Source organism: Xanthomonas sp. NCPPB 1062, from assembly GCF_041481705.2.
Taxonomy (GTDB): Bacteria; Pseudomonadota; Gammaproteobacteria; order Xanthomonadales; family Xanthomonadaceae; genus Xanthomonas; species Xanthomonas euvesicatoria.
In genome coordinates, this window is the sequence record NZ_CM192987.1 from 4,057,353 (window position 1) to 4,113,173 (window position 55,821).

The window sequence follows — 55,821 nt, forward strand, 5'->3', positions numbered from 1 at the left end:
TCGCCCCCGAAGAGGCGCCAGGTCGCGGTTATAGGACAGCTCACCTCAATGCAATGCGAACGCCGTGGCGACGGTAGCAGATGACGACTGCGCCATCGGCGCCGTCAGCCCGCCATGCCGTTATGCCGTAGCAGCGCATCGATGGTCGGGGCCCGACCGCGGAACGCGCGGAAGTTCTCCGCCGCCGGACGACTGCCGCCACGCGCAAGCACCTCGGCGCGGAACCGTGCGCCGGTCTGCTCCAGTTGGTCGGGCGCCTCTTCGAATGCGGCATAGGCATCGGCGCTGAGCACTTCGGCCCACTTGTAGCTGTAATAGCCGGCCGCATAGCCACCTGCAAAAATATGGCTGAACTGATGCGGGAAGCGATTCCATGCCGGCGGCCGATTGACCGCCACTTCGTCGCGCACGCGCTCGATCAATTGCAGCACGCTGTCCTGCGACGGGTCGTAGGTGCTGTGCAGTTGCATGTCGAACAAGGCGAATTCCAGCTGACGCACGGTGAACATGCCGCTCTGGAAATTGCGCGCCGCCAGCAGGCGATCGAACAGGTTCCGCGGCAGCGGTTCGCCGGTCTGCACGTGCGCGGTCATCGCCTGCATGCGCTCCCACTCCCAGCAGAAGTTTTCCATGAACTGGCTGGGCAGCTCTACCGCGTCCCACTCCACGCCATTGATGCCGGCCACGCCCAGCTCGCCAATCCGCGTGAGCAACTGATGCAGGCCGTGGCCCATTTCATGGAACAGCGTGGTGACTTCGCCGTGGCGGAAGGTGGCCGGTGCATCGCCGCTGCCGCGCCCGAAGTTGCACACCAGATACACCAGCGGCGTCTGCACGCCGTTGGCGGTGTTGCGGCGATTGCGGCAATCGTCCATCCACGCGCCGCCGCGTTTGCCTTCGCGCGCGTACAAGTCCAGATAGAACTGGCCAACCAGGGTGCCTTGCGCATCTTCCAACCGGTAGAACCGCACGTCCGGGTGCCACACCGGCGCGCTGTCGGGTTTGACGGTGAGCCCGTACAGGCTGTGGATCACATCGAACAGGCCGGCCAGTACCTTCGGTTCGGTGAAGTACTGCTTCACCTCCTGCTCGGAAAAGCTGTAACGCGCCTGCTTGAGTTTTTCCGAGGCGTAGGCCAGGTCCCAGGCCTGCAGTTCATCCAGACCCAACTCGTCGCGCGCAAAGGCTTCCAGCTCGGCGCGGTCGCGCTGTGCATGCGGCTTGGCGCGCGCGGCCAGATCGCGCAGGAAGCCCATCACCTCGTCGGGGCTCTGCGCCATCTTGGTGGCAACCGAATAGTCGGCGTAACTGGCAAAGCCGAGCAGCTGCGCCAACTCGGCGCGCAGGGCCAGGATGCGATCGATGTTGGCGCTGTTGTCCAGCGTGGCATCGCCGAATTCGGACGCGCGCTCGGCATTGGCGCGATACAGCCGCGCGCGCAGGTCGCGGCTGTCGGCATCGCTCTGCACCGGCAGATAGCACGGCATCTGCAAGGTGAATTTCCAGCCCGGCACGCCGTCCTTTTCGGCGGCGGCGCGTGCGGCGGCGATCACTTCTGCCGGCAGGCCCGACAGCTGGGTCTGGTCTTCGGTCACGTACGACCACGCATCGGTGGCGTCGAGTACGTTCTGCGAGAACTTGGCTGCCAACGCCGAGAGTTCTTCCTGGATCTGTGCGAACCGCGCCTTGGAGGCATCATCGAGTTCTGCACCGCCCAAGCGGAACTCGCGTAGCGCATTTTCCAGCACCTTGCGACGCGCCTCATCGAAGTGTGCGGCTTCCGGCGATTGCGCCAGCGCCTTGTATTGCGCATACAGCGCCAGATTCTGCGCCAGCGCGCTGCCGAAGCGGCTCACCTTGGGCAGGTTGCTGTTATAGGCCTCGCGCAGCTCGGGCGTGTTGACCACCGCCTGCAGGTGCCCCACCTGCCCCCACGCACGCCATAGCCGCTCGGTGGCATCGTCCAGCGGCGTGACGAAGCTGTCCCAGCGCACCGGGCTGACCTGCTCGGCTGCCTTCACCGCCGCCTCGGCCTCGGCGAGCAATTGGTCGATCGCCGGGCCCACGTGTTCGGGGCCGATCGCATCGAAGGACGGCAGTCCGGACAGATCGAGCAGCGGGTTGGTCATGGAGCGCTCCGGCAATGGACTGGATGAGTGGATTCAAGGATCGGCAAACGTGGCACGCAACCGTCAGCAGGTGAGCACGGCACCGAGGGCACGGTGCGCGCCTGGACCCGCCGACTGCGGACACCGATCGCACGGGCGTGGCGGTGAGCGCAGCGCCTTGATGCCTACGTCCCGGATATGGCGGTCATTCCAGCGCCGCACAAGGCAAGGCAGGCAAATCGCCGCCGTTCACGGCCAGCGCAATGGCTGTATCGCTGTCGCTGACATCGATCGCGCGCGCCTGGTACCAGGCCGGGTCGTAATAACTGTGCGCGTATCGTTCGCCGGCATCGCACAGGATGGTGACGATGGAGCCCTGCCGGCCTTCGTCGCGCATGCGCCGGGCAGCCTGCAGCACGCCGACGAAGTTGGTGCCGGTGGAGCCGCCCACGCGGCGGCCCAGCGTGGCGCTGACGTGGCGCATGGCCGCCAGGCTCAGCGCATCGGGCACCTTGATCATCACATCCACGCAGCTGGCAATGAAGCTCGATTCCACCCGCGGGCGGCCGATGCCTTCGATGCGCGAACCGCCGGTGATGGCCAGCTCCTTGGGGCATTGGCCGTCCACTGCGCGGCAATAGCCGTCGAAGAACACCGACACTTCCGGGTCGGCGCACAGGATGCGGGTGGCATGGCGCCGATAGCGCACGTAGCGGCCCAGGGTGGCGCTGGTACCGCCGGTGCCGGGGCTGCAGACGATCCAGTCCGGGATCGGGTGCGGCTCTTCGGCCAGTTGCTTGAAGATCGATTCGGCGATGTTGTTGTTGGCGCGCCAGTCGGTGGCACGCTCGGCATAGGTGAACTGGTCCATGAAGTGCCCGCCGGTCTCGCGTGCGAGCTGGTGCGAGGCGCTGTCCAGGTCGCAGGCGCGTTCGACCAGGTGGCAGCGGCCGCCCTGGAATTGAATCGCGGCGATCTTCTCCGGCGAGGTCGAGGCGGGCATCACCGCGATGAAGGGCACGCCGAGCAAACGCGCGAAATACGCTTCGGAAATGGCCGTGGAGCCACTGGACGCCTCGATCACCGGGCGCCCGGCGCGCAGCCAGCCATTGGTAAGCGCGTACAGGAACAGCGAGCGCGCCAGGCGGTGCTTGAGGCTGCCGGTCGGATGGCTGGACTCGTCCTTGAAGTACAGGTCGATGCCCGGATAGCCCGGCAGTTCCATCGGAATCAGGTGGGTGTCGGCCGAACGATTGAAATCGGCCTCGATCTTCCGGATGGCGGCGGCCACCCACTGGCGCTGCGACATGGCAGGACTTGGCTGCGAAAGTAGCCTCAATTCTACCGCCCCCACCTGCCCGCTTACGCACCCAGCGCATCGGGCGGACAGCTGGGGGCCGATGCTATGCTCGCTGCACCTGTCACTGCCGCGACTACCTGTGCTGCATCGCCTGCTCCGCCTGCTGCTGTGCCTGAGCCTGGTTGCCAATACGGCAACCGGCGCGTGGGCGTCGGTGGGCATGGCCATGCCGGCAATGGCGTCGGGCGCGATGCCCGCCGTGACCATGGCGGGAGGCACCGCCGCGACCCAGAGCGAGTCACCGGCAGCCGTGCCGTGCCATGACGCGATGCCTACGCCGACAGCCATGCAGTGGCACGACAAGGCCACGCGTGCGCACGCGCCCGACTGCTGCAAGCTGGGCAGCTGCGATTGCCTGCAGCACGCCAGCCTCGCCTTGTTGACCTTGCCTGCCGTAGCCGCCGGCCTGCTCGGCCACCCGGCGGTGCCGGACACCCTGACCGAGGGGCGCAGCAGCCCGCTGCCCGACCAACCGGTACGACCTCCCATCGCCTGAGCGCCGACGGCCCTGCCTTGGCCGTCCTCGGCCCCGCGCGTGCTTGCGCGGGTTTCCTCAGTTTTGCGCTGCGCTCCATCTTGCCGATGGAGCGCGCAGGAGATGTCATGTCTTTCGATCCCCCGTTTTCCCACGGCTCAACCGCCAGCGGTCTGAGCCGGCGCCGCTTCGTCCAGGGCCTGGCCCTGGGCGGCGTCGCCGCAGCCGGCGGCCTGTGGCGCTACGACGCGCGCGCCGCCGCCCAGGCCACCACGCCGGTGCTACGCGGAAGCAGCCAGTCGCTGCAGATCGGCCGCCTGCCGGTGAACTTCACCGGACACACCCGCTCCGCAATCACGGTCAACCAGAGCCTGCCGGCGCCTACCCTGCGCTGGCGCGAGGGCGACACGGTGGGCGTGCGCGTGCGTAACGCGCTGACCGACCAACCCACCTCGGTGCATTGGCATGGCCTGTTGCTGCCGGCCAACATGGACGGCGTGCCGGGGATGAGTTTCGACGGCATCGCGCCGGGCCAGGAGTACCACTACCGCTTCACGCTGCGCCAGTCCGGCACCTACTGGTATCACAGCCATTCGATGTTTCAGGAACAGGCCGGCCTGTATGGCGCCATCGTCATCGATCCGCTGACACCGCCGCCGTACCGGCACGATCGCGAGCATGTGGTGCTGCTCTCGGACTGGACCGACCTGGACCCGGCCGCCCTGTTCCGCCGGCTCAAGCAGATGCCCAGCCACGACAATTACGCGCAGCGCACGGTCGTCGATTTCCTGCGCGATGCGCGCGACGACGGCCTGCGCGCCACGCTGGCCGACCGCGGCATGTGGGGGCGCATGCGCATGACCCCGACCGACCTGTCCGACGTCAACGCCAACACCTACACCTACCTGCTCAACGGCGTGGCGCCGGCCGGCAACTGGACCGGGTTGTTCAAGCCAGGCGAAAAGGTGTTGCTGCGTTTCATCAACGGCTCGTCGATGACCTACTTCGACATCCGTATTCCCGGCCTGCGCATGACCGTGGTGGCCGCCGACGGGCAGTACGTGCATCCGGTCAGCGTGGACGAACTGCGCATCGCCGCGGCCGAGACCTTCGACGTGATCGTCGAACCGCTCGGCCAGGATGCGTTTACGTTATTCGCGCAGGACATGGGCCGCACCGGCTTTGCCTGTGGCACGCTGGCAGTGCAACACGGCTTGCAGGCGCCGATTCCCGCACTGGATCGGCGCGCCATCCTGACCATGCAGGACATGGGACATGGCGATGGGATGCACCACGCGCTACCCGCAATGCACGGCGCGCCCGGGATGTTGGCGGCGCATGGGACGCACACCATGCACTCGCACGACGATGCCCAGGCACACGACAAGGCGCCGCATCATCCCGCCAGCGAAACCGGCAACCCGCTGATCGACATGCGCAGCAATGCCACCGCACCGCGCCTGGACGACCCCGGCGTGGGCCTGCGCGACAACGGCCGCCGCGTGCTGTGCTACGCCGATCTGCATAGCGTGTTCGAGGATCCGGATGGGCGCGAACCCGGGCGCGACATCGAGCTGCATCTGACCGGGCATATGGAAAAATTCGCCTGGTCCTTCGATGGCATCGCGTTCGCTTCCGCGCAACCCTTGCGTCTGCAATACGGCGAGCGGCTGCGTATCGTGCTGGTCAACGACACCATGATGCAGCACCCGATTCACCTGCATGGCATGTGGAGCGACCTGGAAGATGCACACGGCAACTTCCAGGTACGCAAGCACACCATCGACATGCCGCCGGGCACCCGCCGCACCTACCGCGTGCGTGCCGATGCGCTCGGCCGCTGGGCCTATCACTGTCATCTGCTGTACCACATGGAAGCAGGGATGATGCGCGAAGTGCGGGTGGAGGCATGAGTCGCTTTCGCACACAGGCCTGGTTGGCTGCTGCGTTCCTGGCGAGCGCATCTGCGGTTGCGCAGGAGCATCAGCACGATGCGCTGGAGGACGCACCGCAGGACATGCAGGACCATGCGATGCAAGTGACCGATGGCATGCAGACGACCCCTGCCTCATCTCAGGCCGCACACATGGACGACGCCCACATGGCGCACGCTGCCACGGGCACCGGCGCCATGGACAATGAATCGATGAAGGATGGATCCATGGGCGATGCATCCATGCACCATGCGATGGATCACGCGTCGATGGATCACTCCAAGATGCACCACACGCAGCCCACACACGCTGCACAAACTCCTGCATCACCCGCAGAGACACGCAGTCACCCACTCCCTCGCGACCCCATTCCCCCACCCACGGCGGACGACATCGCCGCCGCATTCGCACCATTGCACACGCATACGATGCACTCGGCAGGTATCAACCACTATGTCCTGCTCGATCGGCTTGAAGCGTCCAACACGCATCGCGGTAGCGGCCAGGCCTGGGAATCGCGCGCATGGATCGGCGGCGACATCGACCGGCTCTGGCTGCGCAGCGAGGGCGAACGGCACGACGGGCGCACCGAACCTGCCTCGCTGGAGGCGTTCTATGGCCATGCCATTTCGCCATGGTGGGATGTACTCATCGGCGCGCGCCAGGACATCGGCGCAGGCGAACATCGCAGCTGGGCCGCTTTCGGCGTGCAAGGCCTGGCGCCCTACAAGTTCGAAACCGAAGCCACGCTGTATGTGGGCACTGGCAGCCGCGCGGCGCTGCGGCTGGAAGGCGAATACGAGGTACTGCTGACCAACCGTCTGATCCTGCAGCCGCGTGCGGAAGCCGACATCGCGCTTACCGACGACAACCGCCGCGGCATTGGCAGCGGTCTGGAAGCGGTGGAACTTGGCTTGCGCCTGCGCTACGAGATTACCCGCCGCTTCGCGCCGTACATCGGCTGGGTGCACAGCCGCAGCTTCGGCGATAGCGCACAACGCGCCGCGATGGACGATGCCCCCGCACGCGACAGCCGCTTTGTTGCCGGTGTGCGCGTGTGGTTTTGAGGCGATGGCATCGTGCACGGGCAGATGCAGTTGGCCCTCTCCTCCAACGCCAGCGCATTCGAACCGCTGCCCTTTCGCCATGACACGCCGACAACCCTGCCCTGGCTACCATCCCCCTTCGCGCAACACCCCCCACCCGCAATCCACACCAGGAGACCGCCATGCCTTTGAACGATCTGCAACACGTGCCAGGCGCCAATGCCGCGCCCGCCGACACGCACGGCTTCGTGTTCAACCACACCATGCTGCGCGTCAAGGACGCAACACAGTCGCTGGATTTCTATACCCGTGTCCTGGGCTTCCGCCTGCTCGACGCACGCGATTTTGCCGACGCAAAATTCAGCCTGTATTTTCTCGCGCTGCTGCCCGAAGGCACGGCCATTCCCGATGACGACGCGCAGCGTCGCCTGTGGATGGCCGGCATCCCCGGCGTGCTCGAACTCACCCACAACCATGGCACCGAAACCCAGGATGGCCCGGTCTATCACGACGGCAACAGCGACCCACGCGGCTTCGGCCATATCTGTATCTCGGTGCCGGACATCCATGCTGCCTGCGCACGCTTCGACAGCCTCAACGTGCCGTATCAGAAACGCCTGGAAGACGGCCGCATGAAGCACCTGGCCTTCATCAAGGACCCGGACGGTTACTGGGTGGAGATCATTTCCAATACGCCCTTGGCGTAAGTCCGCCGCTCAGCGGCAAGCTGGCGCGTCAGCGGATGCACAGGCCGAACGCAGCGCATCCGCGACGTGGAAGCCCCGCGCCGCAACGACGTGCGGGAGCCGCCAGGCCCGGTGCAACGACTGGACACAACGGCGGGCTGGAGTAGACTTTCGCCGCCCTCCGCAATGGATGCACCCCAATGCTCGTCAGGAAGATTTCACTTGTCCTTGCGCTAGCAACGATCGCCGCCTGCACACAGGCGACACCGGACGCCACCGCTCCGAAGACCGCCGCAGCCGCGGCCGGCACTCCTCCAAAACCGTCAGAAAAGGATGCACCTCCCATGCAGGACGCAACCCAGGGATCGACCCAGCAATTGCAGCCGCCGCGGACCGACAGCGTGTTGTATTTCATCAGCAACGTGGACGGCGATGGCGCAACCTCCTACGAGGTCGCCAATGGCAGCTGGATCAATTATTGGTACGGCTTTCAATTCGAACTCGGCGGTACGCGGTATTACACCGGCTTCGCCTGGGAAACGCCCGAGCTCTATGGCGCCGAGCGCGAGAATCACGATGCTGCCCCTGGTACCAAGGTGACGCTTGCTCACGCCACGTTTGTGGCCAGCGAACCGGGGAGCAAGTCTCCATGGAAGCTGCTTGGCGCAGAGCCTTACATCGGCGAATTCGGCGGCATGGAGCAGGGCAACACCGTCGACACGACGCGTCAACCACAGACCTTTGTCACCGATGACGGCAGGCTGGTGCTGGCCGTGCCGACGTGGAGCCTGCAGTCGGGCGTGCGCATCCTTTCCTACGACGCACTCGTGTTCAACCCGAAAGAAACCGATAACGTCAACGACAAGCATTGGACCTATATCGGCAACATTCCGGCGGGTGAGGACAACAGCGCCAACTGTGGCGAAGATGCGCCCGGCAAGATTGCCTGCGTCAAGAACACCAGCACGCTTGCGTTCGTGAAGCAGCCAGGACTGCCCGCATTGCGGGTAACGGTCTCTGCCGTTCCCCCGACGAGCGGGGGTGACGCGACGGTTGAATACCGCTACGATGCCGCCAGCAAATCGTATTTGCCGACTCCTTGATACAGGACCAAAGGAATTGGTTCGGGCGGCGTACCGCTGCAGCCGCGTGGCTGCAGCACTCAATCAAGGACCTTGAGCGATGCCGACGAACTACTCACGAGCCCAAGTGCTCGACATCATCGAACGCGAAGCGGCCGAGCGGAATATTCCGCGTGACGACTTCCTGCGTTTTGCCCACGTAGAGACTGGCGGCGCCTTCGACGAGTTGGCCAGTCGCGGCCCCGGCGGTGCGAAAGGACTATTCCAGTTCACGCCGCCAACTGCCCAGCAGTACGGCATTGCCGGACGCGAGCTGGACGCGGTGGCCAATACCGACGCAGCAGCGCGGCTGTATCTGGACAACCGGACGAGCCTGGTCAATCGGCACGAACGCGATGGGCGGCCGTACCTTTCGGGCAAGCCCGAGCCCGATGGCCTGGATATGTATCTGGCCCATCAGCAAGGCGCCGGTGGCTATCGCTCTTTGCAGACCGCGATCGCCACGGGATCTTTTGGCCTGGAAAGCACACGCGCCAACATTCTCAACAATGTCGGCGAGAAAGAGCTGAAGTCCCTGACCGGCGTCGATTCGGCGACGTTCCGGCGCATGTCCGACAAGGACATGGCACAGACCTTCGTGCAGTACTGGGATACGAAGATGGACCGTATCCGGATTCCTGAAAAAGGCATCGAGCCGATTTCGACCACGCAGCAGGCACCCTCGCACGCTGCGCCAGCGCACTCTGCGCCTGCCCAGCCGGAAAAACCCGCAGCGCAAGGCATTGCGCTTCACGCAGCCTATGACCTCACCAACAAATACGATCACGTCAAATACGGCCTGGGCGCGAAAGATCCCGACAAAGGCAGGGTCGATTGTTCTGGCTGGGTGGTCGAGATGCAGAACGCGACCATGGACGAGATCAACAAGGGCGCCGGCAAGGCCATCTTCACCAAGGACGAAAAGTTCAGTCCGGGTTTCGACAGTGCATCCGAACTGCTGCGCAAGGCCGAGCTGCGCTCCGGCGTGCTGATCCAAGGCAAGGATGTGACTGCCCAGACCCTCAAGGAAGGCATGATCATCGGCGAGGACAATGGCCCGCAGAGTTGGGACAAGGGGCGCTACAAGGGCATCGACCACATCACGATGGTGGTGCGTGACCCCAAGGATGGCCAGCTCAAGATCAGCCAATCCCGTGGCGGCGAGGGTGTCGAGCTCAGTTCGCTGGATTCCTACCTCGAGCGCAAGCACGCCAAGGGCGTCAAGCTGTATGCGAGCGACCCGCTGTCTGAGGCGCGCGACCTGCTGCAGGAGCGCAGCCAGAACAAGCAGCAATCTCACGCAGCGACCGAGCACAAACCCAGCCAGGCACACGCCGCCGCTGATGCGCCGGGTGTCCTGCGCGAAAATGCGCGTGGCGCAGAAGTGCGCACATTGCAGCAGACGCTGCAGCAACTGGGTTACAAGGACGCAGGCGGTAACGAACTCAAGGCTGACGGCGCCTATGGCCAACGGACCAGCGAGGCGGTCAAGGCATTCCAGCGTGCGCATGGGCTGCAGGACGATGGCGTGGTTGGCCGCGATACGCAGGCTGCGTTGAAGCAGGCGGAAAAGACGCCCTTGCTCTCGGAGAAAACCAATCCCGACCACCCGCTGTTCAATCAGGCCGTCAACAAGCTGGAGCAGCTCGGTCCGAATGCCTTCGCCAATCGGCAGCAGTTGGCAAATGCGGCCGGCCACATGACCTTCGAAGCCAAGGTCAGCGGCATGCAACGCATCGACATGGTGGCGCAAAGCAAGGACGGCAACGGACTGTTTGCCGTGCAGGGTCAGCCAACCGACCCGGCGCATCAGCGGATCTACACCGACAAGGCAACCGCTGCGGAACGGCCGCTGGAGCAGAGCAGCAATGCTGTGCGGCAGGAAGCGCAGACGCAGACGCAGGCTCAAGACCAGCAAGAGCAACAACGCAGCCAGGCGCGCAGCGTCGGTTGATCGTCGCGCAACACAAACACAGAAGGGGCACCGATCGATGGATCGGTGCCCCTTCTTGTTTACACCCGCATTACGCGTTGTTTCCCATCACATCGGGCGCCGGATATCCGGCGCCACCAGCACTGGTCCGTCAGTTGGACGTCGCAACAGCTTCTCTGTCAGGGAACCACTGCGGCAACTGCTCGGCGAATTTCGCTGCGCATTCGTCGCTGTAGGCTTGTGCGGCTGCTTTGACCAACGCGTAATCGTTGGCTTCCCATTCTTCCAGCGAGGCAGTACGCGGTGTCGGCGCGCAGTCCAGACTGACCGGGCTCGCCTTGCGCTTCAAGAAGCCGCTGCGCTCCCCACCGATCGTCACTGCGTAGCGCAGCTCGTAAGGCGACTTGGTATCGGCCAGGCTTTGATACACCAGCAGCCAGTCCGACATCAGCACCTGCAACGGGAACGGTTCTGCCGGTACGGCCCGCGGATGCCCGGTGAAGTAGGTCTTCAAATGCGCGTTGACCGCATCGCGCTGCAATTGATAGCCGGGATTCCCCAGGGCCTCCATCTTTTCGCCTTTCAGCTGATCTTTTCCGAAGGCAGAGACCGCAACACCGCGCGCGAACAGGCTGGTGGCAATCTGCAAACCGACGACCATCCCGGTATGTCCGCGGCGGACGACACGCAGCATTTCGTCGCCGTTGGGCAGGCCGTTCGAGCCCACCCGCATGCTCGAATGCAATGGGAGCTGCAAGGCCCAATCTGCCGAGGGCGTCATGGCAACGCCTGCATCGGACTGCAGACTTGGTTGCGCCTGTGTTGCGGCAACCGCCACAGTGCCTGCAACTGCAGCAGCCGCATAGGCAGTTGCCGTGGAGAAATCCCCGCCTGCAAACGCAGGCACCACCGCAGTGGCTTCGGTCACGCGCGCAGCGGTACAGAAGGTACCAGCCGCCCGCATCTGTGCCTCATGGAAGCCAATGCCGTTGATCTGGTGCACGCCGGCATCCTTGCCGTACTGCTCCACCAGCTTGCCGATCAATGCATCGGACGGCGATTGCTGTGCGCAGACCTTGGCGGCTGCGATGCGCGACCAGGCGAATTGCAGCGCAGGATCCCAGCCCATCGCATCTTCGCCCACGAATCCGTGGTCGTAGTGATACGCATAAATGGCAGGGTCGATCTCCTGCAGCGTCATTCCGCCCTGTCCGGCATAGCCCAGCGGCACGTCTTGCGCAACAGCAAGCCCCGGCAGTGCCAATAGCACCGCCGCGATACACGTCTTCATGAATCCCTGTCCCTATGGATAAGTGCGACGCGCTGCATGTCCCCCATGCAGCGCGACCGATGCGCCACCGCTCGCACACGACGGCTTCCCACATGCAGGGCGCTGATCGACGGGTAATGGCACAAACGCACCCGGCCGATCGTCCTGCAGGGATAGTGTGCCCGCACACGGCAGCCATCGCAGTCGGGGCGGTCCCCACGCATGTGTGGGGACCGCCCCTCAGATGCTCACTGCTTAGGCATGCAAGATTCCGCCTGGGCCTGGTTGCCAATCGCGTGGCGTGCGCAATGCGGCCAATATACGCACCAGCTCGCGATAGCTCTGGGCCAGTTGCGCGAACAGACCTGCATCGCTGCAGCGGGTGTCGGCCACTTCGGAATACGCGCCCCTGCCCAGATCGATGAAGTAATCCACACTGAGGCGCCGGCGTTGCGCCACGCCCGGAAACAGGCCTGCAATCAGCAGGCAACCGTCTCCCACGTCACGCAATGCGTCGGCCCGCACGCTACCGATCTGGTCCTGCGCATGCAGCCATGCCAGCGCCTGCGTGCGCGAAAGCAGATGCGCATCGCGCTGGAAGCGCAGCAACACGAACACCAGATAATGCTCGCGCGATTCGTCCAGCGGACGCGCAATCCGCTGCCCCGCCTCGCGCACCAACGCCTGCCACAACTCGGCCGGCGCCCCCTGTTTGAAAGACTCGTGCATACGTCCTCCTGCGTGGTGTGGACCCTCGCCAGGAGCTTATGCATAACTTGGGCCACTGCGTTGGCAGAGGCTGTGGTGGAGCGCTAAGGACCGGCCGCTGGCAGTGCGACCGGGCCTTCGCCAGACGGATACGGCCACTCCTGGAAGCGGCATCGCCACGTGCATAGGCAGGACGTCGGCGACTGCTTTGCGAGGAGCTGAACCTCGCGCGTTGCGCGTCAGCGCAACCAGCACGACGTCGCACGCAATCGCCATCCTGGAACATGACAGCGACAGAGCCGAACATGCACTGCGTGCATGCACCGACTGCATGCAGCTGGCAGTGCGCGCAGACGGCACCGCGGCAGCGCTTACTCCACCGTCACCGACTTGGCCAGATTGCGCGGCTTGTCCACATCGGTGCCGCGTGCCAGGGCGGTGTGGTAAGCCAGCAGCTGCACCGGGATGGTGTGGATCACCGGCGACAGCACGCCGGCATGGCGTGGGGTGCGGATGACATGCACGCCTTCGGAGTCGCTGAAGTGGCTGTCCTGGTCGGCGAACACGAACAGCTCGCCGCCGCGTGCGCGCACTTCCTGCATGTTGGATTTGACCTTTTCCAGCAGGCGGTCGTTCGGTGCGATCACCACCACCGGCATCGCCGCATCCACCAGTGCCAGCGGCCCATGCTTCAACTCGCCGGCCGGATACGCTTCGGCGTGGATATATGAGATTTCCTTGAGCTTGAGCGCGCCTTCCAATGCAATCGGATAATGCAGGCCGCGACCGAGGAACAGCGCATTCTCCTTCGGCGAAAATCGTTCGGCCCAGGCCATGATCTGCGGTTCAAGATTCAATGCATGCTGCACGCTGCCGGGCAAAAAGCGCAGCTGCTCCAGATACTCGGCTTCTTCGGCGTCACTGATGCGGCCCTGCAACTTCCCCAACACCATGGTGAGCTGGAACAACACCGCCAGCTGGGTGGTGAAGGCCTTGGTCGAGGCCACGCCGATCTCGGCGCCGGCACGCGTGTAGCAGACCAGCTCGCTGGCGCGCGGGATCGCACTTTCCGGCACATTGCAGATCGACAGCGTGTGCAAATGCCCCAGCGATTTGGCGTATTTCAGCGCTTCCATCGTGTCCAGCGTTTCGCCGGACTGGGAGATGGTCACGATCAGATGCTTCGGGTTGGCATACGCGGCGCGGTAGCGGTATTCGCTGGCGATCTCCACGCTGCACGGCAGCCCCGCAATGGCTTCGATCCAGTAACGGGCGGTCATGCCGGCGTAGTAGCTGGTACCGCAGGCCAGGATCTGCACGCCTTCAATGTCGCGCAACACCGCTTCTGCGTTGGCGCCGAACAGCGATGCCGGGAAACCCTTGGCATCGATCGCCGCCTCGATGGTGTCGGCCAAGGCGCGCGGCTGCTCGTGGATTTCCTTCTGCATGAAATGCCGGAACGGGCCCAGTTCCAGCGAGGCCAGCGACACGTCCGACAGGTGCAGCGGGCGCTCCACCGGTGCATCGTTGCCGTCGAAGATGCGCACGCCTTCGCGGTGCAATTCGGCGGTGTCGCCTTCTTCGAGGAAGATCACCTGGCGCGTGGCCTGCACGATCGCCGACACGTCGGAAGCGACGAAGTTTTCCCCCTCACCCACCCCGATCAGCAACGGGCAGCCCATGCGCGCGCAGACGAAGCGTTCCGGTTCGGCCTGGCTCATCACCGCCAGCGCATAGGCACCGGTGAGTTCCTTGACGGTGCGCTGCAGCGCGGTGAGCAGGTCGCCGGCGCTGCCCAGATGATGATGGATCAGATGCGCGATGACCTCGGTGTCGGTCTGCGACTCGAAGGTGTAGCCAAGCGCGCGCAATTTTTCGCGCTGCTCCTCGTGGTTTTCGATAATGCCGTTGTGCACCAGCGCCACGCCGGCGCTGATGTGCGGGTGCGCGTTGGCTTCGGTGACGCCGCCATGGGTGGCCCAGCGGGTGTGGCCGATCCCCAGCGTGGCGCCGAACTGTTCGGCCTGCGCGGCCTGCGCCATCTCGGCCACCCGCCCGGTGCGACGCACCCGGCGCACCTGCACGCCATCGAGCACTGCAATGCCGGAGGAATCGTAGCCGCGGTATTCCAGGCGCTTGAGTCCTTCGATCAGGACCGGGACCACATCGCGCCCGGCGATCGCTCCGACAATGCCGCACATAGGACAGCTCTCGCAAAAGAAGTCGGACATTTTAGCGTGTCCGCTCTTGTCCGCTGCATGACCATGCCCGGACAGCGTGTCCGCCCCCAGTGTCCGCGGACACTGCGGACACCGGTCGCCACGTCAACAAAACCATCCATTTCAATGACTTGAACGTTGGCACGGGTCCTGCTTTATCGCAGTGACGCCACCGAGCCAGCCGACCATGATTCGCGATACCTCTGCCCAGGACCAGGTTCTCCGCACACCCGCCCAGCGCGCGCCGTGGCGCCGTTGGCTGTGGCCTGGCGTCGCCGCGGTGACGGTGCTGGCCGGGATCGGCTGGGCCGTGGCTGCGTGGAGCGCCGGCAGCCGCTCGTTCGACGCCAGCCGCGTGCGCGTTGCCACCGTCACCCGAGGCGACCTGGTACGCGACATCGCCGCCGACGGCCGCGTGATCGCCGCCAACAGCCCGGTGCTGTACGCCATCTCTGCCGGCACGGTGACGCTGAGCGTGGTGGCTGGCGACGTCGTCAAGCAGGGCCAGGAACTGGCGCGCATCGACAGCCCCGAGCTGCGCAGCAAGCTGGCGCAGGAGCAGGCCACCCTGGCCGGCCTGGAGGCCGAATCCAGCCGCGCGGCCCTGGATGCCACCCTGGCGCGTGCCAACGCCAGCAAGCTCACCGACCAGGCCCAGATCGACAAGCAGGCTGCCGCGCGCGACCTGGAGCGCTACCAACGCGGCTACGACGGTGGCGCCGTGCCGCAGGTGGAACTGGCCAAGGCGCAGGACACCTTGAAGAAGACCGATATCGACCTGCAGCACGCCCAACGCGATGCCGCGTTGAAGAGCCAGGGTGCGGACCTGGATTCGCGCAACAAGCGCCTGCTGGCAGACCGCCAACGCGCCGTGGTGGCCGAAGTGCAGCGCCAGGTGGACGCGCTCACGCTGCGCTCGCCCTTCGATGGCCAGGTCGGCCAGGTGCAGGCGGTGCAGCACACCCAGGTGGCGGCGAACGCGCCGATTCTGGGCGTGGTGGATCTGTCCAAGTTCGAAGTGGAGATCAAGGTGCCGGAGAGTTTCGCCCGCGATCTGGCGATCGGCATGCCGGCCCAGCTCACCAGCGGCAGCGGCCAACCGTTCGCCGGCGCCATCTCGGCGGTGTCGCCGGAAGTGGTCAATGGCGAAGTCACCGCGCGCATCCGCTTCACCGACAAGCAGCCGCCAGGCCTGCGCCAGAGCCAGCGCATGAGCGCACGCGTGCTGATGGACACGCGCCGCAACGTGCTCAAGGTCGAACGCGGCCCGTTTGTCGAACAATCCGGCGGCAGCTATGCCTATGTGATGGATGGCAACACCGCCGCGCGGCGCCCGGTCACGCTCGGTGTCAGCAGCCTGGGCGAAGTGCAGGTGCTCTCCGGGCTACAGGTCGGCGACCGCGTGGTGGTCTCCGGTGCAGACAACTTTGGCGACGCGCCGCGCGTCACCGTCCACTGATTCACTCATTTCCACTCGTCGCACACTCTCTTCGCAAAGGAATCGGCAATGCTCAAGATGCAAGCGGTCTCCAAGGTCTTCCGCACCGAACAGGTGGAAACGCATGCGCTGCGGTCGCTGGACCTGCATGTGCGCGAAGGCGAGTTCGTCGCGGTCACCGGCCCCTCCGGCTCGGGCAAGACCACCTTCCTCAACCTGGCCGGGCTGCTGGAAACCTTCACCAGCGGGCAGTATCTGCTCGATGGCGAAGACGTCAGCCATCTGTCCGACGATGCACGTTCGCGCCTGCGCAACCGCAAGATCGGCTTCATCTTCCAGGGCTTCAATCTGATTCCCGACCTCAACCTGTTCGACAACGTCGATGTGCCGCTGCGATATCGCGGCATGGCGGCAGCCGAGCGCAAGCAGCGCATCGAAGAGGCACTGACCAAGGTGGGCCTGGGCTCGCGCCTGCGTCACTACCCCACCGAACTCTCCGGTGGGCAACAGCAGCGCGCTGCGATTGCGCGCGCACTGGCCGGCAGTCCACGCTTGCTGCTGGCCGACGAACCCACCGGCAACCTCGATTCGCAAATGGCGCGCGGGGTGATGGAACTGCTGGAAGAGATCAACAGCCAGGGCACCACCATCGTCATGGTCACCCACGATCCGGAACTGGCCGCACGCGCGCAGCGCAACGTGCACATCGTCGACGGGCAGGCCACCGACCTGGAACGCAATCCCAGCCTGATGCGCACGCCTGCCGCCGTTGCAACCCTGGCCGACTGAGGAGCCCACCCATGTTCGGCTACTACTTCAATCTTGCGGTACGCAGCTTCCGCCGCAACAAGGTACTGACCGCACTGATGGTGCTGGCCATCGCGCTGGGTATCGGCGCCAGCATGACCACGCTGACGGTGTTCCATGTGTTGTCGGGCGACCCGATTCCGCAAAAGAGCGATCGGTTGTTCTATGTGCAGGTGGATGCGGAACCGAAGTCCGGCTACCAGCCGGGAGACGAGCCCGATTACCAGTCCACCCGCTTCGACGCCGAGGCGCTGCTGCGTGAGAAGCGCGCCATGCGTCAGGCGATGATGTCAGGCGGAAGTGTCGCGATCGAGCCACAGCGCAGTGGATTGAGCCCTTTCAAGCTAAACGCTCGTTTCACTTCGGCCGATTTCTTTGCGATGTTCGACGTGCCCTTGCTCTACGGCCAAGCGTGGTCCGGCACAAGCGACGAGCGGCACGAACGTGTCGCGGTGATCAGCAAGTCGCTGAACGAAAAGCTGTTCGACGGTGGCAACAGCGTCGGGCGCGAAGTGCGCGTGGACAAGAACACCTTCCGTATCGTCGGCGTCCTGGATACCTGGAAGATCGACCCACGCTTCTACGACATCACAGACACCTACGGCTCGAACGAACAGCTGTATGTGCCGTTCAGTACGGCGATGGATCTGAAATTGACCCACGCCGGCGGGACCAACTGCTCCGGCAAGGTCGAGGCAGGCGACACCACCGCGCTGAATGCGCCCTGCACCTGGGTGCAGTACTGGGTGGAGCTGGAAAATGCCAAGCAGGCGGGCGACTACAAGGCCTACCTCGAAAACTATTCCGATCAACAACGTGCCGCCGGGCGCTTTACCCGGCCCAACAATGTGCGCCTGCGCAACGTGATGCAGTGGCTGGACTACAACAAGGTGGTTCCCAGCGACGTCCGTCTGCAGTTGTGGCTGGCCATGGGCTTTCTGCTGGTGTGCCTGCTCAACACGGTCGGCCTGTTGCTGGCGAAATTCCTGCGCCGCAGCGGAGAGATTGGCGTGCGGCGTGCGCTTGGCGCGTCGCGCGGCGCAATCTTTGCGCAGTGCCTGGTGGAGGCAGGGACCATCGGCCTGGCCGGCGGCATCGGCGGACTTGGGCTGGCGTGGCTGGGGCTGTGGGCCGTGCGTCAGCAACCGGTGGATTACGCCGCGCTGGCGCACCTGGATATCACGATGCTGCTGCTGACATTCGCCATTGCGATCGCCGCGAGCCTGCTCGCCGGCATCCTGCCGTCCTGGCGCGCCATCCAGGTCGCACCGGCACTGCAGTTGAAGTCGTCCTGAACCTCCTGCCCGCCGCATCGCGGCGAGCCACGCTTCCTATCTTCAAGGTCAGCCCATGGACATCCGACCCATCATCTCCACCTTGCGCCGCCATAAGACGGCCGCCGCACTGATCGTGCTCGAGATCGCACTGGCTTGCGCCATCATCTGCAATTCGCTGTTTTTGATCGGCAATCGCCTGGACACGCTCCGGACTCCAAGCGGCATCGCCGAACAGGAGTTGCTCAGTATCCAGCTGGACGGCATCGGCCCACAGGCCAATGCCGATGCACGTACCCGGGAGGATCTGGCAGCGCTGCGCGCGGTACCCGGCGTGCGCAATGCAGTCATCACCAATCAGATCCCCTTCGTCAATTACTCGTCCAACACGGGGCTGACCCTGACCCCGGAGCAGGAACGCCCCACACTCAATGCCGCGCAGTATCTGGTCAGCGAAGGCAGCCTGGATGCACTTGGCCTGCAATTGAATGCCGGCCGCGACTTCAGCCCCGACGAATACATCAGCCAAGAAAAGGCTGATAACGACGATGAAGTCCGCAAGAAGGGTGCGGCGGTCATTCTGACGCAGGGGGCGGCGGACAAGATGTTCCCCGACCACAGCGCGCTCGGCAAGACCATCTACTCTGGCGACGTCCCGCTGCGTATCGTCGGAATCGTGCGCACCCTGGCGCGGCCGAACAATGTCAATGGACTGTCGGCAAAGGACTATTCGATGCTGCTGCCCATCCGTCCACCGTATAACAACGGGCAATACATCGTACGTGTTACCGATCCCTTGCGTCGGGCGGAAGTGCTGAAGGCGGCAGTGGCGGCCTTGATGAAAGTGGACAACAGCCGGTTGGTGCTGAAACAAGAGACCTACACCGAAATCCGCGAAAAGTATTTCCGCAATGATCGCGCAATGATCTGGCTACTCGGCGCAGTGTGCATCGCACTACTGATCGTCACCGCCTTGGGCATCGTCGGCCTGGCGAGTTTCTGGGTGCAGCAACGCACCAAGCAGATCGGTATCCGCCGTGCGCTGGGTGCAACGCGCAGCCAGATCCTGCGCTACTTCCAGATCGAGAATTTCCTGCTCGCCTCGGTCGGCATCGTGCTCGGCATGCTGATGGCCTACTCGATCAACGTCTGGCTGATGGCACGCTATGAATTGCCGCGACTGCCGGCAATCTACCTGCCGATTGGCGCGCTGCTGCTATGGATGCTCGGCCAGCTGGCGGTGTTCTGGCCGGCCCGCCGCGCAGCCGCAGTGCCCCCGGCTGTTGCCACCCGCAGTGCATGATGGCCGGCGTTGCTTCCCCGTCGCTTGGCAGTGGGGAAGCAACCCGGCTCGCCATCCACCGTGCGTTTCCACCATCGTTACGAACCGGATTCCCTCATGCCTTGCTCTCTTGCATCATCGGCACTGATCGCCCTGACCGCCTGCTGCCTCCTTCACCCCGGCCAGGCCGATGCGGCAACGCGGGCGCACGCGGCGTCGGCCTCGTCCAGCACTTCGACGCAAGAGGTGCTCGCCATCGACGACACCCGGCTGAACTGGCGCCATGACGATCAAATTCTGGAGCTCGTCGCCAGTAGCGACGGATTGCTGGTGACCCAGGCCAGCGCGTCGCTCAGCCTGCAGTTGCAACGTGGCGACCGCGTGCGCACGGCAGGCCGAACCCAGATCACCACAATCGCAACATTGCTGGCCGCACTGCAGGCTGCTGCAGGCAACCCCATCGCCGTGGATGTCATGCGCGATGGTGTGCAGGTGCACCTGATCTGGACAGCGGCCACGTACACACCGCTGTTGCCGCCCGCGGCTCCATAACCAGCGCCGTGCCGGCAACAGCCGATGCACCCTGCATCGGCCGCTTGAGTCCGCCGACCTTGCCGCCCGGCGATCTGCCGCCCCCGCCGAGCAGCGCGTTGTCGCTGCGTGTTGCCAGTATTCTGTGCCGATCCCATCCCGCGCCTTCTTGAGCAATGCGATGCCGCACATCCTGATCATCGACGACAACACGGCCGTGGCCACTGCATTGGAAGTGCTGTTTTCGTTGCACGACATCGAGGCGCGGCACGCGCATTCGCCGCAGGCCGGGCTGGCGCTGCTGGACGAGCAGGCGTTCGATCTGGTGATCCAGGACATGAACTTCACCGCCGACACCACCTCCGGCGAAGAAGGCGAGGCGCTGTTTACCCAACTGCGTCAGCGTCATCCGGACCTGCCGGTGATCCTGCTCACCGCCTGGACGCACCTGGGCAGCGCGGTGGGCCTGGTCAAGGCCGGTGCGGCCGATTACATCGCCAAGCCCTGGGACGACACCAAGCTGCTGACCACGGTCAACAACCTGCTGGAACTGTCCGAAGCACGCCGCGAACTGGAACGTCGTCGCGAACGCGAACGCCGCGGCCGCGAGCAGCTGACCCAGCGCTACGACCTGCGCGGCGCGGTGTTCGCCGATCCGGCCAGCGAGCGCGCAATCGCCCTGGCCTGCCAGGTCGCACGCTCGGACTTGCCGGTGCTGATCACCGGCCCCAATGGCAGCGGCAAGGAAAAGATTGCCGAGATCATCCAGGCCAATTCGGCCACCAAACATGGCCCGTTCATTGCACTCAACTGCGGCGCCTTGCCAGGTGAATTGATCGAAGCCGAATTATTCGGGGCCGAAGCCGGCGCCTACACCGGCGCCAACAAGGCGCGCGAAGGCAAGTTCGAAGCGGCCGATGGCGGCACGCTGTTTCTCGACGAGATCGGCAACCTGCCGCTGGCGGGTCAAATGAAGTTGCTGCGCGTGCTGGAAACCGGCCGTTACGAGCGGCTGGGTTCCAACCGCGAGCGCCACGCCAAGGTGCGCGTGATCAGCGCCACCAATTCAGATCTGCCGGCGATGATCCGCGACGGCAGTTTTCGCGAGGATCTGTATTACCGGCTCAACACGGTGGAAATCGCACTGCCCGCACTGGCCGAACGCCCCGGCGATATCGGCCCGCTGGCCGAGCACTTCCTTGCCGGTGAAAAGCCGCTATCCGCGCACGCGCGCGATGCCTTGCAACGGCATGCCTGGCCCGGCAACGTGCGCGAGTTACGCAATGTGCTGCAACGCGCCGCCTTGCTCGCGCAGGGCGCGCGCATCTCAGCGGGCGATCTGAATCTGCCGCGTGCAACCGCGCCACGGCCGGCGACGCCGGCTGCAGGCGAGCCGGATCGCGCGCGTATCGAACAGGCGCTGGCACGCGCGCAAGGCGTGATCGCACAAGCGGCCGCCGAGCTGGGGTTGAGCCGTCAGGCGCTGTATCGGCGCATGGACCGTTACGGCATCAGCTCGGAATGAACCTTCGCATGCGGAACCGCTCTTTCACGTTTTCGCTGTTTTTGCGCTTGCTGCCGGTGCTTGCCCTGGCAGCTGCATTGCCATGGTTCATGGCGTACTGGCTGGACCACGGCTGGCAGGTGGCGGCGATTTCGGTCCTCGTCCTGCTGGCAGCGATGTGGTTCAGCCTCAACCGCGCCACCGCACCGATGCGCTCGCTGTTTCGTGCGCTGGCCGGCACCACCAGCAGCTACCGCGATGGCGAATACAACTTCGGTGTGTATTGGCGCGGCAACGACGAACTGGCGCAACTGGTGCAGGCACATGCCGAGCTTGGCGATGTGCTGCGTGCGCAGCGTAGCCATCTGGTACAGCGCGAGCTGATGCTCGACACCATGCTGCAGAACACACCGGTGGCCATGCTGCTGGTGGTCGCCGGCGGCGATGGCCTGCGGCGGATCGGGTTTTCCAACAATGCCGCACGCAAGCTGCTGTACGAAGGACGCAAGCTGGAAGGCCAGCATCTGGACGATGTGCTCGGCCGCATGCCGGCCGAATTGCGCGATGCGCTGGCACGTGGCGGGGATTGCCTGTTCGCGGTACGCGAAGATGGCGACGACGAAGAAGACGAGCAGATCTATCACCTGTCGCGGCGTAGCTTTCACATCAACGGGCGCGGGCACGAGCTGTTGTTGATCCGCACCTTGACCACCGAGTTACGCCGCCAGGAAGTGCAGACCTGGAAAAAAGTCATCCGCGTGATCAGCCACGAATTGAACAATTCGCTGGCACCGATCGCCTCGCTGGCGCATTCGGGCGCCGAGCTGCTGCGCCGCGAACGCACCGATCGCCTGGGGACGGTGTTCGAGACCATCGAAGAACGCGCGCGTCACCTGGAAGGCTTTATCCGCGGCTATGCGCGCTTTGCCAAATTGCCGCAACCGCAGCTGCAGACCATCGAATGGGCGCCGTTTTTGCAGCGCTTGCAGCAGCAGATTCCGTTCCAGGTACAGGGCACGCTGACCGATGTCTCCAGCCGGATCGATGCAGCGCAGATCGAGCAGGCGCTGCTCAATCTGCTGAAAAATGCCCACGAGGCCTGCAGCGAAGCACAGCCGCCCAATAGCGATGTCGCCCTACGCGTCACGCGCGTGCCGCAGTGGCTACGCATCGAAGTGCTCGACCGCGGCAACGGCATGAACGAAGCGGTGCTGCACAACGCACTGATGCCGTTCTATTCGACCAAGCGCAATGGCACAGGTCTTGGTCTTGCCCTCACCCGCGAAATCGCCGAAGCGCACGGCGGCCGCATCTCGCTGCACAACCGCGAACACGGCGGACTGTGCGTGACCTTGCTGTTGCCATTGGCGGCTTGAACGCAGCAAGGCTTGCAGGACTTGCGATGCCATCCATGCGTTGCATCACGCCTTCCGTCAGCGCACGCGCCCCGCGCATGTCATGGCAGCGCCCCTGGGCGCGATGGACGGCCGGTCGCGCCCAGGGGCGCTCCCGCACGTTCAGCGCTCCGCCAGCGGCCCAGCCGCCTGGGCCCGCAAGCAGCCTTGACGCGTCGCGCCGAGAACGGCGGAGCTGTTGCGCGCTTCCGATGCATCGGGCCACCAAGCGCAATCAGCGCCGATGCGGCGCTGTTCCCTGCGATCCAGCGTGCACCGCAGCCTATTTCTTGGTCGGCCGCTTCCAGCCTTCGATCACGGTCTGCCGCGCACGCGTCACACTGAGCTGGCCCGCCGGCGCATCGCTCGTGATCACCGAACCGGCACCGATGGTGGAATTGGCGCCAATCTCGATCGGTGCCACCAACGCGCTGTTGGAGCCGACAAACGCACCATCGCCGATGGTGGTCTGCGACTTGTTCACCCCGTCGTAGTTGCAGGTGATGGTGCCGGCGCCGATGTTGACCTTGCTGCCGATCACCGCATCGCCCAGATAGGTCAGATGGTTGGCCTTGCTGCCGACGCCCATGGTGACCTTTTTGGTCTCCACGAAATTGCCGATATGCACGCCATCGGCCAACACGGTGCCGGGGCGCAAACGCGCGAACGGGCCGATCTGCACCGCGCCTTCGGTGACCACGCCTTCCAGATCGCTGTGCGCACGCACGTGCGTGCCGGCACCGAGCGTGACGTCGCGCAAGCGCACGAACGGGCCGATCACCACATCATCGCCCAGCGTCACATTGCCTTCCAGGATCACATCGATATCCAGCTGCACATCGCGCCCCACCTGCACGCTGCCGCGCTGCTCCACACGCGCCGGGTCGGCCATGCGCACGCCCTGCAGGCAAAGCGTGCGCGCGGCGCGCAGTTGCCAGGCACGTTCGAGCTGGGCGAGTTGCCACGGGTCGTTGGCACCCTCCACGTCCTGCGGGTCGGCCACGTGCACCATGTCGGCCGGCGTGAAATCGGCTGCGGCGCTGGCGAACACGTCGGTGAGATAGAACTCGCCCTGCGCATTGTCGTTGGACAAACCAGCCAGCCAACGGCGCAGCGCAGTGGATTCAGCGGTGAGGATGCCGGTATTGATGGTACGAATGCGGCGCTGCTCGTCATTGGCGTCCTTCTGCTCGACGATCGCGGCCACCTTGCCCTCCGCATCGCGCAGGATGCGCCCATAGCCGGTGGGATTGGCCAGTTCGGCAACCAGCACCGCCATGCGGCCCGGTGCATGCAGCAACTGCAACAGGCTCTCGCTGCGGATCAGCGGCACATCGCCATACAACACCAGCACCGTTGCCGCATCGGGAATCGCAGGCATTGCCTGCTGCACGGCATGCCCGGTGCCCAACTGCTCGCGCTGTTCGGCCCACTGCAGATCGCCTTGATCGGCGAAGGCTGCCTGCACCTGGTCGCCACCATGCCCGTACACGATATGGATCGCCGCCGGCTGCAGCTGCCGCGCAGTGGCGATCACATGCGCCAGCATCGGCTGGCCCGCCAGCGGCTGCAGCACCTTGGGCAGGGACGAGCGCATGCGCTTGCCTTCGCCTGCGGCCAGGATCACAACGTGCAGGGGCAGGGTCATCAAGACATTCCAGGCATAGGGATGTCCAAATTCTAGTCGCTGCGCCCCCTCGCGTCGTTGCCCGGATGCAGCGTTCGCCCGCACTAACAACGTTTGCGCCTCGCTGCCGCTAGGATGGGCGCCCCTTTCCTTTGCCCCGCACGCATGAGTCTGTTCCGCCAAGGCAGCCAGTTCATGATCATTGGCGCCCTGCAGCTGGTCGTCGATTGCGGCATCTTCATCGCCGCCACCGCCGCAGGCATGCCTGCGGTGCCCGCCAATCTGCTCGGACGCATCGGCGGCGCCATGCTCGGCTTTTGGCTCAACGGCCGCTACACCTTCGCCCAGCAAGGCGATGCGCGACTGGGTTGGCGACGCTTCGGCCGCTTTGCGTTGATGTGGCTGACGCTCACGCTGATCAGCACCTGGCTGCTCTCGACCACGGTAGACCTACTCGGCCTGCGTCAGGCATGGCTGGCAAAACCGCTGGTCGAAGGCGGGCTGGCGGTCGTGTCGTTCTTCCTGGGCCGGCATGTGGTGTATCGCTGATCGAGGCATGCGCAGGCGCCGAGCGATTGCTCGATCGTGTGGCGATACGACGCAAAAGGGGACACCGCTTGCGCGCAGACAGCGCGCAGCACAGGCGCGGCATCTGTTCCAGTGCTGATCGATCGCGCGGATATCCTTGTCGCTCTTATGCGGCATCCATGCTGCATCGGGTCCACACCCGGTCGGCGAACAAGGAACAGTCGCGTTGGCAGGTGTGCGTGGCGTTCAACCAGGCTGCCAGCGACCTTTCTCGTACAGCGTCCTCGCCGATTGCATGACAGTTGACGGCATGGATGCCGTCATCGCCTTTCCAGGACGGGTTGAGGGCGCGCCTGGCGAGCGCCCAGTGCACCGCGCCTTGGACACGCTCAGCGTTCGATCTGAACGCCTGACTGCATCCACCAGGATGCGGCCGACAAAACCGCTGCAATCGCCACCAAGCGAACGCGCACACGTGTTGTCGGCCGCTCCAACCGCATGACAGCGCGTTGGTCTCGCAGACACGTTGCCGCTATGGATCAGTGGCAAAAATCGCCCAGGCCGCGCACCAGTGCCGCACGATGCAGCGCATCCAGCTGCCACTGCTCTGCGTAATGCGCAGCGGCGCGCGCGGTGCTGGCCGGGCAGTCGGGCGCGCTGCGCGCCGAGGCCACATCGGCCAGCGCATCGAGCAGTTCGCCCTGCAGTTGATCCAGGCGAGCGCGCAGCGCGGTGAGATCCGGACGTGCGGTGTTCGGCGCATGTCCGCGCTCGTGCCAATGGTTGAGCAGCGCGTACTGCACCGACTTGTTGGCCTCGATTTGCGCGCCGAAGAAACGCGCCGCGTCGTCGGCATCCAGCCCATGCGCCGGCGCCTGATCGCGCACGCTCTGCAGCACCGCCGCCTCGCGCGCCTGATCCAGCACCGGCTTGCCGCTGTCCCACTTGCTTAGCGCTACCGCATCGCCAATGGCATTGCGCTGCACGATGCGATCCATCAGCAGATCCAACGGCGGCTGGCTGCGCGCCGGCCATGCGCACCCCAGCAGTCCGGCGGCCAACAGGCCGCTCACCATGTAAGCGCGAATGCCATCGATCGAACGGGTCATGCCATCTTCCTCAACGTGCCGGGATAAGCTTGCCATGCAGCGCTGCGGTGCAGCGGTGCGCCAAGGCACGCAGTGTGCCTGCCGCGCGCCACCGCGGATTCACGCACCCGCACGCGGCGCTCCAAAAACGAAAACGCCGACACGATGGTCGGCGTTTCGAACTTCATATCTGCAGACGAACTTGCAGCAGTCGGACGTGCATGCCCACCCTGCAGTGGACAGACCACGCTTAGTGCTTGAGGTTGCGACGCAAGCGCTCCAGCGCCTGCAGCTGTACTGTCGCTTCGGCCAGCTGACGCTGTGCCTCGGCCACGTCCACCGTGTTGCCACGGTTGGCCAGCAGCCGCTCGGCCTCTTCCTTGACCTTGCGCACGGCCGCCTCGTCAATGTCCTGCGCACGCACCGCGGTGTCGACCAGGATGGTCACCACCTGCGGCTGCACTTCCAGGATGCCGCCGGAAATGGCGAAATCCAGCTGTTCGCCATTGGCGGTGGTCACCACCACCTTGCCCGGCTTCAGGCGTGTGATCAGCGGCGCGTGCTTGGGCGCAATGCCCAGCTCGCCCAACTCGCCGGTAGCCACGACCAGCGTCGCCTCACCGTGGAAGATTTCCTTTTCGGCGCTGACGATGTCGCAACGGATAGTGCTCATGCTGCCTCACTCTGTGAGGCGGGGATTGGGGATGCGGGATTCGGGATTGGCAACCGCAGCTTTCACTGTGGTCACTCACCTCGTTTCCGCTCCCCAATTACCGCCGTACCAAATCCCGAATCCCGAATGCCAAATCCCGGCTCTTACGCCTTGGCGCTCATCTTGTTGGCTTTCTCGACCGCTTCTTCGATGCTGCCGACCATGTAGAACGCCTGCTCCGGCAGGTGGTCGTATTCGCCGTCGCAGATCGCCTTGAAGCCGCGGATGGTGTCCTTCAGCGACACGTACTTGCCCGGCGAACCGGTGAACACTTCGGCCACGTGGAAGGGCTGGCTGAAGAAGCGCTCGATCTTGCGTGCGCGCGACACCGACTGCTTGTCTTCTTCGCTCAGCTCGTCCATGCCCAGGATGGCGATGATGTCCTTCAGTTCCTTGTACTTCTGCAAGGTCTGCTGGACGCGCTGGGCGGTGTCGTAATGCTCGTGGCCGATCACCAGCGGATCCATCTGGCGGCTGGTGGAGTCCAGCGGATCCACCGCCGGGTAGATACCCAGCGAGGCGATGTTACGGCTCAGCGTGACGGTCGAGTCCAGGTGGGCGAAGGTGGTCGCCGGCGACGGGTCGGTCAGGTCGTCCGCAGGCACGTACACGGCCTGGATCGAGGTGATCGAACCGCTCTTGGTCGAGGTGATGCGCTCCTGCAGCACGCCCATTTCCTCGGCCAGGGTCGGCTGGTAGCCCACCGCCGACGGCATGCGGCCGAGCAGCGCGGACACTTCGGTACCGGCCAGCGTGTAGCGGTAGATGTTGTCCACGAACAGCAGCACGTCCTTGCCCTTGCCGCTGGCGTCCTTCTCGTCGCGGAAGTACTCGGCCATGGTCAGGCCGGTCAATGCCACGCGCAGACGGTTGCCCGGCGGCTCGTTCATCTGGCCGTAGACCATCGCCACCTTGTCCAGGACGTTGGAGTCCTTCATCTCGTGGTAGAAGTCGTTGCCCTCGCGGGTACGCTCGCCCACGCCGGCGAACACGGACAAGCCCGAGTGCGCCTTAGCGATGTTGTTGATCAGTTCCATCATGTTGACGGTCTTGCCGACGCCGGCGCCGCCGAACAGGCCGACCTTGCCGCCCTTGGCAAACGGGCACATCAGGTCGATCACCTTGATGCCGGTTTCCAGCAATTCGGTGCTGGAGGACTGGTCTTCATACGACGGTGCGCCGCGATGGATTTCCCAGTGGTCCGAGGCCTGCACGTCGCCGGCTTCGTCGATCGGGCGACCCAGCACGTCCATGATGCGACCCAGCGTACCGGCACCGACCGGCACCGAGATGGCGCGTTCGGTGTTGGTGGCGACCAGGTTGCGCTTCAGGCCGTCGGTGGAGCCGAGCGCAATCGTGCGCACCACGCCGTCGCCGAGCTGCTGCTGCACTTCCAGGGTGATTTCGGTGCCGTCGACCTTCAGCGCGTGATACACCTTCGGCACTTCATTGCGCGGGAATTCGACGTCGACGACCGCGCCGATGATCTGAACGATCTTGCCCTGACTCATTTTGCTGCTCCGGTTAGCTTTGTTCTGTCCGAGTGGCCGATGCCATCTCGTGGAATTTGTGATTTGGGATTCGTGATTGGGGATTCGCAAGGGCGCACTTCGCTGCGCTCCAACCAATCCCGAATCCCCAATCCCGGCGTACTTATACAGCCGCTGCGCCGCTGACGATTTCCGAAATTTCCTGGGTAATCGCCGCCTGACGTGCCTTGTTGTAGACCAGTTGCAAGGTGCCGATCATCTTGTTGGCGTTGTCGCTGGCGGCCTTCATCGCCACCATGCGCGCGGCATGTTCGGACGCAACGTTTTCCAGCACGGCCTGGTACACCAGCGACTCGATGTAGCGCGTCATCACGTGCTCCAGCACGGTGGCGGCATCGGGTTCGTACAGGTAGTCCCAATCGTGGTGCGCCACCTTGTGTTCGGCGGCCGGCAGCGGCAGCAGCTGATCGAAGCTGGCCTTCTGCGTCATGGTGTTCACGAAGCGGTTGTAGACCAGGTAGACGCGGTCCACCTTGCCTTCGATGAAGGCATCGATCATCACCTTGATCACGCCGATCAGCTGCTCCACCTGCGGGCTGTCGCCCAGGTGGGTCACGCTGCCGACCATGTTGACCTTGATGCGACGGAAGAACGCCGAGGCCTTCTGGCCGATGGTCACCACGTCGATCTCGGCACCGGTGTCCTGCCACGGGCGTACTTCGCCCAGCATCTTGCGGAACAGGTTGTTGTTCAGACCGCCGGCCAGGCCGCGGTCGGACGAGATCACGATATAGCCGACCCGCTTGACCTGTTCGCGCTCGACCAGGAACGGATGCTGGAAATCGGTGCTGGCCTGCGCCAGATGCCCGATCACCTGCTTCATCGCCTGCGCATACGGACGCGAGGTCTTCATGCGCTCCTGCGCCTTGCGGATCTTGGAGGCCGAGACCATTTCGAGCGCGCGCGTCACCTTGCGGGTGTTCTGCACGCTCTTGATCTTGGTTTTGATTTCGCGTCCGCCTGCCATACTCGCTCGCTTCGCTCGCTTAGTGAGATTCGGGAATCGGGATTGGGGATTGGCAACAGCCTCCCTACCTCACCGCTTCCGCGAACCCCGGATGCCTAACTTCTGGGATATGGGAACAACGATTCGAAATCGGCCAACGCCCCGAACCATCGCTCCTACGAATCCCGAATGCCCAATCCCAAATCACGGCGACTGGCTTACCAGCTGCCCGTGGTCTTGAACTCTTCGATGCCTTTCTTGAAGCTGGCTTCGATGTCGTTGTCCCAACCGCCGGTGCTGTTGATCTTGGAGACCAGCTCGCCCTGGGTGTTGGCGAAGTGCGCGTGCAGGCCTTCCTCGAACGCCAGCAGCTTGTTGACCGGCACGTCGTCCAGGTAGCCCTCGTTGACGGCGTAGATCGACAGCGCCTGGTTGGCGATGGACATCGGCGCGTACTGCTTCTGCTTCATCAGCTCGGTGACGCGCTGACCGCGCTCGAGCTGCTTGCGGGTAGCTTCGTCCAGGTCCGAGGCGAACTGCGCGAACGCCGCCAGCTCGCGGTACTGCGCCAGCGAGATACGGATGCCGCCGGACAGCTTCTTGATGATCTTGGTCTGGGCGGCGCCACCGACGCGCGACACCGAGATACCGGCGTTGACGGCCGGACGGATACCGGCGTTGAACAGGTCGGTTTCCAGGAAGATCTGGCCGTCGGTGATCGAGATCACGTTGGTCGGCACGAACGCAGACACGTCGCCGGCCTGCGTTTCGATGATCGGCAGCGCAGTCAGCGAGCCGGTCTTGCCGGTCACCGCACCGTTGGTGAACTTCTCCACGTATTCCTCGGACACGCGCGCGGCGCGCTCGAGCAGGCGGGAGTGCAGATAGAACACGTCGCCCGGATAGGCTTCGCGACCCGGCGGGCGCTTGAGCAGCAGCGAGATCTGGCGGTAGGCCACGGCCTGCTTGGACAGATCGTCGTACACGATCAGCGCGTCTTCGCCGCGGTCCATGAAGTACTCGCCCATGGTGCAACCGGCGTAGGGGCTGATGTATTGCATCGCGGCCGATTCGGACGCGGTGGCAGCCACCACCACGGTGTGCGCCAGCGCGCCGTTTTCTTCCAGCTTGCGCACGATGTTGGCAACGGTCGAGGCCTTCTGGCCGATCGCCACGTACACGCACTTGATGCCGGTGCCCTTCTGGTTGATCACCGCGTCGATCGCCAGCGCGGTCTTGCCGGTCTGACGGTCACCGATGACCAGCTCGCGCTGGCCACGGCCGATCGGAATCATCGCATCGACCGACTTGTAACCGGTCTGCACCGGCTGGTCGACCGACTTGCGCCAGATCACGCCGGGCGCAACGCGCTCCACCGGTGCGGTCTGGGTGGCGCCCAGCGGGCCCTTGCCGTCGATCGGCTCGCCCAGTGCGTTGACCACGCGACCCAGCAGTTCCGGACCCACCGGCACTTCCAGGATGCGGCCGGTGGTCTTGGCCACGTCGCCTTCGCGCAGGCTTTCGTAGTCGCCCAGCACCACGGCGCCGACAGAATCGCGCTCCAGGTTCAGTGCCAGCGCGAAGGTGTTGTTCGGCAGTTCGATCATTTCGCCCTGCATCACGTCGGCCAGGCCGAAGATGCGCACGATGCCGTCGGACACGCTGGTCACGGAGCCTTCGTTGCGCGACTCTGCGGACAGCTTGACCGCTTCGATGCGGGTCTTGATCAGGTCGCTGATTTCGGAGGGGTTGAGCGTGGTTGCCATCGTTCAGTCCTAGGTGCCGGCCGCGAGGGCCGTGCGTTTATGTGAATTCAGTGGGCGAGCGAGCTTTGCAGACGCGCAAGCTTGCCCTTCAGCGAGCCGTCGATGACCACGTCGCCGGTGTCGATCACCGCGCCGCCGATCAGCGACGCATCGACTGCGGTGGTGATGTCCACATCGCGGCCGAAGCGCTTCTTCAGCGCAGCAGCGATCGTGTCGAGTTCGGTCTGGCTCATTGCAGCGGCCGAGGTCACCGTCGCCTTGACGACATGTTCGGCCTCGGCACGCAGTTGTTCGTACAAGCCTGCCACTTCCGGCAGCAGCGACAGCCGCTGCGCATCGGCAAGCACGCCGAGGAAACGCAGATAGTCCTCGCCCGCCTGCGGCGGCGCCAGCAGCGTCACTGCCTGTTCCTGGCCAAGGGCCGGGTTGAGCAGCAATGCGGCCACGCGCGGGTCGCCGGCCACCTGCGCCGAAAACGCCAGCGCATCGGACCAGGGCGCGAAGTTGCCGCCCTCACGCGCGATCGCAAACGCGGCACGGCCGTAGGGACGGGCAAGGGTGAGGGCCTGAGTCATCGCTTAAATCTCCGCCGCCAGCTCGTCGAGCAGCGCCTTGTGGGCGTTGGCATCGATTTCGCGCTTGAGCAGCTTTTCTGCACCGCTGACGGCCAGCACCGAGACCTGCTTGCGCAGCTCCTCGCGGGCACGCGTGGCGGATGCGTCGATTTCGGTCTGCGCCAGATCCTTCTGACGGTTGGCTTCGGCAATTGCCTCCAGCTTGGCCGCTTCGATGATCTGGTTGGCGCGCGCATGGGCCTGATCGATGATCTCGTTGGCCTTGGTGCGTGCGTCCTTCAGTGCTTCATTGACCTTTTCCTGCGCCTGCGCCAGGTCCTTCTGACTCCGGTCGGCCGCAGCCAGACCTTCAGCAATCTTTTGCTGACGCTCTTCGATCGCCTGCAGCAGCGGCGGCCAGATCTTGGTCGCGACGATCCAGATCAGACCGGCGAAGGCCAGCGCCTGGGCAAAGATGGTAAGGGTGATATCCATGGGTCGCTCAATCGCTGTTTAGGGGTGAAAGCGCCACCGCGCGGGCGGCGCTTTCCGACCTTCATCCGCGGATGCAACCGCCAAGGGCCGCATCCACATCCTGCTACCGCTGGATCAGCCGGCAGCCTGCGACAGACGCTCGATGAACACCTGGGCCAGCGGGTTGGCGAAGGCGAACAGCAGGCCGACGGCGACGCTGATGATGAACGCGGCGTCGATCAGGCCGGCGGTGATGAACATACGAACCTGCAGCACCGGGATCAGTTCCGGCTGGCGCGCAGCCGATTCCAGGAACTTGCCAGCCATGATGGCCAGACCGAGGCCGGCACCCAGCGCGGCCAGGCCGATCATGATGCCGACGGCGAGGACGGTGGAGCTCTGGACTTGAGCGAGGTTGGTCAGGACGGCGAGGTACATGGTGATCTCCGAACGAAAGTTTCTAAGGGTGATGGATGAAGCGGAATAAAGCAGATGAAGGGTGACGCAAACTCAGTGACTGTCTTCAGCCAGGCTCAGGTACACGATCGACAGCATCATGAAAATGAAGGCCTGCAGCGGAATCACCAGCAGGTGGAACAGCATCCAGCCCAGGCCGAATGCGCCGCCAGCAACCATGCCGGCGATGCCTGCACCGCCCAGCACCCAGATCAGCAGGAAGACGATCTCGCCGCCGAACATGTTGCCGAACAGTCGCATCGCCAACGAAATCGGCTTGCTCAGCCACTCGACGATGTTCAAAAGCAGGTTGAACGGCATCATCCACTTGCCGAACGGCGCCGTCAGGAATTCCTTGGTCATGCCGCCCACGCCCTTGGAGCGCAGCGAGAACACGATCATCAGGAAGAACACGCTGATCGACATGCCCAAGGTGGCGTTGACGTCGGCGGTCGGCACCGGCTTCCAGGCGTGCACGCCGGCCCAACCCAGCGGAATGGCGATGAAATCGGCCGGGATCATCTTGATGAGGTTCATCAACAGGATCCAGAAGAAGATGGTGATCGCGATCGGCGTCACCAGCTTGCTGCTGCCGTGGTAGGTGTCCTTGGCCTGGCGGTCGACGAACTCCAGGCAGATTTCCACGAACGCCTGCCACTTGCCCGGCACGCCGGCCGTGGCATTGCGGGTCGCCGTCCAGAACGCCAGGACCATGACCAGGCCCATCAACACCGCCATGATCAGGGTGTCGAGGTGGATGGTCCAAAACGTGCCGCCACCATCGCGAACCGGAACGATCAGGTTCTGCAAGTGATGCTGGATATAGGAGGTAGGTGTTGCTGCCTCGCCCGCCATGTGTCCGGAGCCCTTTAAGTTCGAATCAACGCCTGGCCAGAGCCAGAACCTGAAAAATCAGCCCGATGGCGATACCCGCCAACAAAGCCAGAGGAGGCAGCCGCCACAGGCCGAAGCCCAGCGCCAGCGCCACGAAAACCAACACCCACTTCAGCACCATTGCCAGGATCAGCCGCACCATGGCGATGCCCGCTGCCTGGATACCGCCACCTAGCGCGGTACGTGCCGCAACCCAACCGCCCAGCACCGTCGCAAATCCGGTCAATGCCAGACCGGCAGCGTAACGGGGACCGACCAACAGCAACCCCAGACTGGTTATAGCTACGGCGGCAAGCGGATATACCGCAGCGCGCAGCATCAACCGCCGACCCGCGTCAACGGAGTTCAGCACTACGGTTACCTTACGTGTGAATGAGTGGGAAGCGCAGCTGCGCCTCGTCGAGCCGCGAAAGTATAGCAATGGGACAAATTGCGAGACAACCGGCAGAGGTCATCGCTTGCTGCAACGCACCACATGGCTGCCCCCGTCGCGGGTGGGAACTTTGCCACAAACCAGCGGTCAGAACTTGCGAGGCCTGCACATCCTCGTCGAAAGGTAGCGCCGCAGGCCGCGTCTGGGAGCCCTGGGAGACCGGGGCTCCTGCTTTTGTACGCATTTTGTCGCACCCTGCGACCTTCCCATCGGCGGTCCAATCGATTTCCTGGTTTGCGTTGCCTCCGAACGACCCTTGGCAGCGCCGCTGCACGTGTTCCGTGACTCCACCAAAGAATTAGCAAAGCGGACCGTTTTGTCCGATTGCTACGGCCGCCTTCACGCACACTGGACGGCCCCTTCACTTTTGAAAGACGCGCGCTTATCGACTATGCGCTGCACAGGCCGAACCGCCTGACCATTCCAAGAATTCGGAGCCCCCATGAAACACCTCCTCGCACTGGCGATCCCGTGCGTCCTGGCCGTCGCCTATGTCGCGCCCGCACACGCCGAAGACACCGATGATCGCTTCCAGCTCCGCCTTGGCGCGATGAATGTCGACAACGACAACACCCTGCGCGGCAACACCCTGCTGGCCGGCAACAATGTCTCGGTCAACGAAGATTTCAAGTTGGGCGGCAAGGAATGGGAGCCGCGCGTGGATGGCGTGTTCCGCATCAGCACCCGCCAGCGCCTGATCTTCGACTACTTCAAGTACGACAAGGATCGCCGCGAGACCCTGAGCCAGGATCTGAGCGCCGGCGGCGTGACCGTGCCGTCCGGCAGCTTCATCAAGGGCGAGCTGAAGTACCAGGTCGCCACTTTCGTGTACGACTACTCGGTGATCGATTCTCCGGAATTCAGCCTGGGCCTGCAGATTGGCGCCGAGTACGCCAAGGTCGAGGCCAATGCCTACGCCGATCTGGGCACGCTGTTCAGTGGCGACGTCTTGGACGAAAGCGAAGACGGCGTTGCGCCGGTCGTCGGTATCCGCTTCACCGCGCGTCCCAGCGAACACTGGCTGTTCAATGTGCAGGGCCAGTACCTCAACACCAGTTGGGGCGACTTCGGCGACTACGACGGCGACCTGAGCCGCGCCAACGCGATTGCCGAATACCGCTTCACCAAGAACTTCGGCATTTTCGCCGGCTACGACTGGTTCAAGCTGGACGTGGACCGCGAGGGCAGCGACGGCCTGGTCGGCCTGAAGCAGGAGTTCAAGGGCCCGGTGGCAGGCGTGACGTTCGCGTTCTGATCCTCTCGGGCCCCGGGACCCGGGACCCGAAAAGCAGCTTCATGCAGAACCCCGCAGCGATGCGGGGTTCTGTCGTTTGACGGATGCGTGGCACGTCACCGACGCGGCGCCGGCCGCAGGGCAGCAGCGGACACAGGCTCAGGGCGGCTTGGTCGCACCCGCTACCAACAGATGCTGGTGCGTGACGCAGTAGCACTCGTCGTGCCACCCGTAGTGCGGATCGGTGCAGATCGCATGCTGCACCGTCGCCGGCAGCGACGCCACGTCGCTGCGCAAGTCGCGCTTCAGCGAGACGAACACCGAGCCCGGATGGGGCCAGTCGGTCCTCCGCGGCGGCTCGGCGATACGGTTGCCGCCGGCCAATTCGCGCTGCAGCAGCGCCTGCAGTTCGGGACACAGATTGCCCTGCCCCACGGCGACCTCCGTGCGTGGCGTCACCGCCGCGGCGACCGTGCCACACGTGGCGGCACGGTCGTGCGGAGCGGCGTCACTTCTTCTTGGGGATGTACAGATCGGTGATGGTGCCGTCGTAGACCTCGGCGGCCATGCCGACCGACTCGCTCAGGGTCGGGTGCGCGTGGATGGTGTGGCCGATGTCTTCGGCCTCGGCACCCATTTCGATCGCCAGGCCAATTTCAGCCAGCAGGTCGCCGGCATGCACGCCGACGATGGCGCCACCGATCACGCGATGCGTCTGTTCCTCGAAGATCAGCTTGGTGAAACCTTCGGTACGGCCGATGCCGATCGCGCGGCCGCTGGCGGCCCACGGGAACTTGGCCACGCCCACCTTCAGGCCCTTGGCCTTGGCTTCGGTCTCGGTGACGCCGACCCAGGCGATTTCCGGGTTGGTGTAGGCCACCGACGGGATCACCCGCGCCACCCATTCCTTCTTCTCGCCGGCAGCCACTTCGGCAGCCAGCTTGCCTTCGTGGGTGGCCTTGTGCGCCAGCATCGGGTTACCGACGATGTCGCCGATGGCGAAGATGTGCGGCACGTTGGTGCGCATCTGCCGATCGACCGGAATGAAGCCGCGCTCGGTGACGGTGACGCCGGCCTTTTCCGCACCGATCTTCTTGCCGTTCGGGCTACGGCCCACGGCAACCAGCACGCGGTCGTACGTGGTGGCCTGCAGGCCGGGCTTTTCGCCTTCCACAGCCGCTTCGAAGGATACGGTGATGCCGGCCTTGTCGGCCTTGACGTCGGTGGCCTTGGTCTTGAGATGAACCTCGACGCCCTGCTTTTTCAGGCGATCGGCCAGCGGCTTGACCAGGTCCTTGTCGGCGCCCGGCATCAGCTGGTCCATGAACTCCACCACGGTGACCTTGCTGCCGAGCGCGCTGTACACCGTGGCCATTTCCAGGCCGATGATGCCGCCGCCGACCACCAGCAGGGTCTTGGGAATGTCGTGCAACTCCAGCGCGTCGGTGGAGTCCATCACGCGCTTGTCGTCCCATGGGAAGTTGGGCAGCTTCACCGCCTGCGAGCCGGCGGCGATGATGCAGTGCTCAAAGCGCAGCAGTTGGGTCTTGCCGTCGTCGCCGACGATTTCCAGCTCGTTGGGCGAGACGAAGCTGGCCACGCCGGTGACGGTGCGCACCTTGCGCTGCTTGGCCATGCTGGCCAGGCCGCCGGTGAGCTTGCCGACCACTTTTTCCTTGTACTCGCGCAGCTTGTCCAGGGCGATCTTGGGCTGGCCGAAGTCCACGCCGAAGTCGCCGGCATGGGCCACTTCATCGATCACCGCGGCGGCATGCAGCAGCGCCTTGGACGGGATGCAGCCGACGTTGAGACAGACACCGCCCAGGCTGGCGTAGCGCTCGATCAGCACCGTCTCCAGGCCCAGATCGGCCGCGCGGAAGGCAGCGGTGTAGCCGCCGGGGCCGGCGCCGAGCACCACCATCTTGCATTCGATGTCGGCCGGCTTGCCGCTGGCCAGCGCCGGCTTGGGCGCGGCCGGCTCGGCCGGGGCACGGTGCGACGGCGTCACCGGCGGCTTGCTGCCCGGTGCGGCGGCAGGCGCTGCAGCGGCCGGGGCAGCCTTGGGTTCGGCCTTGGCCGGCGCGGCAGCCTCGCCTTCGGTTTCGAGCAGCAGCACGAGCGCGCCTTCGGACAGGGTGTCGCCAACCTTGACCTTGAGTTCCTTGACCACACCGGCCGCCGAGGACGGCACTTCCAGCGTGGCCTTGTCCGATTCCAGCGTTACCAGGCCCTGGTCCTTGGCCACGCTGTCGCCAACGGCGACCAGCACTTCGATGACGGGGACATCGCTGTAATCGCCGATGTCGGGAACCTTGATTTCAATGACCGCCATTTGCTTCTCCTGTAGCTCAACCGGCCGTGCCGGCAAGCGTCTGCTGGAGTTCATCCAGCGACGATTCGATTTGGGTCCAGCGCTTGTCGCGCTTCTTTTCCTTGCCTTCGCTGGCTTCGATCAGCAGCGCGGCCTGTTTCAGCAGCAACTCGCCGGCACCGCAGCTGGGGCGCGCGCCGCTGTAGCGCACGCCATCGACCTGGAACGAGAGCACTTCGCCCTCGCTCACCGGCGCGGTGCGTCCGTTCGGTGCGAGCTGGGTCAGCGTGTTGGTCCAGTTGCTGACCAGGCGCTTGGCCAACGGCGCCGGGATCGAGACCTCGACCGTTTCCGGGGTCTGCTCGGTGCGGAACTGCACGCTGCCGCGGTCGGTCTGGCTGACCCAGCTGTAGACGCGCTCGTCGGCGCGGCTATGCCGCAGGGTCCAGTCGGCGCCTTCCTTGCCCGGCACCAGCGACACCGCGCTCTCTACCCCACGTGTGGGCAGCGTCAGCAACGACAAGGCCGGCTTGGTGCCGCCATCCAGCAACGTGGTCACGGCAGTGCCGTAGTTGCCCACGGCCGGCGGCCAGCCGCGGCCGAGCGTGCTCTCGCATTCGCGTGCGGCCGCGTTTGCCCACGGCAGCACGCCGAGCGCGGCGATGGTCAGCAGCGCGGCCCTCACAGCAGGACGCGACGCATGTCGGCCAGCACCTGGCTGAGGTAGGTGGTGAAACGGGCTGCCAGGGCGCCGTCGATGACGCGGTGGTCGTAGCTCAGCGACAACGGCAGCATCAGCTTCGGCGCGAACTCCTTGCCGTTCCACACCGGCTGCATCGCCGACTTGGACACGCCCAGGATCGCCACTTCCGGCGCATTGATGATCGGGGTGAACGCGGTGCCGCCGATACCGCCGAGCGAGCTGATCGAGAAGCAGCCGCCGCTCATGTCGGCCGGGCCCAGCTTGCCGTCGCGCGCCTTCTTGGCCAGCTCGCCGCTTTCCTGCGCGATCTGCAGCACGCCCTTCTTGTCGACATCGCGAATCACCGGCACCACCAGGCCGTTGGGCGTATCGGCCGCAAACCCGATGTGGAAGTACTTCTTCAGGGTGAGGTTCTCGCCGGCCGCGTCCAGCGAGGCGTTGAACTCGGGGAACTTCTTCAGCGCCGCGGCGCTGGCCTTGACCAGGAAGGCGAGCATGGTCAGCTTGATGCCGGCCTTCTCGTTTTCCTTGTTGAGCGCCACGCGCAGGGCTTCCAGGTCGGTGATGTCGGCCGACTCGAACTGGGTGACGTGCGGAATCATGGCCCAGTTGCGCGCCAGGTTGGCACCGGAAATCTTCTTGATGCGCGACAGCGGCTGGGTTTCGGTCTCGCCGAACTTGCTGAAGTCCACCTTGGGCCAGGCCAGCAGGTTCAGGCCGTTGCCGCCACCGGCCGGCGCAGCGCCGGCTGCGGCCGGTGCGCCACCGCTGAGTGCAGCCTTCACATACCGCTGCACGTCTTCACGGGTGATGCGGCCGCCCTTTTCGCTGCCCTTGAGCTGGTTCAGGTCCACGCCCAATTCGCGTGCGAACACGCGCACCACCGGGCTGGCGTACGGCACCTTGGACGGCAGCACGCTGTCGGCATCGAAGGTCACCGGCGGGCTGCTCGGGTTGCCCGCGGACGGCTGGCCGCCTTGCGCTGCCTGCGTGCCGGCGCCGGAACGCGCGCCCTGCACCTGCGCGATCTCGCGCTGGGCCAGCTTGTCCGGCTCGGCCGGGACGGCAACCGGCTCGACCTTGCCCGCGGTTTCGGCGGTGTCGGTGGTGGGCTTGGCCGGCGACTGCGCCGCACCGGTGCCGCCATCGCTGGCCGCGATGATCGCCACCACATTGCCCTGCGAGAGCGTGTCGCCGACCTTGACCTTGAGTTCCTTGACCACACCGGCGGCCGAGGACGGGACTTCCATCGTGGCCTTGTCCGATTCCAGCGTGACCAGGCTCTGGTCCTTGGCGACGGTATCGCCCACGGCCACCAGCACCTCGATCACCGGGATGTCGGTGTAGTCGCCGATATCGGGCACGCGCGCTTCGATCAGGCCGCCTTCCGAGGAGGCCGCAGGCGCAGCAGATTCGGCCTTGGCGGCCGGTGCCGGGGCGGCGGCGGGCGCCGCCTTGGCCGGTGCGGCGGGCGCGGCGGCGGCGGGCTTGGCGGTCTCGGCGCCGGCATCGGCCACTTCGATCAACGCCACCAGCGCGCCCTGCGAGAGCGAATCGCCGACCTTGACCTTGAGTTCCTTGACCACGCCCGCCACCGACGAAGGCACTTCCATGGTGGCCTTGTCAGATTCCAGCGTGACCAGGCTCTGGTCCTTGCTGACCGTATCGCCGACGGACACCAGCACCTCGATTACCGGGACGTCGCTGTAGTCACCGATATCGGGGACAAGTGCTTCCTTGATTTCGGCCATACGGGGAACTCCGGCAACAGAATGGGGAAACCCCTATTGTGGCCGGCTGCGGGCCGCAGCGCCAACCATTGCCGTGCAAAAAATCGCGCGCCCGGCGGGATGCAGCGTCCGCATGCGTGCGTACGCCGATCATTTCGCCGCGCGCCGATCGACCCGCAACAGTTGCAGTGGCTCGCCCGACGGCAAACGATACGCCAGCGCATTGTCCAGCGCATCGAGCGCTTCCAGGCGCTGGCACAACTGGTGCGCGCGTGGCCGCAATGCACGCGCCTGCGGCTCGACCAGGCGCTCGATGCGCGCCTCCATGCCATCGAGCGAACGCAGCTGCACGTCATTCCCGGTGATCGCGGACTGCACCGCGCCGGCCACCACATCGCCGATCAGCTGCGGCAGCAGCTCGGCCACCAGCGCGCCGATGTCGTCGTCGATATCGATCGGGGTCAGCTGGCTCTTGCCGAAGCTCTGCTTCAAGCGCACATCGATCTTCTCGCGCACGTTTGCCAACTGCGCGCGCGTGGCGTCGGGGCTGCGACTGAAGCCGGCGGCCACCTCGCCCAATGCAGTGACTGCGATATCGGCCGCTTCGCGCCCGACTGCCTGCGCCAGCGGCACCACCTCGCGGGTCTGGCGCTCGAACTGGACCAGGCGGGCGCGATCGTCTTCGCTCAATGCCACCCAGCGGTCGTCGACGAACAGGGCGCCCTGGCGCATCACCAGCCGCTGCGGCGTGCCGGATTCGCGGATCAGGATCAGGCTGCGGGCGTTGAGCGTGAGGTCGTAATCGCTGCTGACCTCGCAGTGCAGGTCCTGGTCCTTGGCAGCGGCCACCCCTGCGCCGCTCAACAGCCCGAACAGCGCAGCTGCTGCCATCGTGATTGCGTGTTTGATCGCCATCTCGCCACTCCGTTGCGGACAGGCTGCAGCATGCCTGCGCCTCTGGCACGCAGACCTGTGCCGGAGGCTGGCATGACTTCTGGCCAATGGCGGCCACGCGCGCAGCGCGGGTGTCGACCGCAGGCGGGCAGCGTACGTCAACGATCAGTGCGGCGGCATCGCGACGGCGGCGCGGTCACTGCGACGCTGGCATTCCATATCGACCTCGCGTTGTCTTACCTCGGCTAGCGCAGCGCATCGCACAGCGGCTGCCAGGCTGCGGCCAGCCGCGGCAGCGACCAGGCCGCGTTGGCCGGGCTGGTGGATGGCAACGCGACGACTGGCAGCGCGCAAAACTGCGCCGATAGCCGCGGCTGTACATGCCGGCGCCAGGCCTGTGCTGCCGCAGCGCCATTGCAGGCCACCATGCGCAGCTGCGGCAGCGTGGCCAGCAATGCGGGCAGCGGATTGATCACGATGCTCGCCGCCACAATGGACGTATCCAGACTGCCGCGCCGCTCGCATTGGCCGATGACGTCCCACAGGCCCACGCGATGGTCGAGCAATGCTTGCAAGCGCAATGCATAGCTTGCGGCCGCATCAATGCCCAATAGGGCATGCATCAGCGGCCAGAAACGATTGCGTGGATGCGCGTAGTAACGCGCGGCTTCCAGTGACGCGACACCGGGCATCGAACCAAGCAGCAACACACTGCAATCGCTGCGAGCGTGCGCTGGCAAGCCTTGACTGAGGTGTTTTTTCGTCACGGCAATCGCATCTGCGTGAATGTCTTTTTCAGACTGCATGACGTAACGACGGCCTTCTTGGGGGAATTCCTGAACAAACGAAATTTTAGCGGGCCGCAGGTGGGCGTGGATTCAGATTTTTAGGAATAGTTTTGGCGCGGCCCACTCCACGGGCCCAACAACAAGACGAGGAGACCCTCATGCGTTCCATTTCCATCCTGAGCCTGGCTGCTGTATCTGCACTTGCGATTGCACCGTCCGCGTTCGCGCAGGACACCACCTATACCGGCGACACCTCCTCGACTTCTTCCAGCACGATGTCCACCAGCGGCGATACCGCTTCTGGCAAGCATTGGGCCGTGGTCGGTGGCGTGGCGCTGCTGAACCCCAAGAACAACCCGGCGCCGGGCCTGGACGTCGATGGCGGCCCGGCACCGACGCTGAGCGCCAGCTACTACATCAACGACAACTGGGCCGTTGAACTGTGGGGCGCCGCCGACAAGTTCAACCACCGCGTCAACGCCGATGGCGTGGGCAAGGTCGGTACCGTCGAGCAGCAGCCGATCGCCATCAGCGGTCAGTATCACTTCGGCGAAGCGGACAACGTGTTCCGTCCGTTCGTGGGCGTGGGCTACTACGAGTCCAACTTCAGCAACGAGAAGATCGACGCGGCGTCGACCACCGGCGACCACGTGGGCCTGAGCACCGCCAAGGGCGTCATCGGCACCGTTGGTGTGGACATGAACATCAATTCCACCTGGTTCGCACGTGCCGACGCCCGCTACATGCGTTCGCGTCCGGAACTGCGCGTGGGTGGCCAGGGTACCGGCAGCGAGCTGGAACTGGATCCGTGGACCGTTGGCTTCGGCATCGGTGCGCGCTTCTAAGCAGACCGCTGCCCACCAGGGCGTTGGTTGAAGAAAAAACGGGCCGAAAGGCCCGTTTTTTTTGTGTGTGGCGTGAGATGTGGGGTGCGGGCCGTTACGACCGAGGCCTGAGGTGCCGTGTCAGCTCTCCGGTACGAATGCGAATAGTGGCGTGACTATTTGCCTCCGACTCTGCTTCATCGCTTCCAATGCGTCTGCAACTCCGTGCACCTGCATGCGTCGACACCCCCGTGCATGCGTCGAACACAATCGCCTGGCGCGCGCTTTCAAACGCCCTCACCGCCAATAAACGCTGCCGCGCAAACGTGCGCTGCGCCAGCGCCACCACAGCAAGGTGGCATAGGCGAGCGCATAACCGAGCAAGACGCCGGCAGCGCCGAGCAGGCTGGCATGACTGAGCCACCCGTCGGTTGGCCAGGCCACCCCCTGCCAGGCGCTACGCCAGCCCTGCACCATCCCGGCGATCACCCGGACCACGACCAACGCGGTCAAGCCCAGCACCAGCCACAGATTGGGCCGGTAAAACAGGCCTTGCGTGGTGCGTTCGAAGCGTGTCAGGCGCAACGCCAACGCGCCCAGCGCCAACCCGCAGGCCCAGCCGAATGCGGCATGGCTGATCGCGCCGGGCCAGAACGCCGCCGCGATCAAGCTGAAGATCACAAACAGCACGCTGGAGATGCCCGCCGACACCAGGTTGATCAGCAGCAGCCATCCACGCGCCTGACGACGTGCAGTACCCATGCGGAAGCGCTGCAGCAGCGACAACGGGAACACCACCACGAACACTGCCAGGGCAATGATCACAGCCAGCGGAATGGCAAGCAGCAAAGGCATCGGGAGACTGCCGTAGAAAGATGGCCGATGACGCTACTACGTATACGTGCAGCAGCGCGTGTTCGGTGCCAATTGCGCCCATCTGCAGCACGGCGAACGCGCTCGGCTCGGGGCGAACGCGCCAACGTGATACGCATGGGGAAGGATCGAGCGCGTCCTGCCGAAGATCGGCAGCGACCACGGAGACATCGTCGGCAATGTTGCCGCAGAGCTGCGATCTGGGCGCCCTTTGGCAAGAACGGGACACCCGCCTGGCGAGCTGCAACTGGATCGTTGGGCTGTTGATCCAGGTACCGGCGCGCTTCCAGGCGATCAAGACGCGATGTTCGAAGAAGCAGGCCTCGCGCATCCGTTTTCGTCCAAGCAGAACACTTCGTTTTCCAGCCCCATCGGTTCGGCAGCGGGCGTGCCCTCATGCAGGGGCGATGCGAGGATCCAGACGTGTATCGCGGGCGGTCCTGACTCCATGAAGCCGGCTTCCATCAGACCCGACACATCCACCAGCACCGCTTACACCGCGGAGCCGCCGCCGTCGGCCGATCCAGCCGACGGGATTGCGCAATGGCCTGCGCCCCACCCCGACTGCCAGGGGTTGCCACGCCAACGACCCAGAAAGCGTGTTGCCGACACCGCGGGCGATGGCGATGGCGCACGGGCCGGCAGCCGTGCGCGCCCCTGCGGCAGCGACGCATTTGCCATCCCGGACGGCTTTACCCGAGAGCAGATCCAGCCATTTCACGATCTGGAACGACAATACGCAGCACTCTTTTGCACGTCCCACATCCGCGCCGTCCGGTCTGCACGCGATATCCAAGCCAGCCGGACAATGGATGTGGATATGGACGCATGTGTCGTCATCAATCTTGCGCAAGATGGATTTGATTCGATCGGCACGCACGGTTTGTCTTCATGCGTCTGCATTTGTGCAAAAGGAAAGAATCCTCGCGGCCACGACATCCTTGGCCTGCTGCATTATTCGGGGATACAGGATGCACAAGATGCACTTTCCGAAATCCGCGACGATATGCGCGAAGAAGGCGTGCGTAAGCCCGACATATTCCTGGTAGGCGGCATGATCTCCAACCAGGACGAGCTGGGCAGCTTCGAAATCGAGAGAGACCTGCTGGCGCTCGGGCACGACTTCAATATCGTAGGCGCCAAGCTGCACCCCAGCATGAGCGATCGCAACGGCGAGGAGAATGCCATCAACCTGGTCATGACGGCCGATGGCATCTATTACTACAAGTCGTGGTGAAGACGCCTGGGTGTAAAAGCGCCGCTGACCGCACTCAAAACGCCGGCAGCACCGCGCCCTTGTACTTCTGCTCGATAAAGGCTTTCACTTCCGGGCTGGTCAGCGCTTTGGCCAGTTTCTGCACGCGCGCATCGTCCTTATTGTCGGCGCGCGCCACCAGGAAGTTGACGTACGGCGAGTCCTTGCTTTCGATCGCCAGCGCATCGCGGGTGGGATTAAGCCCGGCGTCGAGCGCGTAATTGGTGTTGATCAGCGCCAGATCGACCTGGTCCAGGACGCGCGGCAGCATGGCCGAATCGAGTTCGCGAAATTTGAGTTGCTTGGGGTTTTCGACGATGTCGCGCTGGCTGGACAGGGCGTTGCTCGGGTCCTTGAGTTTGATCACCCCGGCCTTGTCGAGCAGGATCAGCGCGCGGCTGTTGTTGCTCGGGTCGTTGGGGATCACCACATCGGCGCCGGTGGGTAGCTCGGCCAGCGCCTTGAAGCGGCGCGAATAGGCACCGAAGGGCTCGATATGCACGCCGACGACGGTGACCAGCTGGCTCTTGCGGTCGCGGTTGTACGCATCCAGATAGGGCTCGGTCTGGAAGTAGTTGACGTCGATCTGCTTCTGCACGACCTGGTCGTTGGGCTGCACGTAGTCGTTGAACACCCGTACATCGAGCTTGACGCCCTGCTTGGCCAGCAGCGGTTCGACCACTTCCAGGATTTCGGCATGCGGCACGGCCGTGGCGGCCACGGTCAGGGTGTCGCCGCCGCTGCCGCCACCGCCACCACAGGACGCCAATGCCAGCGTGGCTGCCGCCAGGAGGGAACGAAACGCGAATGTGCTCATGTAGGGATCCGTGGGAGGAGGAATGCGGACCTGCCGCAGGCGCTCAACCTACCAGACGCGGCGTGTGGCAGCGATGCACCGCGCGGTGCGAACGGGGCGGCGATGCAGCTGTTGGGTCACGTGCGCCCCAACGGCCGCGCACCGGCTCAGCGCCGGCTGTAATGCGCCACCAGGCGGTCGCCCAGCATCTGCAGCACCTGCACCAGTACTAGTAAGGCGATGACGGTGATCAGTGCCACGTCCGAGTGCGAGCGCAGGTAGCCCTCGCGATAGGCCACATCGCCCAGGCCGCCGGAACCGATCGCACCGCCCATCGCGGTGAAGCCGATCAGCGCGATGGTGGTCACGGTGGCACCGGCGATCAGGCCGGGGCGCGCTTCGGGCAACAGCACCCGCAGCACCAGTTGCCGGGTAGTGGCGCCCATTGCCTGGCTGGCTTCGATGATCCCGCGGTCGACTTCGCGCAGCGCGGTTTCCACCAGGCGTGCGTAAAACGGCGCGGCGCCGACCACCAGCGGCAGGATCGCGCCGCGCACGCCCAGCGAAGTGCCCATCAGCATCAGCGTAAGCGGGATCATCGCGATCATCAAAATGATGAAGGGCACCGAGCGCAGCAGGTTGATCAGCGCCGCGAGCGCGCCGTACAGCACCGGGCGCCGGCGCAACTGCGGCGCGCCGCACAGGAACAGCGCAACGCCCAGCGGCAGGCCGATCAGCAATGTCAGCGGCAACGCACCGGCCAGCATCAGCAAGGTATCGAGGGTGGCCTGGCCGATGTCGCCCCACTTGGCGGCATCGAGATTGCGGAAGAAACCGCCGGCGGCAGCAACGATCGGGGTCATACGCGCAGATCCTCCACCTGCACGCCGGCGGCGACGAAACCGGCGCGTGCAGCGTTCTGGTCGCCGCCGGTCAGGGCGACGATGAGCTGGCCGTAGGGCGTGTCCTTGATGCGATCCACCCGCCCGGACAGGATGTTGTAGTCCACCCCGGTTTCGCGGGCGATGCGGCCCAGAACCGGTTCGTAGGTACCGTTGCCCAGGAAGGTCAGCCGCACGATGCGTCCGCCGACTGCGGCGAAATCGCGATGCAGCTCGGCTTCGTCCACATGTTCGGCTTCGGAAACGAAGCGCCGGGTGGTGGCGTGTTTGGGATGCAGGAACACCTCGGTCACCGGGCCGGTTTCCACCAGCTTGCCGGCGTCCAGCACCGCGACGCGGTCGCAGACACGACGGATCACATCCATCTCGTGGGTGATCAGCACGATGGTCAGGCCGAGCTCGCGATTGATCTGCGCCAGCAGCTGCAGCACCGAGGCGGTGGTCTGCGGGTCCAGCGCGCTGGTGGCCTCGTCGCACAGCAGGATCTGCGGGCGGGTGGCCAGCGCGCGCGCAATGCCTACGCGCTGCTTCTGCCCGCCCGATAGTTGCGCCGGATACTTGTTGGCGTGCTCCTGCAGCCCGACCCGGGCCAGCAGCTCGGCCACGCGCGCATCGATCTCGGCACGCGGCGTGCCGGCCAGTTCCAGCGGGAAGGCGACATTGCCGGCCACGGTGCGCGAGGACAGCAGGTTGAAGTGCTGGAAAATCATGCCGATGCGGCGGCGCAAGGCGCGCAGGCCCTGGCCGTCCAGCGCGGTCACGTCCTCGTCGCCGATCAGCAGACGACCACCGCTGGGCTCTTCCAGCCGGTTGATCAGCCGGATCAGCGTGGATTTGCCCGCACCGGAATGGCCGATGATGCCGAACACCTCACCCGGGCCGATCCGCAGATCGAGCGGATGCAGCGCCACGATCTGGCGACCGTCGACGGAATAGGACTTGTGCAGGCGCTGAAACTGGATCACCGCGCGTGGCCGGTTGGGGGGTCGTGAAGCCTACCATCGGGATTGGGGATTGGGGATTGGCAAAGGCCACGGCGGCCCCGCTGTTGCTAATCCCGAATCGCGAATCCCGAATCACGGCCTCTCAAGCGGCAACGGCCTGTCCGCCTGGCGTATCCGCTCCCGGCGCAACAAATACAGCCCGCTGGCGACGATGATGCCGGCGCCGGTCCAGGTCCAGCTGTCGGGCAGGGTCTGCCACAGCAGCCAATCCCAGCCGATCACCCAGACCAGACCGGTGTATTCCAGCGGGGCGATCATCGAGGCCTCGCCGCGCATGAAGGCCTGGGTCAGCGCAACCTGGCCCAGCGCACCGGCCAGGCCCATGCCGGCAATCAGCCCGGCGTGCCCGGCCTGTAGGGGCACCCAGCCGGGGATGGCCAGCAACCCGGCGCCGATCGCCATGAACAGCAAGAACCACACCACCATGGCCTGCGGGGTGTCGGTGCGGGTCAGCAGGCTCACGGTGATGGCCGCGACGGCATAGGCGGTGGCGGCCAGCAGCACCATCAGCCCGGGCAGCGAGATCAGCCCGTCCACGCCCGGGCGCAGCACCACGATCACCCCGACCAGGCCAATGCCGATCGCGGTCCAGCGGCGCGGGCCGACGTGCTCGCCCAGCAGCGGCACCGACAGCGCGGCCACCAGCAGCGGCGCCACGAAATACAGCGTGTAGGCGGTGGACAACGGCATGCGTTTGATGCCGAAGACGAAGCAGCCGATCATCACCATGCCCAGCACCCCGCGCAGCAGGTGCAGGCCCCAGCGCACCGGCACGATCGCGCGCGGCCCGGCAGTGGCGAACACCCACACCAGCACGAACGGCAACGAGGCGGCGCCGCGCAACAAGGTGACCTGCAGCGGCGGGTAATGCGCCGACAGCAGCTTCATTCCCGCGTCCATCAGCGAGAAACAGGCCACGGCGGCCACCATCCAGGCGATGGCGGGAAGCGGGGAGCGGGTGGTGGGCATGCACGCATTATCGCCGCGGCACTGGCACGCCCGCCAAGGCCCACATGACGGCCGGGCCGGCACGATGGCCTAGAATGGCGGCTGTTTTTCAATTGCAGGAGCTTTGCATGCCTTCCTTCGACGTTGTGTCCGAAGTAGACAAGCACGAACTGACCAATGCGGTGGATCAGGCCAACCGCGAGCTGGACACACGTTTCGACTTCAAGGGAGTCCAGGCCAAGTTCGAGCTGGAAGACGGCAAGGTGATCAACCAGTCCGCGCCCAGCGATTTCCAGATCAAGCAGATGACCGACATCCTGCGCGCGCGGTTGCTGGCGCGCGGCATCGACATCCGCTGCCTGGAGTTTGGCGAGGTGGAAACCAACCTGGCCGGCGCGCGGCAGAAAGTGACCGTCAAGCAAGGCATCGAGCAGAAGCAGGCCAAGCAGCTGGTGGCCAAGTTGAAGGAAGCCAAGCTCAAGGTCGAAGCGCAGATCAATGGCGACAAGCTGCGCGTCACCGGGAAGAAGCGCGACGATCTGCAGGATGCGATCGCGCTGCTCAAAAAGGCCGACTTCGAACTGCCGCTGCAGTTCGACAACTTCCGCGATTGAGTGCGGCGGGGTGACCGCAACGATCGGGACGGCGCTGCGCGTGCGTGCAGTGCAGCCGGGTGAGCCGGAGTGGCGCCTGCGGCCTGCGCGCGGCACGCGGCGCGGTTGCGCCCGTCACTTGGCCGCACTGGCCTAGCCTGCGAGCATGCGCGACCTGTTCGCCAGCCTGTTGCAACGCCTGCGCATGCACGGGCCGGCGAACGCAGCGGGCGAACATGCCAGGCACGCCGCCGCCCATGCGCAACCACGCATCGAGACCGGCTCGACGCTGCACACCATGGCCGGCCTGGATCCGGTGGCGGCAGCGGCATTTGCCGATGCCTTCCTGGTGGAGATCGAACATGCCATTGCCACCTGCACGCTCGGCGATGCCGGCACGCCGCAGGCGCAGGCGCTGCAGCAGATCCATTCGTTGAAAAACACCATCTCGCTGACCGGCTCGCAGCAGCTGCTGAAGGCCTGCGACCAGTTGCGCGACACCGCAAGCCATGGCGCGCTGGGCGAAACGCTTGCGCAGCGTTTCACTGCGGTGGCGAACGCGGCTGGCCTGCTGGTCAAGCAGTACCGGCGTACCCTTCCCTCCGACGACGCGGACCCTCATGCGTAGCACTCCCAATCGCGCAGCGCCCGGCCTGATCCTGGCCGCCAGGCAGTTGCGCAACGACAGACTGGTGCGGCTGTTCGAGTCGTTCCTGGAATATCGCGCCTGCGTGGGCCGCGTGATCGTGCAGAGCATCGTCACCGCGTGGTGCCTGGGCTGGCTGTACGGGCCGCAACCGGTGCTGGTGGCCGACGCGCACCATGTCTTTCCCACCGCGGTCGGCCTGTGGGTGCTGTCGGTGGTGTGGATGCTGCTGGTACGCCGCCGTGTCATTGCGCCCAGCGAATGGCTCGATGCGATGGGCTTTGCGATGAACCTGCTGTTCATCGGCATCCAGACCTACCTGGCCTTCATCCTGTTGATGTCGTTGAATGCATTTTTGCCGTTCATCACCATCGCGGCGGTGGCGCGTTACGGGCAACGCGCGATATTTCCGGTGTTGCTCAGCACCTTCGTGCTGATGCTGTTGACCGCACCGTCAGGCTATTGGCTGTCGCGTCCGGCGTATTTCGTCTATGCCGTGGCGCTGATCATCGTGCTGCCGTTGCTGGTGGCGCGGATCGTGCTTGCGATGCAGGAGGTGGCACTGCAGGCACTGGCCTCGCGCGATGCGCAAAGCCGTTTCATCAGCACCATGAGTCACGAATTGCGCACGCCGCTGAATGCGGTGATCAACTGCGCCCAATTGATCGAAACCGAGCAAATGCCGGCACAGCAACGCGAGCTGCTGCAATCGGTGACCGTCAATGCGACCGCGCTGCGCCATCGTGTCAACGAGGTGCTGGATGTGGCCAGCATCGATGGCGGACGCCTGCAGCTGCATCGCAAGCCGTTGAACCTGCTGGACGTGGTCACCACGGTGAAAGCGGTCTGCGCCACCGCGGCGTCCAGCAAGGGCGTCACGCTCGATGTGCGTGTTGATAGCCCGCAGGCACCGCACGTGATGGGCGACGAAGGCCGCATCGAACAGGTGATCAGCAACCTGGTGATCAATGCGATCAAGTTCACCCCGGCCGGCGGCACGGTGGATCTGCTGATCGACGCGACCCAGGTGCAGGAGCGCTGGAGCATCGCGGTGACCGTCACCGACACCGGTATCGGCGTACCGGACGATCAGAAGGCCTACATCTTCACTCCGTTCACTCAGCTCAGTACCGGCTTCAGCCGCGTCGAAGGCGGCGTAGGCCTGGGGCTTTACATCGCGCTGTCGGTTTCCGATGCGATGGGCGGCAGCCTGACCGTGAGCGACAACCCCGCCGGTGGCAGCATCTTCCGCTGGATTTTCGAACTGCCCGGCGCCGCGGCCGGCAGCCATACGCTCGCGCTGCGCGATGCGCTGGCCCAGCACGCAGAAAACGTGCCTTCCCTGCATTGCCTGGTCTTCGAAGACATGGATACCAATCGTCTGGTGATCGGCAATCTGCTGACCCGCGCCGGGCATCGGGTGAGCTTCCAGGTCGATGGCACCGACGCGGTGCAGCGCATCCGCGAGGCAGCGCCGGACCTGGTGTTCCTGGATCTGCACATGCCGGGCACGTCCGGCTGGGATGCGCTGCGGCAGGCGCGCGACGCGATGTCGGCGCTGCCGCCGATCATCGTGCTGACCGCCGACACGCGGACCGATTCGATGCGCGACGCCAGCGCGGCGGGCGTGGCCGGCTATCTGCCCAAGCCGATCAATGCGCACGAATTGCTGGCACTGCTCGCCCGGCACGCCAGCCATGCACGCCCCTGAGCTCAAGCCGGGCAACGCCGCACGCGCCTACTGGCAGCATGCCGCGCACGCCGGCACGCCGCTGGCGGTGCTGTACCTGCACGGCTTCAGCGCCAGCCCGGGCGAAGCAGGCGCGCTACCCGAACAGATGGCCGATGCGCTGGGCGCCAACGGTTACGTGCATCGCTGGCCCGGGCACGGGCTCACCGCCGCCGATGCAATGCAGGGGCTTACACCGGCGGTGTTGCAGGCCTCGGCGCTGGAGGCACTGGCCCAGGCGCAACGCATGGGCGAGCGGGTTGCGATTGTCGGCTCGTCGATGGGCGCGACACTGGGTTTGTGGCTGGCCGCGCGGTACCCGGACGCGGTGGCCGGCGTGGTTGCCTGGTCACCCGGCATCCGGCCAGCCGACCCGGCATTGCTCGAACAGATCTGCGCCGCGCAGGCGCCGTTGATCGACCCGCGCACGCGCACGCCTGCCGCGCGTGCGTTCTGGTCGGAGACGATTCATCCGGACGGATTTCGCGCCTTGCGTGACCTGTTTGCGCTCATCGCCGCCGACCCGCCGTGGCCACGCGTGCGCTGCCCGGTGTTTCTAGGCTATTACCGCGCTGCCGACGGCCGCGAAGACGGCGTTGCCTCGGTGCCGGCGATGCTGCAGATGTTCGCAGCGCTGGGCACTGCGCCGGCACACAGGCAGGCGCTGGCCTTCGACACCGGCGCGCATGCGATCGGGTCCCCGCACAAGACCCCGCTGGCCGGCGCCGTCGCGCTGGCGTCCATCGCGTTCTTGCAGGCACAGCTCCGTGCTGCGCCGCACGGCCTAAATGCGTGAGCGCAAGCTGGTCTGCGCGCGCGGTGGAAGAAACCTGCCGCCTCGCTGGCAGCGTCGCGATGGTGCCCCGCTAGCGCCCGCTGCTGCCTCCAACCACGCGCGCGGTCCGCTGCATGGCGATCGCATACACTGGCGCGCCAGCCCGCTGCCGCCACGATGACCACCACGCCTGCAACCTCCGATCCGATCGCCGACACCCGCAAATGGATCGAACGTGCGGTGATCGGATTGAACCTGTGCCCGTTCGCCAAGGCGGTGTACGTCAAGGAACAGGTGCGGCTGGTGCTCAGCGATGCCAGCACGCCCGAAGCCTTGCTGGAACAACTGGCCGAGGAACTGGTGCTGCTGCGCGATACGCCGGCCGAACAGATCGACACCACGCTGATCGTGCATCCGGACGTGCTCACCGACTTCCTGGACTACAACGACTTTCTCGACAACGCCGATGCGGCGGTGGAAGCGCTGGACCTGCAAGGCGTGTTGCAGGTGGCCAGCTTCCATCCGGATTACCAGTTCGCAGGCGCGGCGCTGGACGATGTGGCCAATTTCACCAACCGCTCGCCCTTCCCGACCTTGCACCTGTTGCGCGAAGACAGCGTGGAGCGTGCGGTGGCGGCGTTCCCGGATCCGGATGTGATTGTGGAACGCAATATCCAGACGCTCGAACGCCTGGGCAGCGATGGCTGGGAGCGCGTGCTCAACGGTGCAGAGCACTGAGTGCTGCACCTGCCGTCCGGGACTGCAGCGAGTGCGATTTTCGCCACCTGCGCCCGCAGGTCGTCGGCATAAAACAGGGCGGAAGTTCTTCAGCCGCATGCGGATCACGTGCTTGGCGTCGAACTGGTCGAGCGCCGCATGCCGCCGGGCACGCTGCACACGCGTGGTACCGGGCAATCGTGTGATTGAGTGCAAGCGCAGCAGCACCGGCGGCACCGGGACATTGCGGAACGCACGCGATCCGGGCAGCTGCCCGGATCAGCCTGCATCCGTCAGGTTCAATGTGGATGACATCGAGCGCACGCATGGCACGTGCGCCGAATCCTCATCCGCGCTCCACGTTGCTGCGACGACGACAGCCCGCGCGCTACAGTGCCGCCACCCTCACCCGTGCCGCATGCCATGGCCTTGATCCCCGCAATTTCCGCATGGAACCCGTCGCCGCTGCAGGACCGCGTGGTGGTGATCACCGGTGGGGCGCAAGGTATCGGCCGCGGCATTGCCCAGGCGGTGCTGGGCGCGGGCGGCAGCGTGGTGATTGGCGATCTGGATGCCGATGCCGGCAAGGCCTGCCTGCAGGAGTGGGCACTGCCGCGCCGTAGCGCTTTCGTCCGCTGCGATGCCGCGCGCCAGGCGCAGGCCAGGCGCCTGGTCGCCACGGCGCTCAAGCGCTTCGGGCGCATCGATGGTCTGGTCAACAATGCCGGCGTGCCCGATCCGCACATCGCGGCACTGCCGCAACTGGACTGGGACACCTGGAACAGCCGGCTGTCCAGCCTGCACGGCGCTTTCCTGTGCAGCAGGCAGGCGCTGCCCGCGCTCAGGCAGGCGCCAGCCGGTGGGGCGATCGTCAACATCGCCTCCACCCGCGCCTGGCAATCGGAGCCGCACAGCGAAGCGTACGCCGCAGCCAAGGGCGGCCTGGTGGCCTTTACCCACGCGCTGGCGCTGAGCGAAGGACCGCATGTACGCGTCAACAGCATCAGCCCGGGGTGGATCAGCACCGATGCGTGGCGCGCGCCGCAGCGCCGGCGGGCACCGAAATTGTCGCGTCGCGACCATGCACAGCACCCGGCCGGGCGCGTGGGCACACCCGAAGACATTGCGCAGCTGGCGGTGTATCTGCTTGCGCCGCAGCTGTCCGGTTTCGTCACCGGGCAGGATTTCATCGTCGACGGTGGCATGTCGCGCAAGATGCACTACGCGTAGAGCGTGTGATGTACGTTGAGGTGAGTGCGAAGCGTCCTGTGGCGCGTCGAGACAATGCGTGCGCCTTGCCCAGGCTGGCCGCGTGGGCAAGGCGCGCAACGCGGTCTCGGCGCGCCACAGTGCGCTTCCCGGAGGGTTGGCCGCCAGCGGCACGGAGCGGGCGCCGCGCGGCTTGCCTTGGCGCAAGCCAAGCCGGCGCCACGCAGCACCCGCTCCGCACCGCCGGCAGCCAACGCATCTCATCTCAACGTGCATAACACGCTCTAAGAGCAGCGCAGCGAGGCGGTCGGCAGTACCTGCGTGATCACAGCCGGGTTGGCGCATGAACTGGCCCCGCGACGTATCCACCCGAACCCGTTACCCCGACAAGCGTGCTTCCAGCAAGCGTTGCGCATCACCCAGCGAGGGCAGGATGCGGTGGCCGAGCGCGCGCACGGTGGCGTCGGGCTCGAGCAGGTCCGGAATCTGGATCGGTGTCATGCCGGCCGCCAATGCTGCACGCACGCCGGTGGGCGAGTCTTCCAGCACCAGGCAGTGCGCAGGGTCTACCGCCAAGGTGCGCGCAGCCAGCAGGTAGATATCCGGCGCAGGTTTCGGATGGACCACATCGCTGGCCGTGCACACGGCATCGAAGCGCCACAACAGATCGGCCGCTTCCAGCTTGCGCAGCGCCAGCGGGCGCTGGGTGGAGGTGGCCACCGCGCGCGGCATGCGCTGGGCTGCCAGATAGTCCAACAGCGCAACGATGCCGGGCCGATGCGGGACGCCGCGCTCGACCGCAGCGGCATACAGCCGTTGCGCATGCGCCAGCATGGTGTCGGCCGCGGCCTCGCCGATCCGTTCGCCGAGCAGCCGGCGGCAGGCCGCATCGCCGGTGCCCACCATGCGCAACCAGAAGGCCGGTTCGATCTGCAGACCCTGGTCGTCGGCGGCCTGCGCCAGACAGGCCGTGATGGCGCGCTCGCTATCGAGCATCAAGCCATCCATGTCGAAGATCACCGCCTGCGGGCGAAACGGCAGCGCTGCACTGTGGGTCATGCCGGAGCGCCGCGGCCGAACAACACCTCAAGATCGTTCGCTTCCAGCGCACGCCATTGCCCCGACGACAATCCATCCAGCGACAGGCCGCCGATGCGGCTGCGGTGCAGCGCGACCACGTGGTTACCGGCGGCAGCGAACATGCGCCGCACCTGGTGATAGCGGCCTTCGTGCAAGGTCAGCCGCGCCTGGCGTGGGCCAAGCACCTCCAGCTCGGCCGGCAGCAGCGGCTTGGTTTCGCCGTCCAACAGCAAGCTGCCGCTGGCGAACAGCGCGGCCTCCTCGCCACGCAGGTCCTCGGCCAGGGTGATGTCATACACCTTGTCCAGGGCCGATTTGGGCGAAATGATCCGGTGCAGCAGCGCGCCGTCGTCGGTCATCAACAGCATGCCGCTGGTCTCGCGGTCCAACCGACCCACTGGCGCCAACACCGGCGCGCGCAGGCGGAAACGTGGCGGCAGCAATTCGTAGATCAGCCGGCCGGTGTCCTTGGTCGAGCAGGTGTAGCCGCTGGGTTTATGCAGCAACAGGCTCAAGCCCGCTGGCGGATCGAGCGGTTCGCCATCGATGCGGATGGCGTCGTGCTCCACCTGGTCGTCGGCATACAGCACCTCGCCTTGCGCATCGGTGATCGCGCCCTGCCGGAACAGCTGGGTGACCTGCTTGCGGCTGCCGTAGCCGAGATTGGCGATGTGTTTGACCAGCTTCATGGG

Annotated in this window: 54 protein-coding genes (1 of these 54 cut by a window edge); 23 read left to right on the plus strand and 31 right to left on the minus strand. The window is 65.1% G+C overall.

From position 1 onward, the window contains the following. Positions 1-104 precede the first annotated feature (104 nt). Positions 105-2,129, minus strand: coding sequence for a M3 family metallopeptidase (locus ACCQ16_RS17330; RefSeq protein WP_372380043.1), 2,025 nt, complete (start codon positions 2,127-2,129; stop codon positions 105-107). A gap of 184 nt (positions 2,130-2,313) precedes the next feature. Continuing rightward, a complete protein-coding gene (locus ACCQ16_RS17335; RefSeq protein ID WP_005914733.1) occupies positions 2,314-3,417 on the minus strand; it encodes a PLP-dependent cysteine synthase family protein in 1,104 nt (367 codons plus the stop codon). Between the two features lie 91 nt (positions 3,418-3,508). Here ACCQ16_RS17335 and ACCQ16_RS17340 point away from each other — a divergent pair, with 91 nt between their 5' ends. The 6 genes from ACCQ16_RS17340 (at position 3,509) to ACCQ16_RS17365 (ending at position 10,684) form a co-directional block, all read left to right on the plus strand. After that, positions 3,509-3,964, plus strand: a complete 456-nt coding sequence (locus ACCQ16_RS17340) for a CopL family metal-binding regulatory protein (protein WP_029820320.1) — start codon at positions 3,509-3,511, stop codon at positions 3,962-3,964. Between the two features lie 86 nt (positions 3,965-4,050). Then, entirely contained in the window at positions 4,051-5,856 is a 1,806-nt protein-coding gene (locus tag ACCQ16_RS17345; protein WP_014091111.1) for a copper resistance system multicopper oxidase, read from the plus strand. Further along, positions 5,853-6,944, plus strand: a complete 1,092-nt coding sequence (locus ACCQ16_RS17350; protein ID WP_277573199.1) for a copper resistance protein B — start codon at positions 5,853-5,855, stop codon at positions 6,942-6,944. Before ACCQ16_RS17345 ends, ACCQ16_RS17350 begins: the two co-directional genes overlap by 4 nt. A gap of 161 nt (positions 6,945-7,105) precedes the next feature. Beyond that, the gene (gloA, locus tag ACCQ16_RS17355; protein ID WP_005914729.1) at positions 7,106-7,630 is read left to right on the plus strand and encodes a lactoylglutathione lyase; all 525 of its coding nucleotides are present in this window, start codon (positions 7,106-7,108) and stop codon (positions 7,628-7,630) included. Positions 7,631-7,953: 323 nt separating this feature from the next. Then, positions 7,954-8,712, plus strand: coding sequence for a hypothetical protein (locus tag ACCQ16_RS17360; protein ID WP_008571024.1), 759 nt, complete (start codon positions 7,954-7,956; stop codon positions 8,710-8,712). 106 nt (positions 8,713-8,818) lie between these two features. Continuing rightward, positions 8,819-10,684, plus strand: a complete 1,866-nt coding sequence (locus ACCQ16_RS17365) for an XVIPCD domain-containing protein (protein ID WP_277573242.1) — start codon at positions 8,819-8,821, stop codon at positions 10,682-10,684. Positions 10,685-10,814: 130 nt separating this feature from the next. Here the strand turns inward: ACCQ16_RS17365 and ACCQ16_RS17370 are convergent, their stop codons facing one another. The 3 genes from ACCQ16_RS17370 to glmS all read right to left on the minus strand — a co-directional run bounded on the left by ACCQ16_RS17370 (position 10,815) and on the right by glmS (position 14,842). Then, complete coding sequence (locus ACCQ16_RS17370; RefSeq protein WP_218559519.1) at positions 10,815-11,954, minus strand: hypothetical protein; 1,140 nt, start codon at positions 11,952-11,954, stop codon at positions 10,815-10,817. A gap of 234 nt (positions 11,955-12,188) precedes the next feature. Continuing rightward, positions 12,189-12,662: a hypothetical protein gene (locus tag ACCQ16_RS17375; protein ID WP_005914723.1), complete on the minus strand. Its 474-nt coding sequence runs from the start codon at positions 12,660-12,662 to the stop codon at positions 12,189-12,191. 350 nt (positions 12,663-13,012) lie between these two features. Beyond that, entirely contained in the window at positions 13,013-14,842 is a 1,830-nt protein-coding gene (glmS, locus tag ACCQ16_RS17380) for a glutamine--fructose-6-phosphate transaminase (isomerizing) (protein WP_005914722.1), read from the minus strand. Positions 14,843-15,047: 205 nt separating this feature from the next. Between glmS and ACCQ16_RS17385 the strand changes: the two genes are divergently transcribed. From ACCQ16_RS17385 to ACCQ16_RS17415, 7 genes are all read left to right on the plus strand, one after another. Continuing rightward, the gene (locus ACCQ16_RS17385; RefSeq protein WP_014091116.1) at positions 15,048-16,319 is read left to right on the plus strand and encodes an efflux RND transporter periplasmic adaptor subunit; all 1,272 of its coding nucleotides are present in this window, start codon (positions 15,048-15,050) and stop codon (positions 16,317-16,319) included. A gap of 48 nt (positions 16,320-16,367) precedes the next feature. Continuing rightward, the gene (locus ACCQ16_RS17390) at positions 16,368-17,087 is read left to right on the plus strand and encodes an ABC transporter ATP-binding protein (protein WP_011348648.1); all 720 of its coding nucleotides are present in this window, start codon (positions 16,368-16,370) and stop codon (positions 17,085-17,087) included. Between the two features lie 11 nt (positions 17,088-17,098). Then, positions 17,099-18,400 carry an ABC transporter permease gene (locus ACCQ16_RS17395; protein WP_011348649.1) on the plus strand — a complete coding sequence of 434 codons (1,302 nt, stop codon included), beginning with the start codon at positions 17,099-17,101 and terminating at the stop codon, positions 18,398-18,400. A 55-nt stretch (positions 18,401-18,455) separates the two neighbouring features. Beyond that, complete coding sequence (locus ACCQ16_RS17400; RefSeq protein ID WP_218555505.1) at positions 18,456-19,682, plus strand: ABC transporter permease; 1,227 nt, start codon at positions 18,456-18,458, stop codon at positions 19,680-19,682. Between the two features lie 225 nt (positions 19,683-19,907). Beyond that, complete coding sequence (locus tag ACCQ16_RS17405; RefSeq protein WP_031424968.1) at positions 19,908-20,213, plus strand: hypothetical protein; 306 nt, start codon at positions 19,908-19,910, stop codon at positions 20,211-20,213. Between the two features lie 160 nt (positions 20,214-20,373). Continuing rightward, entirely contained in the window at positions 20,374-21,717 is a 1,344-nt protein-coding gene (locus ACCQ16_RS17410; protein ID WP_372380044.1) for a sigma-54-dependent transcriptional regulator, read from the plus strand. Positions 21,718-21,725: 8 nt separating this feature from the next. Continuing rightward, the gene (locus ACCQ16_RS17415; RefSeq protein WP_029820332.1) at positions 21,726-23,072 is read left to right on the plus strand and encodes a sensor histidine kinase; all 1,347 of its coding nucleotides are present in this window, start codon (positions 21,726-21,728) and stop codon (positions 23,070-23,072) included. A 301-nt stretch (positions 23,073-23,373) separates the two neighbouring features. Here ACCQ16_RS17415 and glmU read toward each other — a convergent pair whose 3' ends face one another. After that, positions 23,374-24,738, minus strand: coding sequence for a bifunctional UDP-N-acetylglucosamine diphosphorylase/glucosamine-1-phosphate N-acetyltransferase GlmU (glmU, locus tag ACCQ16_RS17420; RefSeq protein WP_031424970.1), 1,365 nt, complete (start codon positions 24,736-24,738; stop codon positions 23,374-23,376). Between the two features lie 144 nt (positions 24,739-24,882). Here glmU and ACCQ16_RS17425 point away from each other — a divergent pair, with 144 nt between their 5' ends. After that, the gene (locus tag ACCQ16_RS17425) at positions 24,883-25,266 is read left to right on the plus strand and encodes a GtrA family protein (RefSeq protein ID WP_218497226.1); all 384 of its coding nucleotides are present in this window, start codon (positions 24,883-24,885) and stop codon (positions 25,264-25,266) included. 518 nt (positions 25,267-25,784) lie between these two features. Here ACCQ16_RS17425 and ACCQ16_RS17430 read toward each other — a convergent pair. The 11 genes from ACCQ16_RS17430 to ACCQ16_RS17480 all read right to left on the minus strand — a co-directional run bounded on the left by ACCQ16_RS17430 (position 25,785) and on the right by ACCQ16_RS17480 (position 34,037). Further along, positions 25,785-26,354, minus strand: coding sequence for a chorismate mutase (locus ACCQ16_RS17430; protein WP_122272305.1), 570 nt, complete (start codon positions 26,352-26,354; stop codon positions 25,785-25,787). Continuing rightward, positions 26,351-26,521, minus strand: a complete 171-nt coding sequence (locus tag ACCQ16_RS17435; RefSeq protein ID WP_154671624.1) for a hypothetical protein — start codon at positions 26,519-26,521, stop codon at positions 26,351-26,353. The genes ACCQ16_RS17430 and ACCQ16_RS17435 overlap by 4 nt, the downstream gene beginning before the upstream one ends. Positions 26,522-26,583: 62 nt before the next feature. Then, complete coding sequence (locus tag ACCQ16_RS17440; RefSeq protein ID WP_003484011.1) at positions 26,584-27,006, minus strand: F0F1 ATP synthase subunit epsilon; 423 nt, start codon at positions 27,004-27,006, stop codon at positions 26,584-26,586. 143 nt (positions 27,007-27,149) lie between these two features. Continuing rightward, positions 27,150-28,556 (minus strand): F0F1 ATP synthase subunit beta, encoded by a 1,407-nt coding sequence (atpD, locus tag ACCQ16_RS17445; RefSeq protein ID WP_003484008.1) that lies wholly within the window; start codon positions 28,554-28,556, stop codon positions 27,150-27,152. A 142-nt stretch (positions 28,557-28,698) separates the two neighbouring features. Further along, a complete protein-coding gene (gene atpG / locus ACCQ16_RS17450) occupies positions 28,699-29,562 on the minus strand; it encodes a F0F1 ATP synthase subunit gamma (protein ID WP_008571039.1) in 864 nt (287 codons plus the stop codon). 197 nt (positions 29,563-29,759) lie between these two features. After that, complete coding sequence (gene atpA / locus ACCQ16_RS17455; protein WP_003484004.1) at positions 29,760-31,307, minus strand: F0F1 ATP synthase subunit alpha; 1,548 nt, start codon at positions 31,305-31,307, stop codon at positions 29,760-29,762. 47 nt (positions 31,308-31,354) lie between these two features. Next, a complete protein-coding gene (locus tag ACCQ16_RS17460) occupies positions 31,355-31,882 on the minus strand; it encodes a F0F1 ATP synthase subunit delta (RefSeq protein WP_277573201.1) in 528 nt (175 codons plus the stop codon). 3 nt (positions 31,883-31,885) lie between these two features. Continuing rightward, positions 31,886-32,356, minus strand: a complete 471-nt coding sequence (locus ACCQ16_RS17465) for a F0F1 ATP synthase subunit B (RefSeq protein WP_003483999.1) — start codon at positions 32,354-32,356, stop codon at positions 31,886-31,888. Positions 32,357-32,470: 114 nt separating this feature from the next. Next, on the minus strand, positions 32,471-32,773 hold the full coding sequence (gene atpE / locus ACCQ16_RS17470; protein ID WP_002814105.1) for a F0F1 ATP synthase subunit C: 303 nt from the start codon (positions 32,771-32,773) through the stop codon (positions 32,471-32,473). A 72-nt stretch (positions 32,774-32,845) separates the two neighbouring features. After that, complete coding sequence (gene atpB / locus ACCQ16_RS17475) at positions 32,846-33,646, minus strand: F0F1 ATP synthase subunit A (RefSeq protein ID WP_005914709.1); 801 nt, start codon at positions 33,644-33,646, stop codon at positions 32,846-32,848. 25 nt (positions 33,647-33,671) lie between these two features. Continuing rightward, the gene (locus ACCQ16_RS17480; protein WP_005920882.1) at positions 33,672-34,037 is read right to left on the minus strand and encodes a hypothetical protein; all 366 of its coding nucleotides are present in this window, start codon (positions 34,035-34,037) and stop codon (positions 33,672-33,674) included. Between the two features lie 523 nt (positions 34,038-34,560). On the opposite strand from ACCQ16_RS17480, the gene ACCQ16_RS17485 reads away from it, so the two are divergent. Then, complete coding sequence (locus ACCQ16_RS17485; protein ID WP_008571043.1) at positions 34,561-35,373, plus strand: hypothetical protein; 813 nt, start codon at positions 34,561-34,563, stop codon at positions 35,371-35,373. A 138-nt stretch (positions 35,374-35,511) separates the two neighbouring features. Here ACCQ16_RS17485 and ACCQ16_RS17490 read toward each other — a convergent pair whose 3' ends face one another. The 6 genes from ACCQ16_RS17490 to ACCQ16_RS17515 form a co-directional block, all read right to left on the minus strand. Further along, positions 35,512-35,811 carry a hypothetical protein gene (locus ACCQ16_RS17490; RefSeq protein WP_029820335.1) on the minus strand — a complete coding sequence of 100 codons (300 nt, stop codon included), beginning with the start codon at positions 35,809-35,811 and terminating at the stop codon, positions 35,512-35,514. Positions 35,812-35,860: 49 nt separating this feature from the next. Continuing rightward, complete coding sequence (gene lpdA, locus ACCQ16_RS17495) at positions 35,861-37,684, minus strand: dihydrolipoyl dehydrogenase (protein WP_372380046.1); 1,824 nt, start codon at positions 37,682-37,684, stop codon at positions 35,861-35,863. Between the two features lie 16 nt (positions 37,685-37,700). After that, a complete protein-coding gene (locus ACCQ16_RS17500; protein ID WP_209261813.1) occupies positions 37,701-38,348 on the minus strand; it encodes a hypothetical protein in 648 nt (215 codons plus the stop codon). Next, a complete protein-coding gene (locus tag ACCQ16_RS17505) occupies positions 38,345-40,117 on the minus strand; it encodes a dihydrolipoyllysine-residue acetyltransferase (RefSeq protein WP_209261814.1) in 1,773 nt (590 codons plus the stop codon). Before ACCQ16_RS17505 ends, ACCQ16_RS17500 begins: the two co-directional genes overlap by 4 nt. Positions 40,118-40,246: 129 nt before the next feature. After that, positions 40,247-41,011, minus strand: coding sequence for a DUF2884 family protein (locus ACCQ16_RS17510; protein WP_008578003.1), 765 nt, complete (start codon positions 41,009-41,011; stop codon positions 40,247-40,249). A 224-nt stretch (positions 41,012-41,235) separates the two neighbouring features. Next, positions 41,236-41,796 carry a DNA-deoxyinosine glycosylase gene (locus ACCQ16_RS17515; RefSeq protein WP_071118658.1) on the minus strand — a complete coding sequence of 187 codons (561 nt, stop codon included), beginning with the start codon at positions 41,794-41,796 and terminating at the stop codon, positions 41,236-41,238. A gap of 140 nt (positions 41,797-41,936) precedes the next feature. Between ACCQ16_RS17515 and ACCQ16_RS17520 the strand changes: the two genes are divergently transcribed. Beyond that, positions 41,937-42,623: an OmpW/AlkL family protein gene (locus ACCQ16_RS17520; protein ID WP_014091128.1), complete on the plus strand. Its 687-nt coding sequence runs from the start codon at positions 41,937-41,939 to the stop codon at positions 42,621-42,623. A 276-nt stretch (positions 42,624-42,899) separates the two neighbouring features. Here the strand turns inward: ACCQ16_RS17520 and ACCQ16_RS17525 are convergent, their stop codons facing one another. Further along, on the minus strand, positions 42,900-43,457 hold the full coding sequence (locus ACCQ16_RS17525; RefSeq protein ID WP_057681137.1) for a CcdC protein domain-containing protein: 558 nt from the start codon (positions 43,455-43,457) through the stop codon (positions 42,900-42,902). A 466-nt stretch (positions 43,458-43,923) separates the two neighbouring features. On the opposite strand from ACCQ16_RS17525, the gene xopAK reads away from it, so the two are divergent. Further along, positions 43,924-44,712: a XopAK family type III secretion system effector gene (xopAK, locus tag ACCQ16_RS17530; RefSeq protein ID WP_272912148.1), complete on the plus strand. Its 789-nt coding sequence runs from the start codon at positions 43,924-43,926 to the stop codon at positions 44,710-44,712. A 34-nt stretch (positions 44,713-44,746) separates the two neighbouring features. On the opposite strand, the gene ACCQ16_RS17535 is transcribed toward xopAK, so the two are convergent. The 4 genes from ACCQ16_RS17535 to ACCQ16_RS17550 all read right to left on the minus strand — a co-directional run bounded on the left by ACCQ16_RS17535 (position 44,747) and on the right by ACCQ16_RS17550 (position 48,401). Further along, positions 44,747-45,547, minus strand: coding sequence for a MetQ/NlpA family ABC transporter substrate-binding protein (locus tag ACCQ16_RS17535; protein ID WP_011348670.1), 801 nt, complete (start codon positions 45,545-45,547; stop codon positions 44,747-44,749). Positions 45,548-45,693: 146 nt separating this feature from the next. Further along, positions 45,694-46,389: a methionine ABC transporter permease gene (locus tag ACCQ16_RS17540; protein ID WP_003489185.1), complete on the minus strand. Its 696-nt coding sequence runs from the start codon at positions 46,387-46,389 to the stop codon at positions 45,694-45,696. Further along, positions 46,386-47,393, minus strand: coding sequence for a methionine ABC transporter ATP-binding protein (locus ACCQ16_RS17545; RefSeq protein ID WP_008578010.1), 1,008 nt, complete (start codon positions 47,391-47,393; stop codon positions 46,386-46,388). Before ACCQ16_RS17545 ends, ACCQ16_RS17540 begins: the two co-directional genes overlap by 4 nt. A gap of 111 nt (positions 47,394-47,504) precedes the next feature. Then, positions 47,505-48,401 (minus strand): DMT family transporter, encoded by an 897-nt coding sequence (locus ACCQ16_RS17550; protein WP_071118094.1) that lies wholly within the window; start codon positions 48,399-48,401, stop codon positions 47,505-47,507. A 107-nt stretch (positions 48,402-48,508) separates the two neighbouring features. On the opposite strand from ACCQ16_RS17550, the gene ACCQ16_RS17555 reads away from it, so the two are divergent. The 6 genes from ACCQ16_RS17555 (at position 48,509) to ACCQ16_RS17580 (ending at position 54,070) form a co-directional block, all read left to right on the plus strand. After that, positions 48,509-48,994: a YajQ family cyclic di-GMP-binding protein gene (locus tag ACCQ16_RS17555; protein ID WP_008578012.1), complete on the plus strand. Its 486-nt coding sequence runs from the start codon at positions 48,509-48,511 to the stop codon at positions 48,992-48,994. A 145-nt stretch (positions 48,995-49,139) separates the two neighbouring features. After that, a complete protein-coding gene (locus tag ACCQ16_RS17560) occupies positions 49,140-49,601 on the plus strand; it encodes a hypothetical protein (protein WP_008578013.1) in 462 nt (153 codons plus the stop codon). After that, positions 49,594-51,330 (plus strand): ATP-binding response regulator, encoded by a 1,737-nt coding sequence (locus ACCQ16_RS17565; RefSeq protein ID WP_057681140.1) that lies wholly within the window; start codon positions 49,594-49,596, stop codon positions 51,328-51,330. Before ACCQ16_RS17560 ends, ACCQ16_RS17565 begins: the two co-directional genes overlap by 8 nt. Beyond that, positions 51,317-52,144, plus strand: a complete 828-nt coding sequence (locus ACCQ16_RS17570; protein WP_014091134.1) for an alpha/beta hydrolase — start codon at positions 51,317-51,319, stop codon at positions 52,142-52,144. Before ACCQ16_RS17565 ends, ACCQ16_RS17570 begins: the two co-directional genes overlap by 14 nt. Before the next feature lie 156 nt (positions 52,145-52,300). Then, entirely contained in the window at positions 52,301-52,861 is a 561-nt protein-coding gene (locus tag ACCQ16_RS17575; protein ID WP_007962251.1) for a DUF1415 domain-containing protein, read from the plus strand. Between the two features lie 402 nt (positions 52,862-53,263). Continuing rightward, a complete protein-coding gene (locus tag ACCQ16_RS17580; protein ID WP_372380048.1) occupies positions 53,264-54,070 on the plus strand; it encodes an SDR family oxidoreductase in 807 nt (268 codons plus the stop codon). A gap of 357 nt (positions 54,071-54,427) precedes the next feature. Here the strand turns inward: ACCQ16_RS17580 and ACCQ16_RS17585 are convergent, their stop codons facing one another. The 3 genes in view from ACCQ16_RS17585 to ACCQ16_RS17595 are tightly spaced (each overlapping or abutting the next) and all read right to left on the minus strand, a layout consistent with a single transcriptional unit that may run on beyond the window. After that, on the minus strand, positions 54,428-55,108 hold the full coding sequence (locus tag ACCQ16_RS17585; protein ID WP_218502256.1) for an HAD family hydrolase: 681 nt from the start codon (positions 55,106-55,108) through the stop codon (positions 54,428-54,430). Further along, positions 55,105-55,818: a pseudouridine synthase gene (locus tag ACCQ16_RS17590; RefSeq protein ID WP_065628585.1), complete on the minus strand. Its 714-nt coding sequence runs from the start codon at positions 55,816-55,818 to the stop codon at positions 55,105-55,107. The genes ACCQ16_RS17585 and ACCQ16_RS17590 overlap by 4 nt, the downstream gene beginning before the upstream one ends. After that, on the minus strand, positions 55,815-55,821 hold the 3' portion of the coding sequence (locus ACCQ16_RS17595; RefSeq protein WP_065628584.1) for a class I SAM-dependent methyltransferase. 1,061 nt of this gene lie beyond the right edge of the window; only the last 7 of its 1,068 coding nucleotides appear in the window; its start codon lies beyond the right edge, outside the window; the stop codon is at positions 55,815-55,817. The genes ACCQ16_RS17590 and ACCQ16_RS17595 overlap by 4 nt, the downstream gene beginning before the upstream one ends.

Excerpts from the sequence above, each read along its gene's own strand:
- ACCQ16_RS17330 (WP_372380043.1), bottom strand. The coding sequence starts at position 2,129 with ATGACCAACCCGCTGCTCGATCTGTCCGGACTGCCGTCCTTCGATGCG.
- ACCQ16_RS17335 (WP_005914733.1), bottom strand. The coding sequence starts at position 3,417 with ATGTCGCAGCGCCAGTGGGTGGCCGCCGCCATCCGGAAGATCGAGGCC.
- ACCQ16_RS17340 (WP_029820320.1), top strand. The coding sequence starts at position 3,509 with ATGCTATGCTCGCTGCACCTGTCACTGCCGCGACTACCTGTGCTGCAT.
- ACCQ16_RS17345 (WP_014091111.1), top strand. The coding sequence starts at position 4,051 with ATGGAGCGCGCAGGAGATGTCATGTCTTTCGATCCCCCGTTTTCCCAC.
- ACCQ16_RS17350 (WP_277573199.1), top strand. The coding sequence starts at position 5,853 with ATGAGTCGCTTTCGCACACAGGCCTGGTTGGCTGCTGCGTTCCTGGCG.
- gloA (WP_005914729.1), top strand. The coding sequence starts at position 7,106 with ATGCCTTTGAACGATCTGCAACACGTGCCAGGCGCCAATGCCGCGCCC.
- ACCQ16_RS17360 (WP_008571024.1), top strand. The coding sequence starts at position 7,954 with ATGCAGGACGCAACCCAGGGATCGACCCAGCAATTGCAGCCGCCGCGG.
- ACCQ16_RS17370 (WP_218559519.1), bottom strand. The coding sequence starts at position 11,954 with ATGAAGACGTGTATCGCGGCGGTGCTATTGGCACTGCCGGGGCTTGCT.
- ACCQ16_RS17375 (WP_005914723.1), bottom strand. The coding sequence starts at position 12,662 with ATGCACGAGTCTTTCAAACAGGGGGCGCCGGCCGAGTTGTGGCAGGCG.
- glmS (WP_005914722.1), bottom strand. The coding sequence starts at position 14,842 with ATGTGCGGCATTGTCGGAGCGATCGCCGGGCGCGATGTGGTCCCGGTC.
- ACCQ16_RS17385 (WP_014091116.1), top strand. The coding sequence starts at position 15,048 with ATGATTCGCGATACCTCTGCCCAGGACCAGGTTCTCCGCACACCCGCC.
- ACCQ16_RS17390 (WP_011348648.1), top strand. The coding sequence starts at position 16,368 with ATGCTCAAGATGCAAGCGGTCTCCAAGGTCTTCCGCACCGAACAGGTG.
- ACCQ16_RS17395 (WP_011348649.1), top strand. The coding sequence starts at position 17,099 with ATGTTCGGCTACTACTTCAATCTTGCGGTACGCAGCTTCCGCCGCAAC.
- ACCQ16_RS17400 (WP_218555505.1), top strand. The coding sequence starts at position 18,456 with ATGGACATCCGACCCATCATCTCCACCTTGCGCCGCCATAAGACGGCC.
- ACCQ16_RS17410 (WP_372380044.1), top strand. The coding sequence starts at position 20,374 with ATGCCGCACATCCTGATCATCGACGACAACACGGCCGTGGCCACTGCA.
- ACCQ16_RS17415 (WP_029820332.1), top strand. The coding sequence starts at position 21,726 with ATGCGGAACCGCTCTTTCACGTTTTCGCTGTTTTTGCGCTTGCTGCCG.
- glmU (WP_031424970.1), bottom strand. The coding sequence starts at position 24,738 with ATGACCCTGCCCCTGCACGTTGTGATCCTGGCCGCAGGCGAAGGCAAG.
- ACCQ16_RS17425 (WP_218497226.1), top strand. The coding sequence starts at position 24,883 with ATGAGTCTGTTCCGCCAAGGCAGCCAGTTCATGATCATTGGCGCCCTG.
- ACCQ16_RS17430 (WP_122272305.1), bottom strand. The coding sequence starts at position 26,354 with ATGACCCGTTCGATCGATGGCATTCGCGCTTACATGGTGAGCGGCCTG.
- ACCQ16_RS17435 (WP_154671624.1), bottom strand. The coding sequence starts at position 26,521 with ATGAAGTTCGAAACGCCGACCATCGTGTCGGCGTTTTCGTTTTTGGAG.
- ACCQ16_RS17440 (WP_003484011.1), bottom strand. The coding sequence starts at position 27,006 with ATGAGCACTATCCGTTGCGACATCGTCAGCGCCGAAAAGGAAATCTTC.
- atpD (WP_003484008.1), bottom strand. The coding sequence starts at position 28,556 with ATGAGTCAGGGCAAGATCGTTCAGATCATCGGCGCGGTCGTCGACGTC.
- atpG (WP_008571039.1), bottom strand. The coding sequence starts at position 29,562 with ATGGCAGGCGGACGCGAAATCAAAACCAAGATCAAGAGCGTGCAGAAC.
- atpA (WP_003484004.1), bottom strand. The coding sequence starts at position 31,307 with ATGGCAACCACGCTCAACCCCTCCGAAATCAGCGACCTGATCAAGACC.
- ACCQ16_RS17460 (WP_277573201.1), bottom strand. The coding sequence starts at position 31,882 with ATGACTCAGGCCCTCACCCTTGCCCGTCCCTACGGCCGTGCCGCGTTT.
- ACCQ16_RS17465 (WP_003483999.1), bottom strand. The coding sequence starts at position 32,356 with ATGGATATCACCCTTACCATCTTTGCCCAGGCGCTGGCCTTCGCCGGT.
- atpE (WP_002814105.1), bottom strand. The coding sequence starts at position 32,773 with ATGTACCTCGCCGTCCTGACCAACCTCGCTCAAGTCCAGAGCTCCACC.
- atpB (WP_005914709.1), bottom strand. The coding sequence starts at position 33,646 with ATGGCGGGCGAGGCAGCAACACCTACCTCCTATATCCAGCATCACTTG.
- ACCQ16_RS17485 (WP_008571043.1), top strand. The coding sequence starts at position 34,561 with ATGAAACACCTCCTCGCACTGGCGATCCCGTGCGTCCTGGCCGTCGCC.
- lpdA (WP_372380046.1), bottom strand. The coding sequence starts at position 37,684 with ATGGCGGTCATTGAAATCAAGGTTCCCGACATCGGCGATTACAGCGAT.
- ACCQ16_RS17505 (WP_209261814.1), bottom strand. The coding sequence starts at position 40,117 with ATGGCCGAAATCAAGGAAGCACTTGTCCCCGATATCGGTGACTACAGC.
- ACCQ16_RS17510 (WP_008578003.1), bottom strand. The coding sequence starts at position 41,011 with ATGGCGATCAAACACGCAATCACGATGGCAGCAGCTGCGCTGTTCGGG.
- ACCQ16_RS17515 (WP_071118658.1), bottom strand. The coding sequence starts at position 41,796 with ATGCAGTCTGAAAAAGACATTCACGCAGATGCGATTGCCGTGACGAAA.
- ACCQ16_RS17520 (WP_014091128.1), top strand. The coding sequence starts at position 41,937 with ATGCGTTCCATTTCCATCCTGAGCCTGGCTGCTGTATCTGCACTTGCG.
- ACCQ16_RS17525 (WP_057681137.1), bottom strand. The coding sequence starts at position 43,457 with ATGCCTTTGCTGCTTGCCATTCCGCTGGCTGTGATCATTGCCCTGGCA.
- xopAK (WP_272912148.1), top strand. The coding sequence starts at position 43,924 with ATGAAGCCGGCTTCCATCAGACCCGACACATCCACCAGCACCGCTTAC.
- ACCQ16_RS17535 (WP_011348670.1), bottom strand. The coding sequence starts at position 45,547 with ATGAGCACATTCGCGTTTCGTTCCCTCCTGGCGGCAGCCACGCTGGCA.
- ACCQ16_RS17540 (WP_003489185.1), bottom strand. The coding sequence starts at position 46,389 with ATGACCCCGATCGTTGCTGCCGCCGGCGGTTTCTTCCGCAATCTCGAT.
- ACCQ16_RS17550 (WP_071118094.1), bottom strand. The coding sequence starts at position 48,401 with ATGCCCACCACCCGCTCCCCGCTTCCCGCCATCGCCTGGATGGTGGCC.
- ACCQ16_RS17555 (WP_008578012.1), top strand. The coding sequence starts at position 48,509 with ATGCCTTCCTTCGACGTTGTGTCCGAAGTAGACAAGCACGAACTGACC.
- ACCQ16_RS17560 (WP_008578013.1), top strand. The coding sequence starts at position 49,140 with ATGCGCGACCTGTTCGCCAGCCTGTTGCAACGCCTGCGCATGCACGGG.
- ACCQ16_RS17565 (WP_057681140.1), top strand. The coding sequence starts at position 49,594 with ATGCGTAGCACTCCCAATCGCGCAGCGCCCGGCCTGATCCTGGCCGCC.
- ACCQ16_RS17570 (WP_014091134.1), top strand. The coding sequence starts at position 51,317 with ATGCACGCCCCTGAGCTCAAGCCGGGCAACGCCGCACGCGCCTACTGG.
- ACCQ16_RS17575 (WP_007962251.1), top strand. The coding sequence starts at position 52,301 with ATGACCACCACGCCTGCAACCTCCGATCCGATCGCCGACACCCGCAAA.
- ACCQ16_RS17580 (WP_372380048.1), top strand. The coding sequence starts at position 53,264 with ATGGCCTTGATCCCCGCAATTTCCGCATGGAACCCGTCGCCGCTGCAG.
- ACCQ16_RS17585 (WP_218502256.1), bottom strand. The coding sequence starts at position 55,108 with ATGACCCACAGTGCAGCGCTGCCGTTTCGCCCGCAGGCGGTGATCTTC.
- ACCQ16_RS17590 (WP_065628585.1), bottom strand. The coding sequence starts at position 55,818 with ATGAAGCTGGTCAAACACATCGCCAATCTCGGCTACGGCAGCCGCAAG.